At 62.2% G+C, this 55,325-nt stretch carries 55 protein-coding genes and 2 pseudogenes (2 of these 57 cut by a window edge); 37 read left to right on the forward strand and 20 right to left on the reverse strand.

Translation table 11 applies throughout. The features are described from left to right. The 10 genes from ccmB to DNK59_RS28535 all read left to right on the forward strand — a co-directional run. Positions 1–264, forward strand: partial view of a heme exporter protein CcmB gene (gene ccmB, locus DNK59_RS28490; protein WP_042941197.1) — the 3' end only. It extends 405 nt beyond the left edge of the window; only the last 264 of its 669 coding nucleotides appear in the window; its start codon lies off the left edge, out of view; its stop codon occupies positions 262–264. Positions 265–342: 78 nt separating this feature from the next. Next, complete coding sequence (locus DNK59_RS28495) at positions 343–1,098, forward strand: heme ABC transporter permease (protein ID WP_092320545.1); 756 nt, start codon at positions 343–345, stop codon at positions 1,096–1,098. Further along, a complete protein-coding gene (gene ccmD, locus DNK59_RS28500) occupies positions 1,095–1,271 on the forward strand; it encodes a heme exporter protein CcmD (RefSeq protein WP_092320546.1) in 177 nt (58 codons plus the stop codon). The genes DNK59_RS28495 and ccmD overlap by 4 nt, the downstream gene beginning before the upstream one ends. Next, positions 1,268–1,723 carry a cytochrome c maturation protein CcmE gene (ccmE, locus tag DNK59_RS28505; RefSeq protein ID WP_016965417.1) on the forward strand — a complete coding sequence of 152 codons (456 nt, stop codon included), beginning with the start codon at positions 1,268–1,270 and terminating at the stop codon, positions 1,721–1,723. The genes ccmD and ccmE overlap by 4 nt, the downstream gene beginning before the upstream one ends. 3 nt (positions 1,724–1,726) lie before the next feature. Further along, positions 1,727–3,715 carry a heme lyase CcmF/NrfE family subunit gene (locus DNK59_RS28510; protein WP_110725343.1) on the forward strand — a complete coding sequence of 663 codons (1,989 nt, stop codon included), beginning with the start codon at positions 1,727–1,729 and terminating at the stop codon, positions 3,713–3,715. Next, positions 3,712–4,248: a DsbE family thiol:disulfide interchange protein gene (locus tag DNK59_RS28515; RefSeq protein ID WP_016965415.1), complete on the forward strand. Its 537-nt coding sequence runs from the start codon at positions 3,712–3,714 to the stop codon at positions 4,246–4,248. Before DNK59_RS28510 ends, DNK59_RS28515 begins: the two co-directional genes overlap by 4 nt. Further along, positions 4,245–4,715 (forward strand): cytochrome c-type biogenesis protein, encoded by a 471-nt coding sequence (locus tag DNK59_RS28520; protein WP_092320549.1) that lies wholly within the window; start codon positions 4,245–4,247, stop codon positions 4,713–4,715. Before DNK59_RS28515 ends, DNK59_RS28520 begins: the two co-directional genes overlap by 4 nt. Next, on the forward strand, positions 4,712–5,917 hold the full coding sequence (ccmI, locus tag DNK59_RS28525; RefSeq protein ID WP_110725344.1) for a c-type cytochrome biogenesis protein CcmI: 1,206 nt from the start codon (positions 4,712–4,714) through the stop codon (positions 5,915–5,917). Before DNK59_RS28520 ends, ccmI begins: the two co-directional genes overlap by 4 nt. Before the next feature lie 14 nt (positions 5,918–5,931). Then, positions 5,932–6,333, forward strand: a complete 402-nt coding sequence (locus DNK59_RS28530) for a hypothetical protein (protein ID WP_110725345.1) — start codon at positions 5,932–5,934, stop codon at positions 6,331–6,333. 119 nt (positions 6,334–6,452) lie between these two features. Next, positions 6,453–7,595: a hypothetical protein gene (locus DNK59_RS28535; RefSeq protein ID WP_110725346.1), complete on the forward strand. Its 1,143-nt coding sequence runs from the start codon at positions 6,453–6,455 to the stop codon at positions 7,593–7,595. 8 nt (positions 7,596–7,603) lie between these two features. On the opposite strand, the gene DNK59_RS28540 is transcribed toward DNK59_RS28535, so the two are convergent. Both DNK59_RS28540 and DNK59_RS28545 read right to left on the reverse strand, forming a co-directional pair. After that, positions 7,604–8,488 (reverse strand): LysR family transcriptional regulator, encoded by an 885-nt coding sequence (locus DNK59_RS28540; protein WP_110725347.1) that lies wholly within the window; start codon positions 8,486–8,488, stop codon positions 7,604–7,606. A 78-nt stretch (positions 8,489–8,566) separates the two neighbouring features. Continuing rightward, positions 8,567–9,775 (reverse strand): MFS transporter, encoded by a 1,209-nt coding sequence (locus DNK59_RS28545; protein ID WP_110725348.1) that lies wholly within the window; start codon positions 9,773–9,775, stop codon positions 8,567–8,569. A 256-nt stretch (positions 9,776–10,031) separates the two neighbouring features. Here DNK59_RS28545 and DNK59_RS28550 point away from each other — a divergent pair, with 256 nt between their 5' ends. Beyond that, positions 10,032–10,661 carry a DUF5666 domain-containing protein gene (locus DNK59_RS28550; protein WP_110725349.1) on the forward strand — a complete coding sequence of 210 codons (630 nt, stop codon included), beginning with the start codon at positions 10,032–10,034 and terminating at the stop codon, positions 10,659–10,661. A gap of 147 nt (positions 10,662–10,808) precedes the next feature. Beyond that, positions 10,809–11,258: a RidA family protein gene (locus DNK59_RS28555; RefSeq protein ID WP_092316994.1), complete on the forward strand. Its 450-nt coding sequence runs from the start codon at positions 10,809–10,811 to the stop codon at positions 11,256–11,258. Between the two features lie 64 nt (positions 11,259–11,322). On the opposite strand, the gene DNK59_RS28560 is transcribed toward DNK59_RS28555, so the two are convergent. The 8 genes from DNK59_RS28560 to gcl form a co-directional block, all read right to left on the reverse strand. Beyond that, positions 11,323–12,324 (reverse strand): sulfate ABC transporter substrate-binding protein, encoded by a 1,002-nt coding sequence (locus DNK59_RS28560; protein ID WP_092316991.1) that lies wholly within the window; start codon positions 12,322–12,324, stop codon positions 11,323–11,325. Positions 12,325–12,414: 90 nt separating this feature from the next. Then, positions 12,415–13,239 (reverse strand): ion transporter, encoded by an 825-nt coding sequence (locus DNK59_RS28565; RefSeq protein ID WP_110725350.1) that lies wholly within the window; start codon positions 13,237–13,239, stop codon positions 12,415–12,417. Positions 13,240–13,260: 21 nt separating this feature from the next. Further along, positions 13,261–14,181, reverse strand: a complete 921-nt coding sequence (locus tag DNK59_RS28570; RefSeq protein WP_110725379.1) for an urea transporter — start codon at positions 14,179–14,181, stop codon at positions 13,261–13,263. 111 nt (positions 14,182–14,292) lie between these two features. Next, positions 14,293–15,708, reverse strand: a complete 1,416-nt coding sequence (pyk, locus tag DNK59_RS28575; RefSeq protein WP_110725351.1) for a pyruvate kinase — start codon at positions 15,706–15,708, stop codon at positions 14,293–14,295. Next, complete coding sequence (locus tag DNK59_RS28580) at positions 15,698–16,978, reverse strand: glycerate kinase (RefSeq protein WP_110725352.1); 1,281 nt, start codon at positions 16,976–16,978, stop codon at positions 15,698–15,700. Before DNK59_RS28580 ends, pyk begins: the two co-directional genes overlap by 11 nt. Before the next feature lie 153 nt (positions 16,979–17,131). Further along, a complete protein-coding gene (locus DNK59_RS28585) occupies positions 17,132–18,025 on the reverse strand; it encodes a 2-hydroxy-3-oxopropionate reductase (protein ID WP_110725353.1) in 894 nt (297 codons plus the stop codon). A gap of 123 nt (positions 18,026–18,148) precedes the next feature. Continuing rightward, positions 18,149–18,931: a hydroxypyruvate isomerase gene (hyi, locus tag DNK59_RS28590; protein ID WP_110725354.1), complete on the reverse strand. Its 783-nt coding sequence runs from the start codon at positions 18,929–18,931 to the stop codon at positions 18,149–18,151. A gap of 150 nt (positions 18,932–19,081) precedes the next feature. Next, positions 19,082–20,857 (reverse strand): glyoxylate carboligase, encoded by a 1,776-nt coding sequence (gene gcl, locus DNK59_RS28595; protein ID WP_110725355.1) that lies wholly within the window; start codon positions 20,855–20,857, stop codon positions 19,082–19,084. 269 nt (positions 20,858–21,126) lie between these two features. Here gcl and DNK59_RS28600 point away from each other — a divergent pair, with 269 nt between their 5' ends. Continuing rightward, complete coding sequence (locus DNK59_RS28600) at positions 21,127–21,567, forward strand: heme-binding protein (protein ID WP_016968076.1); 441 nt, start codon at positions 21,127–21,129, stop codon at positions 21,565–21,567. A gap of 145 nt (positions 21,568–21,712) precedes the next feature. On the opposite strand, the gene DNK59_RS28605 is transcribed toward DNK59_RS28600, so the two are convergent. Continuing rightward, positions 21,713–22,321 (reverse strand): TetR/AcrR family transcriptional regulator, encoded by a 609-nt coding sequence (locus tag DNK59_RS28605; protein ID WP_092316971.1) that lies wholly within the window; start codon positions 22,319–22,321, stop codon positions 21,713–21,715. Positions 22,322–22,492: 171 nt separating this feature from the next. On the opposite strand from DNK59_RS28605, the gene DNK59_RS28610 reads away from it, so the two are divergent. Beyond that, entirely contained in the window at positions 22,493–23,416 is a 924-nt protein-coding gene (locus tag DNK59_RS28610) for a DUF808 domain-containing protein (protein WP_110725356.1), read from the forward strand. A 51-nt stretch (positions 23,417–23,467) separates the two neighbouring features. Here DNK59_RS28610 and DNK59_RS28615 read toward each other — a convergent pair whose 3' ends face one another. Both DNK59_RS28615 and DNK59_RS28620 read right to left on the reverse strand, forming a co-directional pair. Next, the gene (locus DNK59_RS28615; protein WP_092316965.1) at positions 23,468–24,256 is read right to left on the reverse strand and encodes a VacJ family lipoprotein; all 789 of its coding nucleotides are present in this window, start codon (positions 24,254–24,256) and stop codon (positions 23,468–23,470) included. After that, positions 24,249–25,547 carry a serine/threonine protein kinase gene (locus tag DNK59_RS28620; protein ID WP_110725357.1) on the reverse strand — a complete coding sequence of 433 codons (1,299 nt, stop codon included), beginning with the start codon at positions 25,545–25,547 and terminating at the stop codon, positions 24,249–24,251. The genes DNK59_RS28615 and DNK59_RS28620 overlap by 8 nt, the downstream gene beginning before the upstream one ends. A 234-nt stretch (positions 25,548–25,781) precedes the next feature. Here DNK59_RS28620 and DNK59_RS28625 point away from each other — a divergent pair, with 234 nt between their 5' ends. Beyond that, a complete protein-coding gene (locus DNK59_RS28625) occupies positions 25,782–26,147 on the forward strand; it encodes a hypothetical protein (protein WP_110725358.1) in 366 nt (121 codons plus the stop codon). Positions 26,148–26,196: 49 nt separating this feature from the next. On the opposite strand, the gene DNK59_RS28630 is transcribed toward DNK59_RS28625, so the two are convergent. Beyond that, on the reverse strand, positions 26,197–27,750 hold the full coding sequence (locus DNK59_RS28630; protein ID WP_110725380.1) for a beta (1-6) glucans synthase: 1,554 nt from the start codon (positions 27,748–27,750) through the stop codon (positions 26,197–26,199). A 330-nt stretch (positions 27,751–28,080) separates the two neighbouring features. Here DNK59_RS28630 and DNK59_RS28635 point away from each other — a divergent pair, with 330 nt between their 5' ends. The 3 genes from DNK59_RS28635 (at position 28,081) to DNK59_RS28645 (ending at position 31,089) form a co-directional block, all read left to right on the forward strand. Next, positions 28,081–28,932, forward strand: a complete 852-nt coding sequence (locus tag DNK59_RS28635) for a glycine betaine ABC transporter substrate-binding protein (protein WP_092316959.1) — start codon at positions 28,081–28,083, stop codon at positions 28,930–28,932. Positions 28,933–29,122: 190 nt separating this feature from the next. Further along, positions 29,123–29,434, forward strand: coding sequence for a DUF485 domain-containing protein (locus tag DNK59_RS28640; protein WP_092316957.1), 312 nt, complete (start codon positions 29,123–29,125; stop codon positions 29,432–29,434). Then, complete coding sequence (locus tag DNK59_RS28645) at positions 29,431–31,089, forward strand: cation acetate symporter (RefSeq protein ID WP_092316954.1); 1,659 nt, start codon at positions 29,431–29,433, stop codon at positions 31,087–31,089. Before DNK59_RS28640 ends, DNK59_RS28645 begins: the two co-directional genes overlap by 4 nt. 276 nt (positions 31,090–31,365) lie before the next feature. Here DNK59_RS28645 and gltA read toward each other — a convergent pair whose 3' ends face one another. Next, positions 31,366–32,655 (reverse strand): citrate synthase, encoded by a 1,290-nt coding sequence (gene gltA / locus DNK59_RS28650; protein WP_022643101.1) that lies wholly within the window; start codon positions 32,653–32,655, stop codon positions 31,366–31,368. A 350-nt stretch (positions 32,656–33,005) separates the two neighbouring features. Between gltA and sdhC the strand changes: the two genes are divergently transcribed. The 12 genes from sdhC to DNK59_RS28710 all read left to right on the forward strand — a co-directional run bounded on the left by sdhC (position 33,006) and on the right by DNK59_RS28710 (position 47,477). Further along, positions 33,006–33,392 (forward strand): succinate dehydrogenase, cytochrome b556 subunit, encoded by a 387-nt coding sequence (sdhC, locus tag DNK59_RS28655; protein WP_015634665.1) that lies wholly within the window; start codon positions 33,006–33,008, stop codon positions 33,390–33,392. Next, positions 33,386–33,754 carry a succinate dehydrogenase, hydrophobic membrane anchor protein gene (gene sdhD, locus DNK59_RS28660; RefSeq protein ID WP_011060049.1) on the forward strand — a complete coding sequence of 123 codons (369 nt, stop codon included), beginning with the start codon at positions 33,386–33,388 and terminating at the stop codon, positions 33,752–33,754. The genes sdhC and sdhD overlap by 7 nt, the downstream gene beginning before the upstream one ends. A gap of 3 nt (positions 33,755–33,757) precedes the next feature. Next, entirely contained in the window at positions 33,758–35,530 is a 1,773-nt protein-coding gene (gene sdhA / locus DNK59_RS28665; protein WP_110725359.1) for a succinate dehydrogenase flavoprotein subunit, read from the forward strand. A gap of 12 nt (positions 35,531–35,542) precedes the next feature. Then, positions 35,543–36,247: a succinate dehydrogenase iron-sulfur subunit gene (locus DNK59_RS28670; RefSeq protein WP_022643104.1), complete on the forward strand. Its 705-nt coding sequence runs from the start codon at positions 35,543–35,545 to the stop codon at positions 36,245–36,247. Between the two features lie 263 nt (positions 36,248–36,510). Continuing rightward, on the forward strand, positions 36,511–39,342 hold the full coding sequence (locus tag DNK59_RS28675) for a 2-oxoglutarate dehydrogenase E1 component (protein WP_110725360.1): 2,832 nt from the start codon (positions 36,511–36,513) through the stop codon (positions 39,340–39,342). Positions 39,343–39,384: 42 nt separating this feature from the next. Next, positions 39,385–40,602: a 2-oxoglutarate dehydrogenase complex dihydrolipoyllysine-residue succinyltransferase gene (odhB, locus tag DNK59_RS28680; protein ID WP_092316948.1), complete on the forward strand. Its 1,218-nt coding sequence runs from the start codon at positions 39,385–39,387 to the stop codon at positions 40,600–40,602. A gap of 103 nt (positions 40,603–40,705) precedes the next feature. Further along, entirely contained in the window at positions 40,706–42,142 is a 1,437-nt protein-coding gene (lpdA, locus tag DNK59_RS28685) for a dihydrolipoyl dehydrogenase (protein WP_110725361.1), read from the forward strand. 227 nt (positions 42,143–42,369) lie between these two features. Then, a complete protein-coding gene (sucC, locus tag DNK59_RS28690) occupies positions 42,370–43,536 on the forward strand; it encodes an ADP-forming succinate--CoA ligase subunit beta (protein ID WP_009047768.1) in 1,167 nt (388 codons plus the stop codon). Then, positions 43,536–44,417, forward strand: coding sequence for a succinate--CoA ligase subunit alpha (sucD, locus tag DNK59_RS28695; protein WP_003223019.1), 882 nt, complete (start codon positions 43,536–43,538; stop codon positions 44,415–44,417). The genes sucC and sucD overlap by 1 nt, the downstream gene beginning before the upstream one ends. 445 nt (positions 44,418–44,862) lie before the next feature. Next, positions 44,863–46,176, forward strand: coding sequence for a branched-chain amino acid transport system II carrier protein (gene brnQ, locus DNK59_RS28700; protein ID WP_110725362.1), 1,314 nt, complete (start codon positions 44,863–44,865; stop codon positions 46,174–46,176). 162 nt (positions 46,177–46,338) lie between these two features. Next, a complete protein-coding gene (locus tag DNK59_RS28705) occupies positions 46,339–47,076 on the forward strand; it encodes a DUF599 domain-containing protein (protein ID WP_092316939.1) in 738 nt (245 codons plus the stop codon). Then, entirely contained in the window at positions 47,076–47,477 is a 402-nt protein-coding gene (locus tag DNK59_RS28710; RefSeq protein ID WP_092316936.1) for an MAPEG family protein, read from the forward strand. Before DNK59_RS28705 ends, DNK59_RS28710 begins: the two co-directional genes overlap by 1 nt. A 68-nt stretch (positions 47,478–47,545) precedes the next feature. Here the strand turns inward: DNK59_RS28710 and DNK59_RS28715 are convergent, their stop codons facing one another. Then, entirely contained in the window at positions 47,546–47,797 is a 252-nt protein-coding gene (locus DNK59_RS28715) for a hypothetical protein (RefSeq protein ID WP_016968094.1), read from the reverse strand. A 158-nt stretch (positions 47,798–47,955) separates the two neighbouring features. Here DNK59_RS28715 and DNK59_RS28720 point away from each other — a divergent pair, with 158 nt between their 5' ends. From DNK59_RS28720 to DNK59_RS28735, 4 genes are all read left to right on the forward strand, one after another. Continuing rightward, a complete protein-coding gene (locus tag DNK59_RS28720) occupies positions 47,956–48,432 on the forward strand; it encodes a PaaI family thioesterase (protein WP_092316933.1) in 477 nt (158 codons plus the stop codon). Beyond that, on the forward strand, positions 48,429–48,881 hold the full coding sequence (locus DNK59_RS28725; protein ID WP_092316930.1) for a PaaI family thioesterase: 453 nt from the start codon (positions 48,429–48,431) through the stop codon (positions 48,879–48,881). The genes DNK59_RS28720 and DNK59_RS28725 overlap by 4 nt, the downstream gene beginning before the upstream one ends. A 90-nt stretch (positions 48,882–48,971) precedes the next feature. Further along, entirely contained in the window at positions 48,972–50,876 is a 1,905-nt protein-coding gene (htpG, locus tag DNK59_RS28730) for a molecular chaperone HtpG (RefSeq protein ID WP_110725381.1), read from the forward strand. 71 nt (positions 50,877–50,947) lie between these two features. Then, on the forward strand, positions 50,948–51,676 hold the full coding sequence (locus tag DNK59_RS28735; protein ID WP_110725363.1) for a dienelactone hydrolase family protein: 729 nt from the start codon (positions 50,948–50,950) through the stop codon (positions 51,674–51,676). 67 nt (positions 51,677–51,743) lie between these two features. Here the strand turns inward: DNK59_RS28735 and DNK59_RS28740 are convergent, their stop codons facing one another. Further along, entirely contained in the window at positions 51,744–52,616 is an 873-nt protein-coding gene (locus DNK59_RS28740) for a pirin family protein (protein ID WP_110725382.1), read from the reverse strand. 63 nt (positions 52,617–52,679) lie between these two features. Next, on the reverse strand, positions 52,680–53,096 hold the full coding sequence (locus DNK59_RS28745; RefSeq protein ID WP_110725383.1) for an OsmC family protein: 417 nt from the start codon (positions 53,094–53,096) through the stop codon (positions 52,680–52,682). Between the two features lie 18 nt (positions 53,097–53,114). On the opposite strand from DNK59_RS28745, the gene DNK59_RS31750 reads away from it, so the two are divergent. The 3 genes and pseudogenes from DNK59_RS31750 to DNK59_RS32615 form a co-directional block, all read left to right on the forward strand. Continuing rightward, the gene (locus DNK59_RS31750) at positions 53,115–53,345 is read left to right on the forward strand and encodes a hypothetical protein (protein ID WP_146249915.1); all 231 of its coding nucleotides are present in this window, start codon (positions 53,115–53,117) and stop codon (positions 53,343–53,345) included. Positions 53,346–53,443: 98 nt separating this feature from the next. Then, positions 53,444–53,695: pseudogene (locus DNK59_RS32200) on the forward strand (MCP four helix bundle domain-containing protein); the annotation flags it as partial. 21 nt (positions 53,696–53,716) lie between these two features. Further along, a pseudogene (locus DNK59_RS32615) lies at positions 53,717–53,872 on the forward strand (methyl-accepting chemotaxis protein); the annotation flags it as partial. Positions 53,873–53,950: 78 nt separating this feature from the next. On the opposite strand, the gene fabB reads toward DNK59_RS32615, so the two are convergent. Further along, entirely contained in the window at positions 53,951–55,171 is a 1,221-nt protein-coding gene (gene fabB, locus DNK59_RS28755; RefSeq protein ID WP_016963486.1) for a beta-ketoacyl-ACP synthase I, read from the reverse strand. Between the two features lie 11 nt (positions 55,172–55,182). After that, a protein-coding gene (gene fabA / locus DNK59_RS28760) for a 3-hydroxyacyl-[acyl-carrier-protein] dehydratase FabA (RefSeq protein ID WP_011060067.1) crosses the window boundary here: on the reverse strand, positions 55,183–55,325 show its end. It continues 373 nt past the right edge of the window; only the last 143 of its 516 coding nucleotides appear in the window; the start codon falls outside the window, past its right edge; the stop codon is at positions 55,183–55,185.

The raw sequence follows: 55,325 nt of genomic DNA on the forward strand, positions 1-55,325 counted from the left end.
CTGGGCACTCCGGTGCTGAGCCTGCTGGGCGCCGTGGGCGCTGCACTGACGGTGGGGTTGAAGCGCGGTGGCTTGCTGCTGGCGTTGCTGATCCTGCCCTTGTACATCCCGGTACTGATTCTCGGCAGTGGCGCCTTGCAGGCGGCGCTGCAGGGCATGCCGGCGACAGGTTATCTGCTGTGGCTTGGGAGCCTGACCGCCCTGGCAGTGACCCTTACACCCTTTGCAATAGCTGCTGGCCTGAAGATCAGCGTCGGCGAATAATGAGGTCTGGTTGTTTTTTGACCAGTAAAGACCCTGGCTGTTCGTGAAAGCGAAGAGCAACCGTGATGGAAACAGTGAATGAACTGGACTTGGTTTCATAAGCTCGGCTCGCCTAAATGGTTCTACGGCATCAGCGGCAGGATGCTGCCCTGGCTCAGCATCGCCGCGGTGTTGCTGATTGCCGTCGGTGTGGTCTGGGGCCTGGCCTTCGCGCCGCCGGACTACCAGCAGGGCAACAGCTTTCGCATCATCTATATTCATGTTCCGGCGGCGATGCTGGCCCAGTCCTGCTACGTGATGCTGGCGGTCTGCGGCGTGGTCGGCCTGGTGTGGAAGATGAAGCTGGCGGACGTGGCGCTGCAATGCGCAGCGCCGATCGGCGCCTGGATGACCGCCGTGGCGCTGGTGACCGGGGCCATCTGGGGCAAGCCGACCTGGGGCTCATGGTGGGTCTGGGATGCACGACTTACGTCGATGTTGATCCTGCTGTTTCTGTACTTCGGTCTGATTGCCCTGGGCAACGCCATCAGCAATCGTGACAGCGCCGCCAAGGCCTGTGCGGTGCTGGCCATTGTCGGCGTGGTGAACATCCCGATCATCAAGTACTCGGTGGAGTGGTGGAACACCCTGCACCAGGGCGCAACCTTCACCCTCACCGAGAAACCGGCGATGCCGGTGGAAATGTGGCTGCCGCTGCTGCTCACCGCCTTGGGCTTCTACTGCTTCTTCGGTGCCGTGCTGTTGCTGCGCATGCGCCTGGAAGTGCTCAAGCGCGAAGCCCGGGCCAGTTGGGTCAAGGCCGAAGTCCAAGGTTGCCTGGAGAGCGTTCGATGAGTTTTGCATCCTTCAGCGACTTTCTCGCCATGGGCCATCACGGCCTGTATGTCTGGTCGGCCTATGGCATCTGCCTGGCGGTCCTGGCCGTCAACGTGGCGGAGCCGATCCTGGCCCGCAAGCGTTATCTGCAACAAGAGGCGCGTCGTCTGCGCCGGGAGAACGGTAAGTGAATCCGCTGCGTAAAAAGCGTCTTTTGATCATCCTGGCGATCCTGGTGGGCGTCGGCATCGCCGTCGGCCTGGCCCTCAGCGCGCTGAAGGAAAACATCAACCTGTTCTACACCCCGACCCAGATTGCCAACGGCGAAGCGCCGCTGGACACGCGGATTCGTGCTGGAGGCATGGTCCAGGCCGGTTCCCTGGAGCGCTCCGCCGACTCCCTGGACGTCAAGTTCGTGGTCACCGACTTCAACAAGTCGGTGACCATCACCTACCGTGGCATCCTCCCGGACCTGTTCCGCGAAGGGCAGGGCATTGTTGCCCTGGGCAAGCTCAATGCCGATGGCGTGGTGGTGGCCGATGAAGTGCTGGCCAAGCACGACGAGAAGTACATGCCGCCGGAAGTCACCAAGGCGTTGAAAGACAGCGGCCAGTCGGCACCGACACCAGCCAAAGAGGGTTAAGCCATGAGTTCCGCACTGTTCATTCCTGAACTCGGCCAACTGGCGATGATCCTCGCCCTGTGCTTTGCCCTGGTCCAGGCGGTGCTGCCGCTGCTGGGGGCCTGGCGCGGCGATCGGCTGTGGATGAGCCTGGCCCAGCCGGCGGCCTGGGGGCAGTTCGCCTTCCTGGTGTTCGCCTTCGGCTGCCTGACCCATGCCTTCATGACCGACGATTTCTCGGTGGCCTATGTGGCCCACAACTCCAACAGCGCCTTGCCCTGGTACTACAAGTTCAGTGCGGTATGGGGCGCCCATGAAGGTTCGCTGCTGCTCTGGGCACTGATTCTGGGTGGCTGGACCTTCGCCGTGTCGGTGTTCTCGCGCCAGTTGCCCCAGGTGATGCTGGCCCGGGTGCTGGCGGTAATGGGCCTGATCAGCACCGGCTTCCTGTCGTTCCTGATCGTCACTTCCAACCCGTTCGCGCGGATCCTGCCGCAGGTGCCGGCCGATGGGCGTGACCTCAATCCGCTGCTGCAGGACATCGGCCTGATCGTTCATCCGCCGATGCTCTACATGGGCTATGTCGGTTTCTCGGTGGCCTTCGCCTTTGCCATCGCGGCGTTGCTGGGCGGTCGCCTGGACGCCGCCTGGGCCCGCTGGTCGCGGCCCTGGACCATTGTCGCCTGGGCCTTCCTCGGCATCGGTATCACCCTGGGCTCGTGGTGGGCCTACTACGAGCTCGGCTGGGGTGGCTGGTGGTTCTGGGACCCGGTGGAAAACGCCTCGTTCATGCCTTGGCTGGTGGGCACGGCGCTGATCCACTCCCTGGCGGTCACGGAAAAGCGCGGGGTATTCAAGAGCTGGACCGTGTTGCTGGCGATTGCGGCCTTCTCCCTCAGCCTGCTGGGGACCTTCCTGGTGCGCTCCGGGGTCCTGACCTCGGTCCATGCTTTCGCCGCAGATCCCGAGCGTGGCGTGTTCATCCTGATCTTCCTGCTGTTCGTGGTGGGCGGCTCGCTGACCCTGTTCGCCCTGCGCGCGCCGGTGGTCAAGAGCCATGTGGGCTTCAACCTGTGGTCCCGTGAAACCCTGCTGCTGGGCAACAACCTGGTGTTGGTGGTGGCAGCTTCGATGATTCTGCTGGGCACCCTGTACCCGCTGGTCCTGGATGCCCTGAGCGGCGCCAAGCTGTCGGTGGGGCCGCCGTACTTCAACGCGTTGTTCATCCCGCTGATGGCGCTGCTGATGGTGGTGATGGCGGTGGGCGTGCTGGTGCGCTGGAAGGACACCCCGGTGAAATGGCTGATGGGCATGCTCGGTCCGGTATTGCTGGGTAGCGTGGCCCTGGCCGTGGTGGCGGGGATTGCCTACGGCGATTTCAACTGGGCGGTGCTGGCGACCTTCCTGCTGGCGGCCTGGGTGCTGCTGGCCGGGGTGCGCGACATCTTCGACAAGACCCGGCACAAGGGCCTGATCAAGGGGCTGCCCGGCCTGACCCGCAGTTACTGGGGCATGCAACTGGCGCACCTGGGCATCGCCGTCTGTGCCCTGGGCGTGGTGCTGTCGAGCCAGAACAGCGCCGAGCGCGACCTGCGCCTGGCGCCGGGTGAATCCATGGAACTGGCCGGCTATCACTTCATCTTCGAGGGCGCCAAGCATTTCGAAGGGCCGAACTTCACGTCTGACAAGGGCACCGTGCGTGTGGTGCGCGATGGCAAGGAAGTGGCGGTGCTGCACCCGGAAAAGCGCCTGTACACCGTGCAGAGCTCGATGATGACCGAGGCCGGGATCGATGCCGGCTTCACCCGTGACCTGTATGTGGCCCTGGGCGAACCCCTGGGTGAGGGCGCCTGGGCGGTGCGGGTGCACGTCAAGCCGTTCGTGCGCTGGATCTGGTTCGGCGGCCTGCTCACCGGTTTTGGTGGCTTGCTCGCGGCCATGGACCGGCGTTACCGGATCAAGGTTAAAAGCCGCGTGCGCGAAGCGCTGGGCATGACAGGAGCTACGGCATGAGACGCTGGATGATGATGTTGCCCCTGGCGGTGTTCCTGGTGGTGGCGGTGTTCCTCTATCGCGGGTTGTACCTGGACCCGGCCGAGCTGCCGTCGGCGATGATCGGCAAGCCGTTCCCGGAGTTCTCCCTGCCGTCGGTGCAGGGCGACAAGACCCTGACCCGTGCCGACCTGCTGGGCAAGCCAGCGCTGGTCAATGTCTGGGGCACCTGGTGCATTTCCTGCCGGGTCGAGCACCCGGTGCTGAACAAGCTGGCCGAGAAGGGCGTGGTGATCTACGGCATCAACTACAAGGACGTCAACGCCGACGCCCTGAAGTGGCTGGCCGAGTTCCACAACCCCTACCAACTGGATGTGCGTGACGAGGAGGGCTCCCTGGGCCTGAACCTTGGCGTCTACGGCGCCCCGGAAACCTTCTTCATCGATGCCAAGGGCATCATCCGCGACAAGTTTGTCGGGGTGATCGACGAAGTGGTATGGCGCGAGCAACTGGCCGCCAAGTACCAGGCCCTGGTCGATGAGGCCAAGCCATGAAGCGCTGGTTAGCCGCCGCCATCCTCGGCCTGGGCATCGCCGGTGTGGCCCACGCTGCTATCGATACCTACCAGTTCGCCAGCGACGCCGAGCGCGAAAGGTTCCACGAGCTGACCAAGGAACTGCGCTGCCCCAAGTGCCAGAACCAGGACATCGCCGATTCCAACGCGCCGATTGCCGCCGACTTGCGCAAAGAGATTTTCCGCATGCTCGGCGAGGGCAAGGACAATCAGCAGATCATCGACTTCATGGTCGACCGCTACGGCGACTTCGTGCGCTACCGGCCGGCCCTGACCGGCAAGACCGCGCTGCTCTGGTTCGGCCCTGCCGGGCTGCTGCTGGGCGGCCTGGTGATCATTGCCGTGATTGTCCGGCGTCGGCGCGTGGAGCGCAGCGACAGCCCGAATACGCTTTCCGTCGAAGAGCGTCAGCGCCTCGACCAACTGCTGGATAAAAACCACCCATGATTGATTTCTGGCTTGCAGCAGGCCTGCTGCTCCTGATCGCCCTGAGTTTCCTGTTGATCCCGGTATTGCGCGAGCGTCGTGCCCAGCGTGAAGAGGATCGTACCGCGCTGAACGTAGCGCTTTATGAAGAGCGCGTGGCCGAACTGCACGGCCAGCAAGCCGAAGGCGTGCTCAGTGCCGAGCAGATGGACGCCGGGCGCGCCGAAGCGGCCCGGGAACTCTTGGCGGACACCGAAGGCAGCGGCACGGCTCGTACTTCGCGCCTGGGCAAGCCGCTGCCATTGCTGGCGGCGCTGCTGGTGCCGGTGCTGGGCCTGGGCCTGTACCTGCATTTTGGTGCCAGCGACAAGGTCGAGCTGACCCGGGAATTCGCCCAGGCGCCGCAGTCCATGGAGGAAATGACCCGGCGCCTGGAGCGCGCGGTGGCGGCCCAGCCGGATTCTGCCGAAGGCCTGTATTTCCTCGGACGCACCTACATGGCCCAGGATCGCCCGGCAGACGCGGCGAAGATCTTCGAACGCACCGTAGCCGTGGCCGGCCGTCAGCCCGAACTCCTGGGGCAATGGGCCCAGGCCCAGTACTTCGCCGACAACAAGCAATGGTCGGACAAGGTCCAGGGCCTGACCGACGAAGCGCTGAAAGCCGACCCCAACGAAGTCACCAGCCTCGGGCTGCTGGGGATCGCCGCCTTCGAAGGCGGGCGCTACCAGGACGCCATCGATTACTGGAAACGGCTGCAGGCGCAACTGCCGCCGGACGACAATTCCCGTGCAGCACTGCAGGGCGGGATCGAGCGGGCCAGCGAGAAGCTGGTGGCCGCTGGCGGCAAGGTTGCCAGCGAGCCTGTGGCCCAGGCCAAGGGCGCGGTGCTCAAGGTTCGGGTCGACCTGGCAGCGCAGCTCAAGGCCAAGGTCCAGCCGGGCGACAGCGTGTTCATCTTCGCCCGTGCCACCCAGGGCCCGCCCGCACCGCTGGCGGCCAAGCGCCTGACCGTGGCCGATCTGCCGGCTACAGTCGAACTGGGCGATAGCGACGCGATGATGCCGCAGTTGAAACTGTCGAACTTCCCTGAAGTCCAACTGGTCGCGCGCATTTCCCGCGCCGGCAAGCCAACGGCCGGCGAGTGGGTTGGGCGTAGCCAGCCATTGCCCAGCAGCACCACGGCCGCGCAACAGCTGACCATCGACAGTCCGGATCAATAACCAGAGAAGCCGCCATGACCGCCATCGCTCGTATCACCCTGTTGTCACTGGTCCTGGGGTTGAGCGCGTGTACGGTCCAGCGGCCGGCGCCAACCTCCTCTGAACCCATTCCGCCCGTGGGGCCGAGCACTCGCCCGGCGCCGTCCACGGCCCCGGGCAAGCACAGCGCGCCGATCCCTGCTGCCAAACCCCAGCCTCGTACCTCCGCCAGTTTTGCCCCGCCGCCGGGTGGGCACAGTCACTGGGACGCCCGGCTCGGGGTCTATGTGCTGGACGACCAGAACAACACGTTCTACCGCCAGCGCACCTATTACCGCTGGAACAATGGTTGGAGCCGCTCCATCAGCCCCGACGGACCTTGGGAAGACACTGATGTTCATGGTGTACCCGCAGGGCTCGGCCGCCAGTACCAATAACCTCGTCCGATAACTGCAGAGGCGCAGGCCAGAGCACGCGCCCGGGGTGGATTATTTAAGCCTCGGGATGCCTGGCCGATATAGCGGGGTGTTCCCGAGTATCAGCCGTTGAGCGCCCGATGAAGAATGACCTGAACAAACCCTATTTTGCGCCGATGGTGTTTTGGCTAGCGCTGATCTGTGTGCTGGCTCTGGTGTATGGCTTTGGCCCGGCCGAGGTGCCGGAGCTGATCTACCTGTCACTGGAGCCGGCCTGCCTGCTGGTGGCGTTCGCCTTCATGTACTACTTCTTCTGCTGGAGCTTCATATCGGTCTGGCGCCTGGGCGAGATCGGCTGGAAGCGCGTGGACTACGGTTGGCTTCTGCTGGCCTCGCTGGCCCTGATCAGCGCCACCCAGGCGGTGCGCGTGGACTGGTTCCAGAGCGACTATCAGTTGGCCCAGCAGGCCCAGGCCGCACTGCAGCGGCGCTTGGCCACGGAGATCGACGACATGCTGGGCGGCGAGCACTGCAAGGCGGCAGCGGAGCGCTACGAACCCCAGGATGCGGCCCAGGTCATGAGCCTGTGCGAACGTTTTGCGGCACTGGAACGCGGCCCCGACGGACGCCTTTCGGCCTTGGCGGTGATCAAGGTGCAGCAGGCGCTGGGGGATATCCGCGGCGAATACACGGCGCCTCCCATCAGCCAGTGGCTGCAGGGCTTGAGTGGAAGCATCAAGGAACTGGAACAGCAGCGCGCCGAGGTGCATCGCCTGAATGGCCTGGTGGCGGTCAGCGATACCGAGAAACTCTACAGCTACTTCGTGCCCTTGCTGCTGGTGATCGCTCTGGCATTGCGCGCCTCCAAGGTCACCGGCGAAGTACTGCTCAAGGCACCGCGGCGGCGCAAGCTGTGGCTGATCGTCAATCGCCGCGTGATCATCGATGGCCTGGGCTTTGCCCGTGGGGCTCGGGCCCGGCTGGACGAAGCCCTGGGCAACTGGCGGGTCGCCCGTTGGGGCGTGGTGCACCTGGGCTGCGATTTCATCGGCGCGCCCGGTCCCCAGGACACGCCGATTCCGGTCTCACCGGGTTTCTATGAAAACGAATTCCGGCTCGAGACCCTGGCCGGGTTCGATGGCAGCGAGTTCGTGCAGTGGGCCGCCACTCAGACCATCGACATCCTGTACCTGGTCGGCGAAACCGATCAGGGCCTGATCGAGCGGCTGCGGCGCTGGGGCGAGGCGCTGAACATCGAGGTACTGGTCCGCGAGCGCATCTGAAGCGTGTTTCAGAGGTGCTCCAGCAACTGCTCCACGTACTCGACAAAGGCCCGGGCCTTGGCACTCACAAGGCGCCCGCCGGGAAACACCGCCCACAGTTGCTGCTGTGGCAGCTGCCAGTCGGTCAGCAGCGCCTTGACCGCGCCGTTGGCCAGCTCCGGGGCGAACATCCATTGCGAGGCGGTCGTCAGGCCCTGATGCGCCAGGACTGCCGCACGCAAGCCTTCTGCGGCATTCACCCGAATCCTGCCGCTGACGCTCACTTGCTGCTCCTGGTCGCCCTGGAAAAAGCGCCAGAGATGGCCGGGCCCCCGGTTGTAGATCAGGGCCTGGTGTTCGCTCAGATCGGCCGGATGCCGAGGCTCGCCGTGTGTGGCCAGGTACTCCGGGGTGGCCAGCAGCCGGCGAGGGCATTCGGCGATTTTGCGCGCGGTGAGGGTCGAGTCGGCCAGGCTGCCCATGCGCAGCGCCACATCCACCCCGGCTTCCACCAGATTGATGTGCTGATCGTCCAGCACCACGTCGATCTGCAGCCCGGGATGACGATCGAGAAAGGCCCCCAGGTGGGGCACGATGTGCATGCGGGCGAAGGTCACCGCGGCGCCGACACGCAGGGTGCCATGCAATGCCGCAGCCGACCCGCGGGCGGCGTTTTCCGCCTCGCAGGCCTCTTCCAGGGTGCGCCGCGCCCGTTCGAAATAGGCCAGGCCGGCCTCGGTGGGGGTCAGGCCGCGGGTGGAGCGCAACAACAGCCGCACCTGCAGATGGGCCTCCAGTTGGGCAATGCTTTTCGATACGGCAGGCTGGCCCAGGTTCAGACGTCGGGCGGCCGCGGAGAAGGACCCGCTTTCCACCACATGCACAAAGGTTTCCATCGCGGCTAGGCGGTCCATCGGTTGTCCTTGCAGGAGAGCGGGGGAGGGCACCCGGTAGCGGGCGCCGACACTATCACCGGATTCAGCCCGAGTTGCCTAGGCAGGCACTGCTCGGCGGTTGTCCGCCACCAGCAGGAAACGCAGCAGTGCCAGCAGAGGAAAGGCGCTGCCCACCAGCGCCACGCCCAGCCAGCCGCCGTGTTCGTACACCGCACTGGCAATCGATGAGCCGAAGGCGCCACCGATGAAGATGCTGGTCATATACAGCGCGTTGAGGCGGCTGCGGCTATGGGCGTCCAGGGCATACACCGCCCGTTGCCCGAGCACCATGTTCATTTGCACGCAGAAGTCCAGGACCACCCCGGTCACTGCCAGGCCGATCACACTGTAGGCGGGATGGATCAGCGTCGGTACAAAGCTCAGGGCCGCCAGGAGCATGGCCAGCAGCGAGGCGATACGGGTGTGGCCGGCATCCGCCAGGCGTCCGCTGATGGGGGCGGCGATGGCACCGATGGCGCCCACCAGGGCGAAGATCGCGATCTGGCTCTGCGACAGGCTGTGCTGCCGTGCCAGCTCCAGGGGCGCCGCGGTCCAGAACAGGCTGAAGCTGGCGAACATGCAGCCCTGGTAGAAGGCCCGCTGGCGCAAGACCGGTTGCCGGCGCAGCAGGCTCCCCAGTGAGCGCAGCAGTTGGCCGTAGGTGGCGCTATGGGCCGGTTGGCGCTGGGGCATGGTCAGCATCAGGACCAGGCTGATGGCCGCCATCAGCACGGCGGCGGCAATGAACATCGCGCGCCAGCCAAACAGATCGGCCACCACGCTGGACACCGGACGGGCCAGGAGAATCCCCAGCAGCAGGCCGCCCATGATCCCGCCCACCACACGGCCGCGGGACTCTTCCGGGGCCAGGTGCGCAGCCAGGGGAATGAGGATCTGCACCGACACCGAGCTGAAGCCGATCAGCAGCGACACCAGGAGAAAGACGTTGGGCTGCTGGGTCCAGGCCGCTCCCAACAGGCTGGCGATGGCTACCAGGGTAGTGATCACCATCAGTCGGCGGTTTTCCAGCAAGTCTCCCAGGGGCACCAGGAAAAACAGGCCCAGGGCATAGCCGATCTGGGTCAGGGACACGATCAGGCTGGCCAGGGAGCTGGACAGGCCGAGGTCCGGGGCGATCAGCTCGATGATGGGTTGTGCGTAGTAGATGTTGGCGACGATGGCGCCGCAGCAGAAGGCGAACAGCAGCACCATGCCTCGGGTCATTGTCACGCTGCGCAGGGGCAGCGCCTGGGTCGTTGAGCTCATCGCAATTCTCTTGGCGGCGAAAAGATGGGGCAAGGTTAAGAGGCAGCGCGGTAACGCAGTAGAGAGGGTGGGGCAATAGCATTCATTCCTGAGGGGAATAAATGACCGATTCAGGGCGTTGCGCTGCCAGCCGGGACGGATGCCGCTGACGAGGGTCGATGATACATTTACTTACATCTTGTTCGATAGCATGCTCATGTTCGCCATTTGCCCCGCAGTGGCCCGAGCCCCCTTTTCAATCGAGGAAATCCATCCCATGAATCGGTCTTTGCGTGGTTGGTTGTGCGCCGCTCAGGGCGTTGTTCTGGCGTTCACCCTGGTGGGCGTTGCGGCCCGCGCCCAGGAGGCTCCGGGCATGCGCATGGGGGTGCGCGGCGAGATCACCGGGATCAGCGGCGACCTGGTGCGGGTGCATGTCAACAGCGGTGAAAGCGTCAGCGTCGAACTGACGCCACAGACCCAGGTGCGCGGGGTGACCCTGGCCAACATCGAGGACATCAAGCCCGGCAGCTACATCGGGTCGGCGGCGATGCCCATGGCCGACGGTACGCTCAAGGCCCTGGAGGTGCATGTCTTTCCCGCGCAGATGGCCGGCACCGGGGATGGTCATCGGCCCTTCGACCTGGCCAAGGGCAGCAGCATGACCAACGGCAGCGTCGGGGATCTGGTGGTGAGCAACGGCCGCACCCTGACCGTCAATTACAAGGGCGGGCAGCAGAAGATCCTGGTGCCGGACGATGTTCCCATCGTCAATCTCACCCCCGGTGATCGCAGCCTGCTCAAGGCCGGGGTCAAGGTGGTGATGTTCGTCACCCAGAGCGCCGACGGCAAACTCACCGCGCAGTCGATTTCCGCCGGCAAGGATGGGGTGGCTCCGCCCATGTAAGGCCGTTGTCTGCGGCGTGGAAGATTCCGCTCCGGCGCTGCGCTGCCCAGGCTTGCATTGCCAAATGTTGCAGCACGCGGGTTGCAGTGGAAGTCGCCAAAGCCTTGGTTTACGGTTTCCGGTCGTTCAATGCGCCGGGAGCACCTTATGGAAAAGTCGACGTTCAACCCAGCCAGTGTGTTCAATTCGCTGCAATACGGTTTCAGCCAGGCGGTGGAAGTGCGGGGCGGCCGACGCCTGCTGCTGTCCGGTCAGGTGGGGGTGGATGAGCAGGAGCGGACGGTCGGTCCCGGCCTGCGGGAGCAGACCGAGCAGGCCTTCGACAATATCGCAAGCGTCCTGGCTGCGGCGGGCGGCCAGATGGCGGATGTGGTGATGCTGCGGATCTACATCGCCGAAGCCGCCCGCGACCAGCAGGAACATATCAGCGCGGTGCTGCTGGAGCGCTTTGCCAGTCAGCCGCCGGCGTCTTCGTGGATCATCGTCAGCGGCTTGTCCTTGCCCGAGTGGCTGATCGAAGTCGAGGCCGAGGCGGTGCTGGAGGAGCAGCATCAAGTGGCCACGGCGGCGTTGTTCAACTCGGCCCGCGCGCTTTGAACGGACTGGAAGGGCATAAAAAAAGCGACCGCCAGGGTCGCTTTTTTCATTCACCCGTGAGGGGTCATTTGGCGTTGGTGTAGATCTGGTCGAAGATCCCGCCGTCGTTGAAGTGGGTCTTCTGCACGCTGCGCCAGTCGCCGAAGGTCTTCTCCACCGAGAGGAAGTCGACTTTCGGGAAGCGGTCGGTGTACTTGGCCAGCACCTTCGGGTCCCGTGGGCGCAGGTAGTTGTTGGCGGCGATTTCCTGGCCTTCCGGCGACCACAGGTACTTCAGGTATTCCTCGGCTGCGGCGCGGCTGCCTTTCTTTTCCACCACCTTGTCCACCACCGATACCGGCGGCTCGGCTTCGGCGGACACGCTTGGGTAGATCACCTCGAACTGATCGCGGCCGAATTCGCGGGCAATCATTTCCGCTTCGTTCTCGAAAGTCACCAGCACGTCGCCGATCTGGTTGGTCATGAAGGTGGTGGTGGCGGCGCGGCCACCGGTGTCGAGCACTGGCGCCTGCTTGAACAGCTTGCCGACGAAGTCCTTGGCCTTGTTCTCGTCGCCGCCGTTCTTCAGCACATAACCCCAGGCCGAGAGATAGGTGTAGCGGCCGTTACCCGAGGTCTTGGGGTTGGGCACTATCACTTGCACGCCATCCTTGAGCAGGTCCGGCCAGTCTTTCAGGGCCTTGGGGTTGCCCTTGCGCACGATGAACACGGTGGCCGAGGTGAAGGGCGCGCTGTTGTTCGGCAGGCGGGTCACCCAGTTGTCCGGCACCAGCTGGCCGTTGTCCGCCAGGGCGTTGATGTCGGTGGCCATGTTCATGGTGATGACATCCGCCGGCAGGCCGTCGATCACCGAGCGTGCCTGTTTGCTGGAGCCGCCGAAGGACATCTGCAGGGTAATGTTCTCGTTGTGCTCGGCTTTCCAGTGTTTCTGGAAGGCGGCGTTGTAGTCCTTGTAGAAGTCGCGCATCACGTCGTAGGACACGTTGAGCAGGGTGGGTGCGGCCTGGGCGGCGCTGCCCAGGGCCAGGCCGGCCGCCAGAAGCGAAGCGCTGAAGAATTTTTTCACTGCACATTCCTTTTGTTCGAGAGTGAAGGCAATTTGCCGCCGACTATAGCCGGGGCGCTATATCTCTTTAAAGATTAAAAAGAACTTTGCTTATTCCAGTTTCCTGAACAGCGCGTTACCGCAGCGCGAGCAGAAGGCCGCCGACGGTTCATGGCTGTTCTTGCGGCACACCGGGCAGTCATGCTTGAGCTGTTCGCCACGCATGGCGCTGGCCAGTTCCGCGGTGAAGATCCCGGTGGGCACGGCGATGATCGAGTAACCGGTGATCATCACCATCGACGAGATCATCTGGCCGATCACGGTCTTGGGCACGATATCGCCATAACCCACGGTGGTCAGGGTGACGATGGCCCAGTAGATGCCCTTGGGGATACTGGTGAAGCCATGCTCCGGGCCTTCGACCACGTACATCAGGGTGCCGAATACCGTGACCAGGGTGCAGACGCTGAGCAGGAACACCAGGATCTTCTGTTTGCTGCCGCGCAGGGCGTCCAGCAGGTAGTGGGCCTGTTTCAGGTAGGGCGCCAGCTTGAGCACGCGGAAGATCCGCAGCATGCGGATGATACGGATGATCAGCAGGTACTGGGCGTCGCTGTAGTACAGGGCGAGGATGCCGGGGACGATCGCCAGCAGGTCCACCAGGCCATAGAAGCTGAAGGCGTAGCGCAGCGGCTTGGGCGAGCAGTACAGGCGCAGCCCGTACTCGATGGCGAAGATCAGGGTGAAGCCCCATTCGATGTAGGCCAGGACGTTGGCGTAGTTGCTGTGGACCTCGTCGATGCTGTCGAGGATCACGATCACCAGGCTGGCGAGGATGATCAGCAGCAAGGCAGTGTCGAAGCGTCTTCCGGCCACCGTATCGGTCTGGAAGATCATTACGTAGAGGCGCTGGCGCCAGTTGTCGCTGTTACCCATGGGAATCGCCTGAATCAAAGATCAGCGCAGCCTAGGGGGAGAGGATGGGGGAGCGCAAGGTGTGTTGTCCCGGGGCGTGCGGTCCAGAACCCGGGCGGCGGCATGCACCAGCCAGCAGGCGATGACGAAGGGCGCGGTGAGGGGCGCAAGGCCCAGGCTGAAGATCCCGGGGGTGATCAGCAGAGCCAGGAAGATCCCCGCCAGGGGCCGCCACGGAGCACGGGCCTGCTGACCCAGGGCCAGGGCCGCCAGCGCGCAGTTGTAGCCGCCCAGGCCCAACAGCGCCTGCCCCTGTTGCTGTTGCCACAGTGCCAGGGCCAGGCCGCAGGCCGAGCCGATCAGGGCCCAGGTCGCCGCCCGGCGGTTGGCCAGCAGCAGTCCGAGGAAAATCAGCAGCCCGGCCAGCGGCTGGCCGAGAAACATGATCTGGCCCAGGCCCTGGAGCAGGCCGCCCAGCAGGCTCGACAGCGACAGCTCGGTCGCCGCCGGGAGCAGGGGCGCCTGGGGTTGCATCAGGCTCAGCAACAGCCAGCCAAGGCCGACGAAGGGCGCGGTGTAGGCCGGCAGGCTGTGCGGCTGGCGAGCGCGCTTGAGCCATTGCTGGGTGAGGATCGCGCTGAGGCCGGCGGCAGCGATGATCAGCGGCGGTAGCAGCGCCGACCAGGGCAGGTACAGGCTCAGCAGCAAGCCCAGGAGCACACCGTTGTAGCTGAAGAGCCCGGCTTGCCGGTCGGCCTTGGCGTAGCCCCGGCGTTGTGCCGTGAGCAGTCCGGCCAGGGCGCCAAGCAGGGCACCCCCGAGTTGGGCCGGGGCGCCGATCAGGATCGCCAGCAGGCACAACAGTCCGCACAGCGGATGGCGCTGAAGGAAAATCTGACTGAAGCCGTTAAGCAGGGCAGTGGCCCAGTCGGGGCAGAAAGCGTTGAAGGACTGTGCAGGCATGGTGGAAATCGAAGGATGCGGCAACTGCCGCGTGCAGCGTTCGCTCCGCTTGGCCACCTCTGCGGGCGGCTTCTTGCAGGTCGAGTGCGCTGCGGCGGCAGTGGCGGCGGGTCAGAGAAGGGTTTCGACACGCAGGGAGTTGGTGGTTCCCGGCTGGCCGAACGGCACGCCGGTGGTGATCACGACCGTATCACCACGCTTGGCCAGGCCCTGGGCCTGGGCGATTTCCAGGGCCGTGGCGCACACCTCGTCCACTTGGCGCAGGCGGTCATTGACCACCGAGTGCACGCCCCAGGTCAGGGTCAGGCGGCGCGCGGTGGCCAGGTTCGGCGTCAGGTTGAGGATCGGCACCGATGGCCGTTCCCGGGCGGCACGCAGGGTCGAGCTGCCCGATTCGCTGTAGTTCACCAGCACCGCCACCGGCAGGATGCTGCACACCCGGCGGATCGCGCAGCTGATGGCGTCGGACACCGTCGCCTCGGCCTGGGGCCGGCTGACATCCAGTTGGGTCTGGTAGTCGGGACCGCTCTCCACCTGGCGAATGATCTTGCTCATCATCTGCACTGCTTCCAGCGGGTACTCGCCGGAGGCGGTTTCCGCCGACAGCATCACCGCATCGGCGCCCTCGGCCACGGCGTTGGCCACGTCGGTGACCTCGGCCCGGGTCGGCGCGGGCGAAAAGCGCATCGATTCCAGCATCTGGGTGGCCACCACCACGGGTTTGCCCAGCTGGCGGCAGGTGCCGATGATGGTTTTCTGGATCTGCGGCACGCTTTCCGCCGGCACCTCCACCCCCAGGTCGCCCCTGGCCACCATGATCGCGTCGCTCAGCTCGGCGATTTCCCGTAGTTGGGTCACCGCTGAAGGTTTTTCGATCTTGGCCATCAGGTAGGCCTTGTCGCCGATCAGCGTGCGCGCTTCACGGATGTCTTCCGGGCGTTGCACGAAGGACAGCGCCACCCAGTCCACCCCCAGCTCCAGGCCGAAGCTCAGGTCACTGCGATCCTTGGCGGTCAGCGGGCTGAGGTCGAGCACGGCCTGGGGCACGTTGACGCCCTTGCGGTCCGACAGCTCGCCGCCATTGAGCACGGTGGTCTCGATGGCGTCGGCGTGCTTGGCGATGACCCGCAGGCGCAGCTTGCCGTCGTCCAGCAGCAGGTCCATGCCCGGCTCCAGCGCGGTGATGATTTCCGGGTGCGGCAGGTTCACCCGTTCGGCGCTGCCCGGGGTCGGGTCGAGGTCCAGGCGCAGCGCCTGCCCCCGCACCAGTTGTACCTTGCCTGCGGCGAAGGTGCCGACCCGCAGTTTCGGTCCCTGCAGGTCCATGAGGATGCCCAGGGGATAGTTCAGTTCGCGTTCGATCTGGCGGATCCACTCATAGCGTTGAGCATGGTCGGCGTGGCTGCCGTGGCTGAAGTTGAGCCGGAAGATGTTGACTCCGGCCTGCACCAGCTCACGGATGTCCTCGATGCCGTCGATGGCCGGACCCAGGGTGGCGAGGATTTTGACCTTCTTGTCAGGCGTCATGTTTGGGGCTCTCGAGAATCAGGATGGCGCGGAAGTCGTTGACGTTGGTGCGGGTCGGCTCGGTGACGATCAGGTCGCCCAGCGCGGCGAAGTAGCCGTAGCCATTGTTGTTGTCCAGCTCGTCGCTGGCGCTCAGGCCCAGGGCTGCGGCGCGGGCGTAGCTGTCCGGGGTCATGATGGCCCCGGCGTTGTCTTCGGAACCGTCGATGCCGTCGGTATCGCCGGCCAGGGCGTAGATGCCCGGGTAGCCCTTGAGGCTGTCGGTGAGGCTCAGGAGGAACTCGGCGTTGCGTCCGCCACGGCCGTTGCCGCGCACGGTGACTGTGGTTTCGCCACCGGACAGGATCACGCAGGGCGCCGCCAGCGGCTGGCCGTGCAAGGCCACCTGGCGGGCGATGCCGGCGTGAACCTTGGCCACTTCGCGGGATTCGCCTTCCAGATCGCCGAGGATCAGCGGGCTGTAGCCGGCCTGCCGGGCTTTCACCGCGGCAGCTTCCAGGGATTGCTGGGGCCGGGCGATCAGTTGGAAATGACTGCGCTCCAGGCACGGGTCGCCGGGCTTGACGGTTTCCGACTCTGGGCTCTGCAACCAGCTGCGCACGGCCGCCGGGACGTCGATGGCGTAGCGCTTGAGAATCGCCAGGGCCTCGGCCGAGGTGCTTGGGTCGGCCACGGTGGGGCCGGAGGCGATGACGGTCGCCAGATCGCCGGGTACATCGGATATCGCGTAGGTGTAGACCGTGGCCGGCCAGCAGGCCTTGGCCAGGCGGCCGCCCTTGATCGCCGAGAGGTGTTTGCGCACGCAGTTCATCTCGCCGATGCTGGCGCCGGATTTGAGCAGGGCCTTATTGATGGCTTGCTTGTCGGCCAGGGTGATGCCGACTGCGGGCAGGGCCAGCAAGGCCGAACCGCCGCCGGACAGCAGGAAAATCACCCGGTCCTGTTCCGACAGGTTGCTGACCAGCTCCAGCACTCGCTTGGCCACGGTCAGGCCGGCGGCGTCGGGCACCGGGTGGGCGGCCTCGACCACTTCGATCCTGGTGCAGGGGGCGCCGTGGCCGTAGCGGGTGACCACCAGCCCGCTGACTTCGCCCTGCCAACTGCGCTCCACCACCTGGGCCATGGCCGCCGCGGCCTTGCCGGCACCGATGACGATCACTCGACCGCTGCGGTCGCTGGGGAGATGGGCTTGCAGTACCTGTTGCGGATGGGCGGCGTCGATGGCTGTGGCGAACAGCTCACGGAGGAATTGTTGCGGATCGACCGACATGGCGGACTCCCGGATTTCTTGTTATGGGGGGCTTGAAGCGGGTGTAGCCGCCACCTCAGGCGGCGACAAGGTCGGCAGGGCCGGTCCCTGGCCCGCCGTGAGGCGTTTCCTGCGAACCTTGGTACAGCCTGAGGCAGCGGCTACATAGGGGGGTTATTGGTTCTCGCGGATCGAGAAGTTGGCCATGTGTTCCAGGCCCTTGATCAGCGCCGAGTGGTCCCAGTTGGCGCCACCGATGGCGCTGCAGGTGCTGAACACTTGCTGGGTGCCGGCGGTGTTGGGCAGGTTGATGCCCAGCTCGCGGGCGCCGCTGAGGGCCAGGTTCAGGTCCTTCTGGTGCAGGTTGATGCGGAAGCCCGGATCGAAGGTGCCCTTGATCATCCGCTCGCCGTGCACTTCGAGGATCTTCGAGGAGGCGAAGCCGCCCATCAGCGCTTCACGCACCTTGGCCGGGTCGGCGCCGTTCTTCGCGGCGAACAGCAGGGCTTCGGCCACGGCCTGGATGTTCAGGGCGACGATGATCTGGTTGGCCACCTTGGCGGTCTGGCCGTCACCGTTGCCGCCCACCAGGGTGATGTTCTTGCCCATGCTCTGGAACAGCGGCAGGGCGCGTTCGAAAGCCTGGCTGTCGCCGCCGACCATGATGCTCAGGGTCGCGGCCTTGGCCCCGACTTCACCGCCGGATACCGGGGCGTCCAGGTACTGCGCGCCTTTCTCGTTGATCTTGGCGGCGAAGGCCTTGGTCGCGGTGGGGGAGATGGAGCTCATGTCGATGACGATCTTGCCCTTGCCGATCCCGGCGGCAACGCCGTCGGCACGCAGCAGCACGTCTTCGACCTGGGGGGTGTCGGGCACCATGATGATGACGAATTCGGCTTCCTGGGCCACCTCTTTGGGCGAGGCCAGGGCCACGGCGCCGGCGGCGATCAGGTCGGCCGGGGCCTTGCCGTGGTGTTCCGAGAGCAGCAGCGAGTGACCGGCTTTCTGCAGGTTGGCGGCCATGGGGTGGCCCATGATGCCGGTGCCGATAAATCCGATTTTAGCCATGATGAAAATCCTCTATTCAACGGGGCCTTGCAGGAGCTGGCTGGCCAGCGAAGGCGCTTTTCAGGAGCGTGCAGTGCTTGCCGACGCGTTCGCCGGCCAGCCGGCTCCTACAGGCGTGCGGGTTCAGATTGCGTTGTGGGTTTTCAGCCAGCCAAGGCCAGCCTCGGTGGTGGTCAGCGGCTTGTACTCGCAGCCGACCCAGCCCTGGTAGCCGATGCGGTCCAGGTGCTCGAAAAGGAAGCGGTAATTGATCTCGCCGGTGCCCGGCTCATTGCGCCCGGGGTTGTCCGCCAGCTGGATGTGGTTGATCTGGCCCAGGTGGTTGGCCATGGTCCGGGCCAGATCTCCCTCCATGATTTGCATGTGGTAGATGTCGTACTGCAGGTACAGGTTGGCGCTGCCCACCTGTTCGCGGATCGACAGAGCCTGGGCGGTGTTGTTGAGGTAGAAGCCGGGAATGTCGCGGGTGTTGATGGCCTCCATCACCAGCTTGATGCCCACCGCCTGCAGCTTGTCGGCGGCGTACTTGAGGTTGGCGACCAGGGTCTTTTCCAGCAGGGCTTCATCGGCGCCTTGTGGGCGGATGCCTGCCAGGCAGTTGACCTGGGTGTTGCCCAGGACCTGGGCGTAGGCGATGGCCAGATCGACGCCGGCACGGAACTCCTCGACCCGATCGGGCAGGCAGGCGATACCGCGCTCACCCTTGGCCCAGTCCCCGGCCGGCAGGTTGAACAGCACCTGGGTCAGGCCGTGGGCATCGAGTTGCGCCTTGATCTCGGCGGAGCTGAATTCGTAGGGGAACAGGTATTCGACGCCACTGAAGCCGGCATCGGCGGCGGCCTTGAAGCGGGCGAGGAAGTCCTGTTCGGTGAACAGCATGGACAGGTTGGCGGCAAAACGCGGCATGGTGGTCTCCTGTGAAGCAGTGAAGCCTGTGGCGGGCGCCAAGGTGGCAGTCGGGCTACCCCGGCGACCTCTCTGGACAAGAGGGCGTGCGGGGCAATCCCGGCAGGGTTCGGTGAACCCGATGACAGCCTGTGGCAGCGGCTCCAGGGGTTAGTCGAGCAGGGAAATCGCGGTCGGGGCGTCGTTGCCCACCAGCGCCAGGTCTTCGAACTCGTTGACCGCGTTGATCTCGGTGCCCATGGAAATGTTGGTCACCCGCTCCAGGATGATCTCCACCACCACCGGCACCTTGTAGGTCTGGAGCATTTCCTGGGCCTGGCGCAGGGCCGGCTGGATGTCCTTGGGTTCGAACACCCGCAGGGCCTTGCAACCCAGGCCTTCGGCGACCGCCACGTGGTCGACGCCGTAGCCGTTGAGTTCCGGCGCGTTGAGGTTGTCGAAGGACAGCTGCACGCAGTAGTCCATGTCGAAGCCGCGCTGGGCCTGACGGATCAGCCCCAGGTAGGAGTTGTTCACCACCACATGGATGTAGGGCAGGTTGAACTGGGCGCCCACGGCCAGCTCTTCGATCATGAACTGGAAGTCGTAGTCGCCGGACAGCGCCACCACCTGGCGCTGCGGATCGGCCTTGACCACGCCCAGGGCTGCGGGAATGGTCCAGCCCAGCGGGCCGGCCTGGCCGCAGTTGATCCAGTGGCGCGGCTTGTAGACGTGAAGGAACTGCGCCCCGGCAATCTGCGACAGGCCGATGGTGCTGACGTAGCAGGTGTCCTTGCCGAACACCTGGTTCATCTCTTCGTACACGCGCTGCGGCTTGACCGGCACATTGTCGAAGTGGGTCTTGCGGTGCAGGCTGGCCTTGCGCTGCTGGCAGTCATGCAGCCAGGCGCTGCGGTCCTTGAGCTTGCCGGCGGTCTGCCATTCGCGGGCCACTTCCAGGAGCACGGTCAGGGCGCTGCCGGCGTCGGAGACGATGCCCAGGTCCGGGGTGAATACCCGGCCGATCTGGGTCGGTTCGATGTCCACGTGGATGAACTTGCGGCCTTCGGTATAGACGTCCACCGAGCCGGTGTGGCGGTTGGCCCAGCGGTTGCCGATGCCCAGCACGGCGGCGGACTTGAGCAGGGGGGCGGTGCCGTAGCGATGGGAGGTCTGCAGGCCGACCATGCCCACCATCTGTGGGTGATCGTCGGGAATGCTGCCCCAGCCCATCAGGGGCGGGATTACCGGGATACCGGTCAGTTCGGCGAACTCAACCAGCAGTTCGCTGGCGTCGGCGTTGATCACGCCACCGCCGGCCACCAGCAACGGGCGCTCGGCCTGGTCCAGCAGCGCCAGGGCTTTCTCGGCCTGGATCCGGGTCGCGGTCGGTTTGGCCAGGGGCAGGGGCTGGTAGGCGTCGATGTCGAATTCGATTTCCGCCATCTGCACGTCGAACGGCAGGTCGATCAGCACCGGGCCAGGACGGCCGGAACGCATTTCGTAGAAGGCTTTCTGGAAGGCGTAGGGCACCTGGCCCGGCTCCAGCACGGTGGTGGCCCACTTGGTCACCGGCTTGACGATGCTGGTGATGTCCACGGCCTGGAAGTCTTCCTTGTGCAGGCGGGCCCGGGGTGCCTGGCCGGTGATGCAGAGAATCGGGATCGAGTCGGCCGAGGCGCTGTACAGGCCGGTGACCATGTCGGTGCCGGCCGGGCCCGAAGTACCGATGCACACGCCGATGTTGCCGGCCTTGGTGCGGGTATAGCCCTCGGCCATGTGCGAGGCGCCTTCAACGTGGCGGGCGAGGACGTGATCGATGCCGCCGACCTTCTGCAGCGCGGAATACAGCGGGTTGATGGCGGCACCCGGGATGCCAAAAGCGGTATCGACCCCTTCGCGGCGCATCACCAGAACGGCGGCTTCGATTGCTCTCATTTTGCTCATGGTTTTGTGCCTCTTACGTTTTGTAATTGTATACAAGTGGCTTTTCGCAAAGTGTATTCACGGCGAGCGACGCAGGTCAATGGATTTTCTTGAGCTACAGTTGCTTTTGCGCAAGCCCCGATAAACCGGCGTCCATTTGTCGCACGTAGCGATTTTTGCGATTTATTGTATACAAAATACAAATTCATTGTGTTCTATTTGTCGTATCGGGCTTCTCCTACAAGAAGCTTCCCTCGGGCTTTCTCAATAACAAGATAAGGACGGCACCCATGAGCGCTTTAACCTTGAAAGTCGCAGTCAACCTGGCCAATCAGGCCATCAGTGCGGGGCGCCAGATCAGTGCGGCGCCCTTGACCATCGCCGTGCTGGACGCCGGTGGACATCTGGTGACCCTGCAACGAGAGGACGGCGCCAGCCTGCTGCGTCCGCAGATCGCCATCGGCAAGGCTTGGGGCGCAATTGCCCTGGGCAAGGGATCGCGCCTGCTGGCCCTGGACGCGCAGCAGCGCCCGGCGTTCATCGGTGCGTTGAATGGCCTGGGGCAGGGCAGCGTGGTGCCGGCACCGGGCGGGGTGCTGATTCGGGATCAGGCGGGGGCGGTGATTGGGGCGATCGGCATCAGTGGCGATACCTCGGACATCGACGAGCAATGCGCTATCAGCGCCATCGAAGCTCAGGGCCTGGCGGCGGACGCCGGCGTCAGCGCCTAGTCCTCAATCTTGCGGGCCCGGCCCTGGCCGCTGCCGAGCCCGTGGGGCCGCGAAAAGAAAGGTTCGCGGGAACTTGTCTGGCGGCTTGCGGTGCCTGCGCCCCCGTTTGCCACCCGCAGCCAGCAGGAGGGGCGACGCAGCGCCATCAACGGTCCGCTTCGCAGCCTTTGAGCACCAGGCGGATGATGGTCTGCGCCGCGGCTTCGTAGTCCTCTTCATCCAGCTTGGTCTTGCCGGTGACCACCGAGATCTGCCAGTCGAAGTCGGCGTAGGTCTGGGTTGCGGCCCAGATGCTGAACATCAGGTGGTTGGGGTCGAGCGGGGCGATCAGGCCGCGATCGATCCAGGTCTGGATGCATTCGATGTTGTGCCTGGCCTGGGCGTTGAGCTGTTCCACCTGCTCCGGGCTCAGGTGCGGCGCGCCATGCATGATTTCGCTGGCGAACACTTTGGAGGCGAATGGCAGGTCGCGGGAGATGCGGATTTTCGAGCGGATGTAGCCGCTGAGCACTTCGCTGGGCACACCGTCGGCATTGAATGGAGTGGAAGCCTGGAGAATCGGTTCGATGATGCTTTCCAGCACCTCGCGATAGAGGTTTTCCTTGGACTTGAAGTAGTAGTAGACGTTGGGTTTGGGTAATCCGGCCTTGGCGGCGATGTCGCTGGTCTTGGTCGCGGCAAAGCCCTTGTCGGCAAACTCTTCGCTGGCGGCCCGCAGGATCAGTTCTTTATTGCGCTCGCGGATGGTGCTCATAAACCGGGGGATTCCTTGCCTGTACGGGCGGTTGCGCATGGTAGCACCGGCTTTGCGAGAGGCTCAAGAATGCCGGGTAGGGCCTGCTTTCCCCGCTTGCGCGCGCTCGCTGCGCGGTTGCTGGCACGGTATGCTGCGCGCCTTGTTTTTTCATCTAGGGAAGCCTGGTCCATGGCTGGAAGCAGTTTGCTGGTATTGATCGACGACATCGCCGTGGTACTTGATGACGTGGCCTTGATGACCAAGATGGCGGCGAAGAAAACCGCCGGGGTATTGGGCGACGATCTGGCGCTTAACGCTCAGCAGGTTTCCGGGGTGCGCGCCGAGCGGGAACTCCCCGTGGTCTGGGCGGTGGCCAAGGGCTCGTTTCGCAACAAGCTGATCCTGGTGCCGGCGGCCCTGGCCATCAGTGCCCTGGCGCCCTGGCTGGTCACGCCGTTGCTGATGGTCGGTGGTGCCTATCTGTGTTTCGAAGGCTTCGAGAAGCTGGCGCACAAATACCTGCCGCATGCCGATGATGCGGCCGAGCATGAGCGGAGCCTGCACGCCTTGGCCGATCCCCAGGTGGATCTGGTGGCCTTTGAAAAGGACAAGATCAAGGGCGCGATCCGTACCGATTTCATCCTTTCCGCAGAAATCATCGCCATCACCCTGGGCACGGTGGCGGGTGCTTCCCTGAGCCAGCAGGTGGTGGTGCTGTCGGGGATTGCGATCGTCATGACCATCGGTGTCTATGGCCTGGTGGGCGGCATCGTCAAGCTGGACGACCTGGGACTGTGGTTGGCGCAGAAGCCGGGTGCCCTGGCCAGGCGCGTCGGCGGCGCCATTTTGCGGGCAGCGCCATGGATGATGAAGAGCCTGTCGGTGATCGGCACGGCGGCGATGTTCATGGTCGGCGGCGGCATCCTCACCCATGGCGTGCCTGCCGTGCATCATCTGATCGAGGGGTTGGCACAGCGCAGCGCCGGGATCATCGGCGGCGCCTCGGTGATCATGCCGACCCTGCTCAATGCCGGAGCCGGAATCATCGCTGGCGCCCTGGTGTTGCTGGTGGTGAGTGCGCTCGGCAAGGGCTGGCGTGCGCTGCGTGGCTGAGGTCCGAGTCAGCCGGTTGCCGCCGTTGCGGCCGACAACCGGCGCAGGAGGTTACTCGGCGATCTGCAGTTTGCGTGACTCGGTGTACACGTAGCGCACCTTTTCGTATTCGAACGGCGAGTTCAGCTGGCCATAGCGGAAGCTGGTCTGGTAGCGCTTGTCGATCCCGCGCAGGGCCCAGATTTCCGGGTGATTGCTGCTGACTTCCGAGACGTTGAGAAAGTTGATCGCCGATTCGGCGGTGTAGTCCACCGCCAGCCCCGCGGTGTCCCGCAGGTTCGATGGGCCAAGGATCGGCAGCACCAGATAGGCTCCGGCGGGCACGCCATAGAAGCCCAGGGTCTGGCCGAAATCTTCGGTTTTTCGCGGCAGGCCCATCTTGGTCGCCGGGTCCCACAGCCCGGCAACGCCGATGGTGGTGTTGAGCAGCAGGCGCGCGGTGGTTTCCATCGAGCGCTGGCCCTTGAACTGCAACAGGCTGTTGACCAGGTTCGGTACGTCACCGAGGTTGTTGAAGAAGTTGCTCACTCCGCTGCGTAGGAAGCCCGGTGTCACGTAGCGGTAGCCGTCCACCACCGGCAGGAACACCCACTGGTCGAAGCGGTAGTTGAAGTGGTAGACCCGACGGTTCCAGGACTCCAGTGGGTCATAGATGTTCAGGGCGTTGAGGGTCGAGCGTTCGAACTCGCGCTGGTCCAGCCCGGGGTTGAACTTGAGTTTCTTCAGCGGCTCGGTGAAGCCGTCCGGATCGGGCGTGACCGGGGTGTTGGCCTTGCTGTTGTCGGCTTGGGCATAGCCTGTGCAGAGCAACGCAGCGATAAGCAGGAGATGTTTAGCCACGGAAGAACTCCAGCATGGCGTCGCTGTTGACGCGGTAGTTGAGGTTGCCGCAGTGGCCGCCATGGGGGTAGACGGTCAGGCGGTCGCCAAAGGTCTTGCGCAGGAAGCCCAGGTCGCCAGGGCCGAGGATCACGTCGTCGGCGTTGTGCATCACGGCAATCTTCGGGCTGGCCTTGAGGTAGTCCTGCAGGGCGTAGAGGCTCACCTGGTCGATCAGTTGCAGCAGGCTGCCGCCGTCGGTACGGGCGCGCCACATGGGGATCACTTGTTCGGTCAGGTAGCAGTCGAAGTCGCACTGCAGGGCGCGCTTGAGAAACGGCGTGAGGCTGGTGCCTTCGCGGATCGGGTACTTGGGCGGGGTGATCAGGCCGCGGCGGTTGATCAGGTCCGAGGTGAAGGCGATGTCCGCCGCCGAGAAGCGGAAGGAGGTGCCGATCAGCATCGCCATCTGCTCGTTGCTCAGGTGCTGCTTGGACTGCTGGAAGTCATAGAGCAGGGCGTCGTTGAGGTCGATATAGCCTTTCTGCTGGAAATAGCGGGTCAGCTTGCCCAGCACCAGTTCATAGAAGGTGGTGCTGTTGTTGATGCCCTTGACCTCGGTCTGCACCAGCTTGTCGAGGTTGGTGATCGAGGTGTAGAGGTTGACCGGCGGGTTGAGCAGCAGGACTTTCTTGAAGTTGAAGCTGCGCCGAGTCTCGTCCAGCTTGCTGACGAACGCCGCGTCCAGGGCGCCGAGGCTGTAGCCGGTGAGGTAGAACTCGCTGATCGGCAGCTTGGGGTGCTGGGCGCGCACGGCCTGCATGACCCGGTACATGTCTTCGGCGTCTTCCTGGGTCACCCCGGGGGTGGCGAAGCGCGAGGCAGCGCTGATGAAGTCGAAACTGGTGGGCGAGGACAGCTGCACCACGTGGTAGCCGGCCTTGTAGTAGAGCTTCTTCAGGTATTCGTTGAGGCTGCTGTCATAGCGCGCCCCGGTGCCGGCGATCAGGAAGATCAGCGGGGCGGCGTGATCCTGGGTGGCGATGCGGTAGGTGAGTTTCTTCACCGCCCAGAAGTTGTCCGGGAGGATGAACTCGCGTTCCGGGCGCAGGGTCAGGCTGTGGTCCGACTGATGGATGTCGTCGCTGGCGGGCAGCTCCGGGCGCAACTCCGGCGGAGTGGTGGCGATGGTGGCTTCGAACGGGTTGGTCAGCGGGTAGCCATAGCTGGCCGGGTCGACATCGACCGCCAGCGCGGACGCACTCAGGATAAGGCCGCCAAGCAGGGCAGCGAAGCGCAAGGAACGAAGCATGACTGTATCCCTAGAAGGAAGGTGCCGAATGAGGTTTGCAGGCTATGACCACCGCGCTGCTGCCGAAGTGCCATGGGGTGGCACAAATATCCCCTGCCGCAGGCGTGTCGAAGGTTGCTGGTAGGCGGACGATACACGTTGCCAGCATTTGCTGAACAGTTATCTGTGCGTCGCCCTTGCCAAGCGTTGGTGGAGGATTATGCTGGGCGCCGTTTTGATTGTTCGGAGTGTTCCATGTCTCGTCGCTTGCCCGTGATTGTGCTGCTCATCGTCCTGCCGTTGTGGCTGGCCGCCAGTTATGGCTTGCGCTACGGCTTTATGGAGGATGCGCGCTGGGTGGGTGCCTGTGTCGATGAGGCTGGGCGCTGGGAATGTTCGCTGCGTTCCAGCCTGGGCTGGATGATCCACTTCAAGGTGCTGGGCTGGAGCGCCGTGGGCACCGCGCTACTGGCCTTTGTGCTGCCAGGGCGCAGCGGCTGGTGGCTGGCGGTGCTGGCCTTGCTGGCCGGCATTCCGGCATTGGCGTTGTACAACACTACCCTGGCGGTGTTCGCGGTGGTGATTGGCGCTTTGCGTCTGGTGCGGGCTGCGCGCTCCTGAAGTAGCGGCCGCGGGCGCAATCCAGGTCGCCCGCGGCACGGTTCAAGGCTCAGGCGAGGCGGGCCCTGAGGCTGCGCCACAGCGCGGCCACCATCAGCAGGCTGACCAGGGCCCAGCCCCAGGCTTGCTGGTTGGCCAGGCCTTCCTGGTACAGCTGGGGAGCGATGCCGGCACCCAGGATGAAGGTCAGCAGGGCAATCTCGCGGCGCGCTACGCGGACCGGGCGGCACAGGTAGACCAGCGCCGGCAGGATCAGGGCCGCGCTGGGGAAGCTGCGGTAGCGTGGGTCGAACACCAGTTCCAGCATCATTACCGCCGCGGCGAAGCCCGCTGCCGCCAGGAGCCAGCCGGCGCGCTGTTCCAGGGCGTTGAAGGCTCGTTGGCGCCAGCCTTGGCGAGGGCTCAGCGTCAGTGCCGCATGGCTCAGAACCAGCAGGTTCAGGCCCAGCAGCAGGGCGGCCCACAGCCATTCCCCGGTGAAGCGGCTGGTGACTCGGGCCAGCTCGGCCCAGGTGCCGATGGCGCAGGCCGCCAGCGCCCCCAGTAGCGGCAGCAGCAGGGCCGCGCGCCGGGTCCGGACCGGTCCGCCCAGCACCAGGGTGCCGAGGAAGATCGCACCGCCCACGCCCAGCCACAGCGGCCAGTAAGGCAGGTTGGAAACCGGGCCGGCGAGGATGCCCTTGTCCTGGCGGTCGGCGTCGAACAGTCCCCAGTAGCCGCCCACCGCACCTTCGCTGGCGCGTTTCCAGGGTTGGTCGAAGGCTTCGATCAGGTTGTAGTGCCAGCCATTGTGTTCTGCCAGGGCGACGAAGCCGCGAATGAACTTGGCTTCGTTGACCCGGCTCGGCAATGCGGTTTCGCGCTGGCGGCCTTCGCTGGGCCAGCCGGTTTCACCGATCAGCACGTCCTTGGGGGCGAAACGGTTGCCGAACACCTGGCGCACTTCGGCCACGTGGTTGAGGGCGGCGTCGATGTTCGACGGATCGTCTTCCCAATAGGGCAGCAGATGGATGGTGAGGAAGTCCACAGCCGGGGCGATTTCCGGGTGCTTGAGCCAGAACTCCCAGACATCGGCGTAGGTCACCGGCTGCTTGACCCCAGCCTTGACCTTGAGAATCAGCCGCGCCAGTTGTGCGCCGGTGACTTCCTTGCGCAGCAGGGCTTCGTTGCCGACGATCACCGCGCTGACCACGTCCGGGTTGGCGTTGGCCGAGGCGATCAGCAGGTCGACTTCTTTTTCGGTGTCCACCGGGTTGCTGTTGACCCAGGCGCCGATCATCAGCTTCAGGCCGTGCTTGCGCGCCAGTTCCGGCAGGGCCTCGAGGCCGGTCATGGAGTAGGTGCGGATGCATTCGAACCGTGTGGCCAGCAGCGCCAGGTCGGCATCCATGCGCTCGGGGCGCAGTGCGAACGGCTGGTCGAAGGGCGACTGATCCTTGTCGAACGGCGTGTAGGACGCACATTGCAGTTTGTGGCTGGCGCTGGCGACATCGGGCAGGTGCACGGGCTGGCCGAGGCCGTACCAGTAGCCACAAAGGGCCAGCAGGCCGATCAGGCAGGCAAACAGATAAGCAGGGACGGGGAGGCGGGCGGAGGCGGGCATGGTCAGGCCGTAGCAGAACAAAGCCCGGCATCTTACCCGTATTTGTCCGGGGCTTGGTGGTCGGCATGCGCTTGCCATGCAAAGTTCGGGCGGGCCCGTGGCATGGGATCGGCGGCGGGCCGGTTAATGGCTATCTGATGTCGTTGCTGGTTGCCTTGAGGTCGCAGACAGAGCAGGTCGCGGGCCAGGGCGGGTTGATGATCGAAGCATCAGTACTCCGCTGATGATCGAACGCGTTCGCGGTGAGGCGTGATGGGGGCGCTGTGCACCATAACCATACGTTGACGTGCCCGGCAGCCGCCTGGCACTGCACTATTCGGGGAAGTAACGATGAAGATGCGACGACTCTTAGGCGCAGGTGCCGCACTGGTACTTGCCATCAGCTCCACTTTCGCCAGTGCCGACAGCAAGACCCTGAGCATCGGCTATGTCGACGGCTGGTCCGACAGCGTGGCGACCACCTATGTGGCTGCGGAGGTGATCAGGCAGAAGCTCGGTTATGACGTCAAGCTGCAAGCGGTGGCGACCGGGATCATGTGGCAGGGCGTTGCCACCGGCAAGCTCGACGCCATGCTCTCGGCCTGGTTGCCGGTGACTCACGGCGAGTACTGGAGCAAGAACAAGGACAAGGTGGTGGACTATGGCCCCAACTTCAAGGACGCCAAGATCGGTCTGATCGTGCCCGAGTACGTCAAGGCCAAGACCATCGACGACCTCAAGACCGACACCAGCTTCAAGAACAAGATCGTTGGCATCGACGCCGGGTCCGGGGTGATGCTCAAGACGGATCAGGCAATCAAGGATTACGGCCTGGACTACAAGCTGCAGGCCAGTTCCGGTGCGGCGATGATCGCCGAGCTGACCCGGGCCGAGGAAAAGCAGGAGTCGATCGCCGTGACGGGCTGGGTGCCGCATTGGATGTTCGCCAAGTGGAAGCTGCGTTTCCTCGAGGATCCGAAAGGCGTCTACGGTGCTGCTGAAACCGTCAACAGCATCGGCAGCAAGGGCCTGGAGAAGAAGGCGCCGGAAGTGGCGGCGTTCCTGAAGAAATTCCAGTGGGCGTCCAAGGACGAAATCGGTGAGGTCATGCTGGCCATTCAGGACGGTGCAAAACCGGACGTAGCGGCCAAGGACTGGGTTGGCAAGCACCCGGAACGGGTTGCCGAGTGGACGGCTAAATAGTTTCCAGGCGTCTAGATCGAGGGTCCCGGGGCCGCCCGCTGTTATCAGCGGGCGGCCCTTGTTTTTTTCGCGGGGAAAGTTGGCGAGCTGGCTAATGTCGTTCTAATACTAAGGTCGTCTGGAACCTGCCTCATAGCCGCATAGAGTGGATTGGGTTCTACCTAAAATCTGTGCTGCGAGGATAAAAACAATGAACGACAGCATTTACCTCTCGATTCAAAACAGCCCGCGTTTCAAGGAGCTGGTCAGCAAGCGAGAGCGGTTCGCCTGGATTCTCTCGGCGATCATGCTTGGGCTTTACTCGGGCTTCATCCTGTTGATCGCCTACGGGCCCCAGGTCCTGGGCGCCAAACTCAGCCCAACGTCATCCATCACCTGGGGGATTCCCATTGGTGTCGGCTTGATTGTCTCGGCCTTCGTCCTGACGGCCATCTATGTACGACGCGCCAACGGTGAGTTCGACGAGCTGAACAACGCGATTCTGAAGGAGGCTCAGCAATGATCCGACGTCTATTCGCAGCACTCGGTCTTGCCGCTTTCGCTCCCGCCCTCTGGGCTGCAGACGCTTTGACAGGCGAAGTCCACAAGCAACCCCTCAACATCTCGGCGATCGCGATGTTCGTGATCTTCGTCGGCGCCACGCTGTGCATCACTTACTGGGCCTCCAAGCGCAACAAGTCGGCTGCCGACTATTACGCCGCCGGCGGCAAGATCACCGGCTTCCAGAACGGCCTGGCGATTGCCGGTGACTACATGTCCGCGGCGTCCTTCCTGGGGATTTCCGCCCTGGTGTTCACTTCCGGCTATGACGGCCTGATCTACTCCATCGGCTTCCTGGTGGGCTGGCCGATCATTCTGTTCCTGATCGCCGAGCGCCTGCGCAACCTGGGCAAGTACACCTTTGCCGACGTGGCGTCCTATCGTCTTGGGCAGACCCAGATCCGAACCCTGTCGGCCTGCGGCTCGCTGGTGGTGGTGGCGTTCTACCTGATTGCGCAGATGGTCGGTGCCGGCAAGCTGATCCAGCTGCTGTTCGGCCTCGATTACCACGTGGCGGTGATCCTGGTGGGGATCCTGATGTGCCTGTATGTGCTGTTCGGCGGCATGCTGGCCACTACTTGGGTGCAGATCATCAAGGCCGTGCTGCTGCTGTCCGGCGCGTCCTTCATGGCGCTGATGGTGATGAAGCACGTCAACTTCGACTTCAACACCCTGTTCTCCGAGGCGGTCAAGGTTCACCCCAAAGGTGAGGCGATCATGAGCCCTGGCGGACTGGTGAAGGATCCGATCTCGGCGTTCTCCCTGGGCCTGGCGCTGATGTTCGGTACTGCCGGCCTGCCACACATCCTGATGCGCTTCTTCACCGTCAGCGATGCCAAGGAAGCTCGCAAGAGCGTGCTCTACGCCACTGGCTTCATCGGCTACTTCTACATCCTGACCTTCATCATCGGTTTTGGCGCGATCCTGCTGGTGAGCACCAATCCGGCTTTCAAGGATGCGGCGGGCGCCTTGCTCGGCGGTAACAACATGGCGGCGGTGCATCTGGCCAATGCGGTGGGTGGCAGTGTGTTCCTCGGCTTTATCTCGGCAGTGGCCTTCGCCACCATCCTGGCGGTTGTGGCAGGTCTGACCCTGGCCGGTGCCTCGGCGGTGTCCCACGACCTGTATGCCAGCGTGATCAAGAAGGGCAAGGCCAACGAGAAGGATGAGATCCGCGTTTCCAAGATCACTACCGTGGCCTTGGGCGTGCTGGCCATCGGTCTGGGTATTCTTTTTGAAAGCCAGAACATTGCGTTCATGGTGGGCCTGGCGTTCTCCATTGCTGCCAGTTGCAACTTCCCGGTGCTGCTGCTTTCCATGTACTGGAAGAAACTCACCACCCGCGGCGCCATGGTTGGCGGCTGGCTGGGCCTGGTCAGTGCGGTGGCGCTGATGGTTCTTGGGCCAACCATCTGGGTGCAGATCCTGCATCACGAGAAGGCGATCTTCCCGTATGAGTACCCGGCGCTGTTCTCGATGATCATCGCCTTCATCGGTATCTGGTTCTTCTCCATCACTGACAAATCGGCTTCGGCGGCCAATGAGCGGGCGCTGTTCTTCCCGCAGTTCGTGCGTTCGCAGACCGGTCTGGGTGCCAGTGGGGCGGTGTCGCACTAAGCCAGCGGGTTGTATCGGCTTCTATATAGAGGCTGCGTAATAGCGAAATGCCTCGATCGAGAGATCGGGGCATTTTTGTGTCCGCTCGCTCTGCCCGGATCCCCCCGACTGCAGGCGCAGGGACGTAGGAGCTGGCTTGCCAGCGAAAGCGTATTTGAGGCGCAAGGCTTTGCCGGCAGGTCGGCGCTTGCGGGAGGAGGAGGGCAGAAACAAATACGACCTCTGTTAGAGGCCGTATCCGGTGCAGCTAAGACGTGTGCGCAAGGCAGGTCGGTCTTATTTGCGGTCTTCCAGTTTGGTGATGTCGCGCGACTCGTAGCCGGTGTACAGCTGGCGTGGGCGGCCGATCTTGTATGGGCTGGAGAGCATTTCCTTCCAGTGGGAGATCCAGCCGACGGTCCGCGCCAGGGCGAAGATCACGGTGAACATGCTGGTTGGAATGCCGATTGCCTTGAGGATGATCCCCGAGTAGAAGTCGACGTTCGGGTACAGCGAGCGTTCGATGAAGTACGGATCGGTCAGGGCGATCTCTTCCAGGCGCATGGCCAGTTCGAGCTGCGGATCGTTGTTGATGCCCAGTTCCTTGAGAACTTCGTCGCAGGTCTGCTTCATCACGGTGGCGCGCGGGTCGCGGTTTTTATACACACGGTGACCGAAGCCCATGAGCTTGAACGGATCGTTCTTGTCCTTGGCCTTGGCGATGAACTTGTCGATGTTCGAGACATCGCCAATTTCGTCGAGCATGGTCAGCACGGCTTCGTTGGCGCCGCCGTGGGCAGGGCCCCAGAGCGCAGCGATACCGGCAGCGATACAGGCGAACGGGTTGGCGCCCGAAGAGCCCGCCAGGCGCACAGTGGAGGTCGAGGCGTTCTGTTCGTGGTCGGCGTGGAGGATGAAGATCCGGTCCATTGCCTTGGCCAGTACCGGGCTGATCGGTTTGATCTCGCACGGTGTGTTGAACATCATGTGCAGGAAGTTTTCCGCGTACGACAGGTCGTTGCGCGGGTACATCATCGGCTGGCCCATGGAGTACTTGTAAACCATCGCTGCCAGGGTCGGCATCTTGGCCACCAGGCGCACGGCGGAGATCTCGCGGTGCTGCGGGTTATTGATGTCCAGGGAGTCGTGGTAGAACGCCGACAGGGCGCCGACTACGCCGCACATCACCGCCATTGGGTGAGCGTCGCGACGGAAGCCGTTGAAGAAGCTCTTCAGCTGTTCGTGAACCATGGTGTGGTTCTTCACGGTGCTGACGAACTGTGCCTTCTGCTCGGCATTCGGCAGTTCGCCGTTGAGCAGCAGGTAGCAGGTTTCCAGGTAGTCCGACTTTTCAGCCAGTTGTTCGATCGGGTAGCCGCGATGCAGCAGGATACCCTGGTCGCCGTCGATATAGGTGATCTTCGATTCGCAGGATGCGGTCGACATGAAACCCGGGTCAAAAGTGAAGCGGCCCGTGGCCGTCAGACCCCGAACATCGATTACATCGGGACCAACGGTGCCGGTTAAAATGGGCAGCTCGACGGGGGCTGCGCCCTCGATGATCAACTGCGCTTTTTTGTCAGCCATGTGGCCTCCTATTTATGCTTGAAATCATCAGACAGACCCCCCACGCAGGGCCCGCACCACTATAGTGAGATAAATCTGAATGTCAATTTGCCTAAAGTCTTGTCCCAGAAGGCTTTGGGACCGATTTTTTAGCGAAATTCAGCGCCATTTACGCCTTTTATATAGCTAACGCAATCAGCTATTAGGGGAAGGCGTTTGCGTTGTCATTAGTAGCCTAACTGTCTATACTCGGCCACCGACCTCCGTAGGCTTCCGGGCCCGCTTTATTGGGGGTCGCACTCCCTGGGTAGTGGTTACCTGACCAGTGCACTCCCCAACAACTTTGCCCTGATTGTTAGGGGCTCTTCAGTGTGAAAAAAGCCGTGAATAGCCAACGACCTGTAAACCTAGACCTAAGGACCATCAAACTCCCCATCACCGGCGTTACGTCGTTTCTTCACCGTGTTTCCGGCATCATCCTCTTCCTGGGCATCGGCATCATGCTTTATGCATTGAGCAAATCCCTGGGTTCCGAGGAAGGCTATGCCGAGGTGAAGGCGTGCTTGACCAGTCCGCTGGCCAAATTCGTTGCATGGGGCCTCCTGTCCGCCTTGCTGTATCACTTGGTGGCCGGTGTACGCCATCTGATCATGGACATGGGCATCGGTGAGACGCTGGAAGGCGGCAAGCTGGGCTCGAAAATCGTTATCGCCGTATCCGTGGTGGTAATCGTTCTGGCGGGAGTTTGGATATGGTAACCAGCGTTACGAACCTGTCGCGTTCGGGCCTTTATGACTGGATGGCACAGCGTGTGTCTGCGGTCGTTCTCGCGGCTTATTTCATTTTCCTGATCGGATACCTCGTAGCGAATCCGGGCATTGACTACACCCAGTGGCATGGCCTGTTCGCAAACAACTGGATGCGTATCTTCAGTCTGCTGGCCATGGTGGCCCTGGGCGCCCACGCCTGGGTCGGCATGTGGACCATCTCGACTGACTACCTGACGCCGATGGCGCTGGGCAAGTCGGCGACAGCAGTGCGTTTCCTTTTCCAGGCAGTATGCGGCGTCGCGATGTTCGCTTACTTCGTCTGGGGTGTGCAGATTCTCTGGGGTATCTGATTCATGGCTAACATTCCAACCATTTCTTTCGACGCCATCATCATTGGCGGCGGCGGCGCCGGCATGCGTGCCGCACTGCAGCTGGCCCAGGGTGGCCACAAGACTGCCGTGATCACCAAGGTGTTCCCGACCCGTTCGCACACTGTGTCTGCCCAGGGCGGCATCACCTGCGCGATCGCCTCGGCGGACCCGAACGATGACTGGCGCTGGCACATGTACGATACCGTCAAGGGTTCCGACTACATCGGTGACCAGGACGCTATCGAATACATGTGTCAGGAAGGCCCGGCTGCGGTCTTCGAACTGGACCACATGGGTCTGCCGTTCTCCCGGACCGAAACCGGTCGTATCTACCAGCGTCCTTTTGGCGGTCAGTCCAAGGACTATGGCAAGGGCGGCCAGGCGGCTCGTACCTGCGCTGCTTCCGACCGTACCGGTCACGCGCTGCTGCACACCCTTTATCAGGGCAACCTGAAAGCCGGTACCACCTTCCTCAACGAGTGGTACGCAGTCGATCTGGTGAAGAACCAGGATGGCGCCTTTGTCGGCGTGATCGCTATCTGCATCGAAACCGGCGAAACCACCTACATCCGCTCCAAGGCCACCGTCCTGGCTACCGGCGGTGCAGGTCGTATCTACGCTTCCACCACCAACGCCCTGATCAACACCGGTGACGGTGTCGGCATGGCGCTGCGTGCCGGCGTTCCGGTGCAAGACATCGAAATGTGGCAGTTCCACCCCACCGGCATTGCCGGCGCCGGTGTGCTGGTCACCGAAGGTTGCCGCGGTGAAGGTGGTTACCTGATCAACAAGCACGGCGAGCGTTTCATGGAGCGTTATGCTCCGAACGCCAAAGACCTGGCTGGCCGCGACGTTGTAGCGCGTTCCATGGTCAAGGAAATCATCGCCGGCAACGGCTGTGGCCCGAATGGCGACCACGTGATGCTCAAGCTCGATCACCTGGGCGAAGAAGTGCTGCACAGCCGTCTGCCTGGTATCTGCGAGCTGTCCAAGACCTTTGCCCACGTTGACCCGGTGGTTGCTCCGGTGCCAGTGGTTCCAACCTGCCACTACATGATGGGCGGCGTTGCCACCAACATTCATGGTCAGGCGATCACTCAGAACGCCACTGGCGAAGACACCATCATCCCTGGCCTGTTCGCAGTGGGTGAAGTGGCTTGCGTATCGGTACACGGTGCCAACCGTCTGGGCGGCAACTCGCTGCTGGACCTGGTGGTTTTCGGTCGTGCGGCCGGCCTGCACCTGGAAAAAGCGCTGACCGACGGTATCGAATACCGCGATGCCAGCGACACCGACGTCGACGTGGCCCTGAACCGTCTGGCCAAGCTCAACGAGCGCACCACCGGTGAAGACGTTGCAACCCTGCGTCGCGAGCTGCAGAGCTGCATGCAGAACTACTTCGGTGTATTCCGTACTGGCGAATACATGCAGAAGGGTATCGCCCAGCTGGCCGATCTGCGCGAGCGTATCGCCAACGTCAAGATCAACGACAAGTCTCAGGCTTTCAACACTGCACGTATCGAAGCACTTGAGCTGCAGAACCTGCTGGAAGTGGCTGAAGCCACCGCCATCGCTGCCGAAGTGCGCAAAGAGTCCCGCGGCGCTCACGCCCGTGAAGACTTTGAAGACCGTGACGACGAAAACTGGCTGTGCCACACCCTGTACTTCCCGGGTGAGAAGCGCGTTGCCAAGCGTGCGGTCAACTTCTCGCCGAAGACTGTTCCGACTTTTGAACCAAAAGTCCGGACTTACTAAAGGGTGATCGATATGTTGCAAGTTGAAGTTTATCGTTACAACCCAGACACCGACTCAGCTCCGAAAACCCAGGTTTTCCAAGTCGATACCGGTGGCAAGGACCTGATGGTGCTGGACGTGCTGGCGCTGATCAAAGAGCAGGACGAGGGTTTCTCCTACCGTCGTTCCTGCCGTGAAGGCGTTTGCGGTTCCGATGGCATGAACATCAACGGCAAGAACGGCCTGGCGTGCATCACGCCGCTGTCTGCCGTGGTCAAGAAGAACAAGCTGGTCATTCGTCCTCTGCCAGGTTTGCCGGTTATCCGTGACCTGGTTGTCGATATGAGCATCTTCTACAAGCAATACGAGAAGGTGAAACCATTCCTGCAGAACGATACGCCGGCTCCGGCCATCGAGCGTCTGCAGTCCCCGGAAGAGCGCGAGAAGCTCGACGGTCTGTACGAGTGCATCCTTTGCGCTTGCTGCTCGACCTCTTGCCCGTCCTTCTGGTGGAACCCGGACAAGTTCCTGGGTCCAGCTGCACTGCTGCAAGCCTACCGCTTCCTGGCAGACAGCCGTGACACCAAGACGTCCGAGCGTCTGGCTTCCCTGGATGACCCGTTCAGCGTATTCCGCTGCCGGGGGATCATGAACTGCGTCAACGTATGTCCCAAAGGCCTGAACCCGACTAAGGCCATCGGTCACATTCGTAACATGCTGCTGCAGAGCGGCGTGTGATTCAGCTGTTGTACCCGTAGGACCGCTGTACCCGTAAAAGCCAAGGCGCGGGCTTCAACCCGCGTCAGGGCTCTAACCTGAGCAGCAGCTCACAAAGTGGCTGCTCTTATTTTTGAAGAAATGAGACAAGCAGGGGCATCCGGGCTGGTACCCGGACTATCAGCGTGATCCTAAGTGGCTTGTTTTGGTCGCTGCATTCGGACTTCTGCAAGCTTGCTCGGTGTCTTCGCCGATGGTGTTCCCCTAACCGAGGGTGACCAAGCATGCAAGAAAGCGTGATGCAGCGCATGTGGAACAGCGCCTACCTATCCGGTAGTAACGCTGCCTATGTGGAAGAGCTCTACGAGCTCTACCTGCACGACCCTAACGCTGTGCCAGAAGAGTGGCGCACTTACTTTCAGAAGTTGCCTGCCGACGGCAGCACTGCCATCGATGTTTCGCACTCGACAATCCGCGATCATTTCGTCTTGCTGGCAAAGAACCAGCGCCGCGCCCAACCGGTATCCGCCGGCAGCGTGAGCAGTGAGCACGAGAAGAAGCAAGTTGAAGTGCTGCGATTGATCCAGGCCTATCGGATGCGTGGCCACCAGGCAGCCCAGCTCGACCCGCTGGGGCTGTGGCAGCGTCCTGCACCTGCAGACCTGTCGATCAATCATTACGGCTTGACCAATGCCGATCTTGATACGACCTTCCGTGCCGGCGACCTGTTCATCGGCAAAGAGGAAGCGAGCCTACGCGAAATTCACGAAGCGTTGCAGCAGACATATTGCCGCACCATCGGCGCTGAATTCACGCACATCACCGATTCCGAGCAGCGCCAGTGGTTCCAGCAGCGTCTGGAAAGCGTGCGCGGTCGTCCGACCTATTCCGCCGACATCAAGAGCCATTTGCTCGAGCGCGTCACCGCTGGTGAAGGCCTGGAAAAATACCTGGGTACCAAATACCCGGGCACCAAGCGTTTCGGTCTGGAAGGCGGCGAGAGCCTGATTCCGATGCTCGACGAGTTGATCCAGCGTTCCGGTTCCTACGGCACCAAGGAAGTCGTGATCGGCATGGCCCACCGTGGCCGCCTCAACGTGCTGGTCAACACCTTCGGCAAGAACCCGCGCGAGCTGTTCGACGAGTTCGAAGGCAAGAAGAAGGTCGAGCTGGGTTCCGGTGACGTTAAATACCACCAGGGCTTCTCGTCCAACGTCATGACCACAGGTGGCGAAGTCCACCTGGCCATGGCGTTCAACCCGTCCCACCTGGAAATCGTTTCTCCAGTGGTCGAAGGTTCGGTGCGCGCCCGTCAGGATCGTCGCAACGACCAGACCGGTGACAAGGTTCTGCCGATCTCGATCCACGGTGACGCGGCATTCGCCGGTCAGGGCGTGGTGATGGAAACCTTCCAGATGTCCCAGACCCGCGGTTTCCGTACCGGCGGCACTGTGCACATCGTGATCAACAACCAGGTTGGTTTCACCATCAGCAACCCGCTGGACTCGCGTTCCACCGAGTACGCCACCGACGTTGCGAAGATGATCCAGGCGCCGATCCTCCATGTGAATGGTGACGATCCGGAAGCCGTGCTGTTCGTGACCCAGCTGGCCATCGACTACCGCATGCAGTACAAGCGCGACGTGGTGATCGACCTGGTCTGCTACCGCCGTCGCGGCCACAACGAGGCCGACGAGCCAAGCGGCACCCAGCCACTGATGTATCAGCAGATCACCAAGCAGCGCACCACTCGCGAACTGTATGCCGATCGCCTGATCCAGAGCGGTGTCCTTGATGCAGAGCGTGTTCAGGCGAAGGTCGATGAGTACCGCAATGCCCTGGACAACGGTCTGCACGTAGTGAAGAGCCTGGTCAAGGAACCGAACAAAGAGCTGTTCGTGGACTGGCGCCCGTATTTGGGCCACACCTGGACCGCGCGTCACGACACCACCTTCGATCTCAAGACCCTGCAGGAACTGTCCGCCAAGCTGCTGGAATTGCCAGAAGGCTTCGTGGTTCAGCGTCAGGTCGCGAAGATCTACGAAGACCGTCAGAAGATGCAAGCCGGCGGCCTGCCGATCAACTGGGGTTACGCTGAAACCATGGCGTACGCGACCCTGGCATTCGAAGGTCACCCGATCCGCATGACCGGCCAGGACATCGGCCGCGGCACCTTCTCGCACCGCCACGCTGTTCTGCACAACCAGAAAGATGCCAGCACTTACGTGCCGCTCAAGCATCTGTTCGAAGGCCAGCCGCGCTTTGATCTGTATGACTCGTTCCTGTCGGAAGAGGCAGTACTGGCATTCGAATACGGCTACTCGACCACCACGCCGAACGCGCTGGTGATCTGGGAAGCCCAGTTCGGCGACTTCGCCAACGGTGCGCAAGTGGTGATCGACCAGTTCATCACCAGCGGCGAGCACAAGTGGGGCCGTCTCTGCGGTCTGACCATGCTGCTGCCTCACGGTTACGAAGGTCAGGGCCCTGAGCACTCCTCGGCGCGCCTGGAGCGTTACCTGCAGCTGTGCGCCGAGCACAACATTCAGGTGTGCATGCCGACCACGCCAGCACAGATCTACCACTTGCTGCGTCGCCAGGTGATCCGCCCTCTGCGCAAGCCGCTGGTGGTACTGACTCCGAAGTCGCTGCTGCGTCACAAGCTGGCCATCTCGACTCTGGAAGATCTGGCCGAAGGTTCGTTCCAGACCGTTATTCCAGAAATCGACGCACTGGACCCGAAAAAGGTCGAGCGCCTGATTCTGTGCAGCGGCAAGGTCTACTACGACCTGTTGGAAAAACGCCGTGCCGAAGGTCGTGAAGACATCGCCGTCGTGCGCATCGAGCAGTTGTACCCGTTCCCTGAGGACGACCTGAACGAAGTCCTGGCTCCGTACACCAACCTCAAGCACGTGGTCTGGTGTCAGGAAGAGCCGATGAACCAGGGCGCCTGGTACTGCAGCCAGCACCACATGCGTCGCATCGTGGGCAATCACGACAAGTCGCTCGTACTCGAGTACGCCGGCCGTGACGCCTCTGCTGCGCCTGCTTGTGGCTACGCGTCGATGCACGCCGAGCAGCAGGAAAAACTGCTGCAAGATGCCTTCACTGTTTAACGCCTTCGCGCACCTGAAACCGAATTTAAGGAACCACAGATAATGGCTATCGAGATCAAAGCCCCCACTTTCCCGGAATCGGTTGCCGATGGCACCGTTGCCACCTGGCACAAGCAACCGGGCGAAGCCGTCAAGCGCGACGAGCTGATCGTCGACATCGAGACCGACAAGGTTGTGCTGGAAGTCCTGGCGACCGCTGACGGCGTGCTGGGCGCTATCGTCAAGAACGAAGGCGACACCGTTCTGTCCGACGAAGTTCTGGGCTCCATCGTTGAAGGCGGCGCCGCTGCCGCTGCTCCTGCTGCCGCCGCTGCTCCGGCCGCCGCTGCCCCGGCTGCCGCCGATGGCGAAGACGATCCAATCGCCGCTCCTGCCGCGCGCAAGCTGGCTGAAGAAAATGGCATCAACATCGCTTCCGTTGCCGGTACTGGCAAAGGTGGTCGTGTGACCAAGGAAGACGTAGTAGCTGCCATTGCTGCCAAGAAAGCCGCTCCGGCTGCCGCGCCAGCCAAGGCCCCGGCTCCGGCCGCTGCTGCTCCGGTGTTCGCTGCCGGCGACCGCGTCGAGAAGCGCGTACCTATGACCCGTCTGCGGGCCAAGGTTGCCGAGCGTCTGGTTGAAGCCCAGTCGAACATGGCCATGCTGACCACCTTCAACGAAGTCGACATGACTGAAGTCATGGCTCTGCGTTCGAAGTACAAGGACCTGTTCGAGAAGTCCCACAACGGCGTACGCCTGGGCTTCATGTCGTTCTTCGTCAAGGCTGCCACCGAAGCGCTGAAGCGTTTCCCTGCGGTCAACGCCTCGATCGACGGTTCCGACATCGTCTACCACGGCTACGCCGACATCGGTGTCGCGGTATCCAGCGACCGTGGCCTGGTGGTTCCGGTTCTGCGTAACGCCGAGCTGATGAGCCTGGCCGAAATCGAAGGCGGCATCGCCACCTTCGGCAAGAAGGCCCGTGACGGCAAGCTGTCGATGGAAGAGATGACCGGTGGTACTTTCACCATCACCAACGGTGGTACCTTCGGCTCGATGATGTCGACCCCGATCGTCAACCCACCGCAAGCCGCTATCCTGGGCATGCACAACATCCTGCAACGTCCTATGGCGATCAACGGTCAGGTAGTAATCCGTCCGATGATGTACCTGGCGCTGTCCTACGATCACCGTCTGATCGACGGTAAAGAAGCCGTGACGTTCCTGGTGACCATCAAGAACCTGCTGGAAGACCCGGCGCGTCTGCTCCTGGACATCTAAAAAGCAGCTGCGAGCTGCAAGCGAAAAGCTCCAAGCCCCCAGGGCTAGTGGCTTCAAGCTTGCAGCTTGCGGCTTCTAGCTTGCCGCTAAAAGGAACCTTTTTATGACTCAGAAATTCGACGTAGTAGTGATTGGCGCGGGCCCAGGCGGTTATGTAGCTGCAATCAAGGCTGCACAGCTGGGCTTCACCACCGCTTGCATCGAGAAGTACACCGACAAAGAGGGCAAGCTGGCCCTCGGCGGTACTTGCCTGAACGTCGGTTGCATTCCTTCCAAGGCGCTGCTGGACAGCTCCTGGAAATTCCACGAAGCCCAGGATGGTTTCGCCATCCACGGCATCAGCCACGCTGGCGTGACCATGGACGTACCGGCCATGGTCGGTCGCAAGGCCAACATCGTCAAAGGTCTGACCAGCGGTGTTGCCACCCTGTTCAAGGCCAACGGCGTCACTTCGATCCAGGGCCACGGCAAACTGCTGGCCGGCAAGAAAGTCGAAGTCACCAAGCCTGACGGTTCGGTTGAAGTGATCGAAGCCGAAAACGTGATCCTGGCTCCAGGTTCGCGTCCGATCGATATTCCACCGGCTCCGGTTGATCAGAATGTCATCGTCGACTCCACCGGCGCCCTGGAATTCCAATCCGTACCAAAACGCCTGGGCGTGATCGGCGCTGGCGTCATCGGCCTGGAGCTGGGTTCGGTCTGGTCGCGTCTGGGCGCGCAAGTGACTGTCCTCGAAGCACTGGACACCTTCCTGATGGCAGCTGACACCGCTGTTTCCAAGGAAGCGCTGAAAACCCTGACCAAGCAAGGTCTGGACATCAAGCTGGGCGCCCGCGTGACCGGCTCCAAGGTCTATGGCGAAGAAGTCGTGGTGACCTACACCGACGCCAAGGGCGAGCAGACCATCACTTTCGACAAGCTGATCGTTGCCGTTGGTCGCCGTCCGGTGACCACTGATCTGTTGGCTGCCGATTGCGGCGTGACCCTCGACGAGCGCGGTTTCGTGCACGTTGACGATCATTGCGCCACCACCGTGCCGGGCGTTTACGCCATCGGCGACGTGGTCCGCGGCATGATGCTGGCTCACAAGGCTTCGGAAGAGGGCATCATGGTCGTCGAGCGCATCAAGGGCCACAAAGCCCAGATGAACTATGACCTGATCCCATCGGTTATTTATACTCACCCGGAAATTGCATGGGTTGGCAAAACCGAGCAGGCCTTGAAAGCTGAAGGCGTTGAAGTTAACGTCGGCACCTTCCCGTTTGCCGCCAGCGGCCGTGCCATGGCAGCCAACGACACCGGCGGTTTCGTCAAGGTCATCGCCGATGCCAAGACTGATCGCGTATTGGGCGTCCACGTGATTGGCCCAAGCGCTGCGGAACTGGTTCAGCAAGGTGCAATCGGCATGGAATTCGGCACCAGCGCCGAAGACCTGGGCATGATGGTCTTCTCCCATCCGACCCTGTCCGAAGCCCTGCACGAAGCAGCACTGGCAGTGAATGGCGGTGCCATTCACATCGCCAACCGCAAGAAGCGTTAAGACAATAAGAAACCACGGCGGATTGCCCGTCGTGAGCCTTGCGAGCAAGACTCACCGCGGAATCTCCGCTGGACTCGACCTCTTGAGGTAGCGCCACACGCTGGACCCGGGCCCAGGCTCGGGATTCAGGTGTGGCGCTGGTTCGAGAGTAGCGGTCACAGGTGGTGCGGCACTCAATCTTGAGCGCAGCGCCGAATGCGCAGTACCTAACGAAGACGGTAAAAAGCATGAATCTTCACGAGTATCAGGGTAAGCAGCTGTTCGCTGAATACGGCCTGCCAGTATCCAAAGGTTACGCGGTAGACACCCCGGAAGAAGCAGCAGAAGCTTGCGACAAAATCGGCGGCTCCGAGTGGGTTGTCAAAGCCCAGGTTCACGCCGGTGGTCGCGGTAAAGCGGGCGGCGTTAAGCTGGTTCGCAGCAAAGAAGACGCTAAGGCATTCGCTCAGCAGTGGTTGGGCAAGCGTCTGGTGACCTATCAGACTGACGCCAATGGCCAGCCTGTCACCAAGATCCTGGTTGAATCGTGCACTGATATCGCTAAAGAGCTGTACCTGGGCGCTGTCGTTGACCGTTCGAGCCGTCGCATCGTGTTCATGGCCTCCACCGAAGGTGGCGTGGACATCGAGAAAATCGCTCACGACACTCCAGAAAAAATTCTCAAAGCCACTATCGATCCACTGGTTGGCGCGCAGCCATTCCAGGGCCGCGAGCTGGCTTTCCAACTGGGTCTGGAAGGCAAGCAAGTTGCCCAGTTCGCCAAGATCTTCGTAGGTCTGGCCAAACTGTTCCAGGATCACGATCTGGCCCTGCTGGAAGTGAACCCGCTGGTGATCAAGGCTGACGGCGATCTGCACTGCCTGGACGCCAAGATCAACATCGACGCCAACGCCATGTACCGTCAGCCTAAGCTGAAGACTTTCCACGATCCGTCGCAGGACGATCCGCGCGAAGCTCACGCTGCCAAGTTCGAACTTAACTACGTAGCCCTGGAAGGCAACATCGGCTGCATGGTCAACGGTGCCGGCCTGGCCATGGGTACCATGGACATCGTCAACCTGCACGGCGGCAAGCCAGCCAACTTCCTCGACGTAGGTGGTGGTGCTACCAAAGAGCGCGTGACCGAAGCCTTCAAGATCATCCTGTCCGACACCAACGTCGCTGCAGTACTGGTCAACATCTTCGGCGGCATCGTTCGCTGCGACATGATTGCCGAAGGCATCATCGGCGCCGTGAAAGAAGTCGGCGTGAAAATCCCGGTTGTTGTTCGCCTTGAAGGCAACAACGCTGAACTGGGCGCTAAAGTACTGGCAGAAAGCGGCTTGAACATCATCGCTGCTACCAGCCTGACCGACGCTGCTCAACAAGTTGTCAAAGCTGCGGAGGGCAAATAATGAGCGTCCTGATCAATAAAGACACCAAAGTTATCTGCCAGGGCATTACCGGTTCGCAAGGTAGTTTCCACACCCAGCAAGCCATCGAATACGGCACCAAGATGGTTGGCGGCGTAACTCCAGGCAAAGGCGGCACCGAGCACCTGGGCCTGCCAGTGTTCAACACCGTGAAAGACGCTGTAGCTGCCACTGGCGCCACCGCCAGCGTGATCTACGTTCCAGCTCCTTTCTGCAAGGACTCGATCCTGGAAGCAGCTTTCGGCGGCATCAAGCTGATCGTCTGCATCACCGAAGGCATTCCAACCCTGGACATGCTGGACGCCAAGGTTAAGTGCGACGAGCTGGGCGTGACCCTGATCGGCCCTAACTGCCCAGGCGTGATCACTCCAGGCGAATGCAAGATCGGCATCATGCCAGGTCACATTCACTTGCCAGGCAAGGTCGGTATCGTTTCCCGTTCCGGCACCCTGACTTACGAAGCCGTTAAGCAGACCACTGACGCCGGTTTCGGCCAGTCCACCTGCGTCGGCATCGGTGGTGACCCGATCCCGGGCTCCAACTTCATCGACATCCTGAAGCTGTTCCAGGAAGACCCGAAGACCGAAGCGATCGTGATGATCGGCGAGATCGGCGGTTCGGCTGAAGAAGAAGCGGCTGCCTACATCAAGGCTCACGTGACCAAGCCGGTTGTTTCCTACATCGCTGGTGTGACTGCTCCTCCGGGCAAGCGCATGGGCCATGCTGGCGCAATCATCTCTGGCGGCAAAGGCACTGCAGACGAGAAATTCGCTGCTCTGCAAGACGCAGGCGTAAAAACCGTGCGTTCGCTGGCAGACATCGGCAAGGCCCTGGCCGAGCTGACCGGTTGGGCGGTCAAGTAAGCTTCGCGCTTAGCTTGTAGCTCTTCCAGCAAAGGCCACCTTCGGGTGGCCTTTGTGCTTTCTGGCGCAGGAGCCGGTTTGCCGGCGAGGGGGCCTGAGCTGCGTGTGGTTCTTGCCGCGGTTTTCGCTGGCGAGCCAGCTCCTACACGAGCCAGCTCCAACATGAGTCGGCGCCTGGGCGAACGAGGCTCTGTGCAGGGGGATTCATTCCGGTGGAAAAATAGTTTCAAAAAGGCGACATCCCGATGTCGCATATCAGAAAATTCTCATTGTGCCGGTGCGTTCGTCTTACAGATTCGGTAGGCTAGCCGCCTCTTTATGCGTCTGCTACCCACAAGGTATCGGCGCGCTAAACGGGTCAGTCTTATACGGACTGACAGCATTTCCCTCACCCATAAGGGAAATCCCTCTCTAAATTCCGATTCAGTAGTGTGGTATTTCCTTAATGAAAGTGTTGAAAGGCCAGGACATTCTGGCGCTCGGCTTCATGACTTTTGCCCTGTTCGTCGGGGCTGGCAACATCATTTTCCCACCCATCGTCGGCTTGCAGTCCGGACCCCATGTCTGGATGGCGGCGCTGGGCTTCCTGATCACTGCGGTGGGCCTGCCGGTGATCACCGTGGTCGCCCTGGCCAAGGTCGGTGGCGCCATGGATGCGTTGAGCAGCCCCATCGGTAAAGTCGCTGGCGGTCTGCTGGCGGCGGTCTGCTACCTGGCGGTTGGCCCGCTGTTCGCCACACCGCGCACGGCCACTGTGTCCTTTGAAGTGGGCCTGGCGCCACTGACTGGTGAAAGCCCGCTGGCACTGTTCCTCTACAGTTCGGCGTATTTCCTGTTGGTGTTCTTCATCTCCCTGTATCCAGGTCGTCTGCTGGACACCGTTGGCCGTTTCCTGGCGCCGCTGAAGATCATCGCCCTGGCGGTGCTGGGGATCGCAGCGTGCGCCCTGCCGGCCGGTAGCGTTGGCGACGCCACGCCCGAGTACGTTGCCGCGCCATTCTCCCAGGGGTTCATCAATGGCTACCTGACCATGGATACCTTGGGCGCCCTGGTGTTCGGCATCGTCATCGTCAATGCCATTCGCTCGCGCGGTGTCGAGTCGCCTCGACTGATCACCCGCTATGCGGTGATCGCCGGCCTGATCGCCGGGGTTGGCCTGGCGCTGGTGTACGTCAGTCTGTTCCGTCTCGGTTCGGGCAGCCATGAAGTGGCAGCCGGCGCCACCAACGGCGCAGCGGTACTGCATGCCTACGTGCAGCACACCTTCGGCTCCCTGGGCAGCGGTTTCCTCGCGGTGCTGATCTCCCTGGCTTGCCTGGTGACCGCCGTGGGCCTGACTTGCGCCTGTGCCGAGTACTTCAGCCGCGTAACCCCTTTGTCCTACAAGACTCTGGTTGTGATCCTCGCGGTTTTCTCGCTGTTGGTATCGAACCTTGGCCTGACCAAGCTCATCGCCTTCTCGATTCCGGTACTGACCGCCATCTACCCGCCTTGCATTGCCCTGGTGGCCCTGAGCTTCTGCAAGGAGTTCTGGCAGGACCAGCGCCGCATCGTCGGTCCGGTGATGCTGGTGTCCTTTGTCTTCGGCCTGATCGATGCGCTTAAAGGCGCGGGCCTGGCCGATGGCCTGCCGAGCCAGCTGTCTCATCTGCCGTTGAGTGAGCAAGGCCTGGCCTGGCTGGTGCCTTCGGTGATCATCCTGGCGGTTGCCGTGATCTTCGACCGTATCCTGGGCAAGCCGGCCGAAGCGCTGGCTTGATCTGACGGCAAGGGCTCAGGGTCGCCACAAGCGGCTCATGAGCATCCAGAACAATGCCCCGTATCGATCGATACGGGGCATTTTTTATGGGGCTCGGGCAGTGCCTTTTTCCTCGGCGTGGCGTCGAAGCTGTGTCCTCTGCCACGCCCTACAGGAATTTGCATGTCGTTCGTCCAAGCCAACCTGATCCATTTACTGGCCGCTTTGTGGTTCGTCATCTGCTGGGGCGGCTATACCCGTTACGCCACCTGGAAGGGGCGGGACACCGCCTGCCTGGCCAGTGTCCTGCACCTGTATCGCGAAGACTGGATGCGCCGCATGCTGTTGCGTGACAACCGTATCGCCGACGCCAGCGTGATCGGCAACCTGGAACGCAACGCTTCGTTCTTCGCCTCCAGCACCCTGATCATCCTGGCGGGCATTCTTACCGTGCTCGGCGCATCGGAACGCGCGGTGTCGCTGCTGGCGGACATTCCCATGGTCCAGCAGGCGTCCCAGGGCATGTCGGAGATCAAGCTGCTGTGCCTGGCGCTGGTGTTCGTCTACGCCTTCTTCACCTTCAGCTGGTGCATGCGCCAGTACAACTTCGCCGCCATTCTGGTGGGCTCGGCGCCGATGATCGGTGAGCGCCAGGTGTCCGAGCAGGAGCGCAAGGCTTTCGCTTCCCGGGCGGCACGGGTGATTTCCATGGCTGCCAACCAGTTCAACTTCGGCCTGCGCTCCTATTACTTCGGCATGAGCATGCTGGCCTGGTTTGTCAGCCCCTGGTTGTTCATGGTGATGAGCGCGGGGGTGGTGCTGGTGCTTTATCGTCGCGAGTTCCATTCCGACGTACTGGATGTGATGGTCTATACCCCTACGGAGGCGCCATTGCCCGAGACAAACAAGGAGATAGGCTGATGAGTATTGCGTTCTGGTGCGTGTTTATCAGCGCATTGCTGATTTTCATTGCGCGCATTCCGGTGGCCAAGGCCATGAAAGAGCAGGGCGGTTACAACAACCATCTACCGCGTCAGCAACAGGCCCAACTGACCGGGCGGGGCGCGCGGGCCCTGGCGGCGCATCAGAACAGTTTCGAGGCCTTCATGCTGTTTGCGGTCGGGGTGCTGATGGCACATGTCACCCAGACCCAAGGCTGGTTGATCGACGTCCTGGCCATCACCTTTGTGATTGCCCGGGTCTTCTATCTGGTGTGCTATCTGGCGGACCTGACCTGGCAGCGAAGTCTGCTCTGGGCAGTGGGACTCTTGTGTTCCTTGTTGTTGATGCTTAGTCCAACTTTTCGCTGGTTGCTGATGTAGTCATTTCTTCCATAAACAATAAAGCCCGCACTTGGCGGGCTTTATTCATATCTTGCGCTAAAACCGAATTAGTTGGTTTTAGGGGCTGCTTCCTTGGCGCTTTCTTCGGCTGCGGCCTTGTTGGATTCAGCCTGGTCTTTGGCAGCTTCGGCGTTTTCCTTGGCAGCTTCGTTCACTTTATCCTGGGCTTCGTTCATTTTTTGTTGAGCTTGCTCAGCGTGTTGGTTTGCATCTTGAGCTTTGTCCTCGGATTTCTTGTCACAGGCAGCCAGACCGAGGGAAGCGGTCAGCATCAGGGCAATAGCTAAAGTCTTACGCATGGGGTGTTTCTCCTTAGTGAAGATATCTACTGGCCTTTCGATCGTGGTCTTGTGATTTAAGTTCCTTGGGGGTCCTAGATATATTAAGTATTTGTTCTACGGAACTTTTATCGTCCTGGCCAACCGCTGATTCCTGACACTAACAATAGAGATAACCCATGGCGCAGAATCCTGTTTTCGAGCGTGCGATGCGCTTTCTTTCCGCCTTGCGACACTGCCAGGTGCTGGGCATCAGCGTGCATAGCGCATCACCGGAGGGCATGACCCTGACCTTGCCCTACAGCCCGCAGATCGTCGGCGATCCCCACACTGGAATCATCCACGGTGGCGCCCTGACCACCCTCATGGACACGGCTTGTGGCATGGCCACGCTGTGCGTGCTGCCGGAGTTCGAGGTCTGTCCGACCCTGGACCTGCGCATTGACTACATGCACCCGGCGGTGCCTCATCACGACGTACATGGTTTTGCCCAGTGCTACCGGGTCACTACCGATGTGATCTTTACCCGCGGTTTTGCCTATCAGGACGATCCGCAGCGCCCGGTGGCCCATGTGGTCGGGACTTTCATGCGCATGGGCAAGGGCCTCAAGGGCACCCCGGGTTTTGCCACGGCCCTCAAGGGAGCACGTCCATGAGCGAAGATCTCAAGTTGTTGCTGGAGCAGGCTCATCAACAGGGCGACTACGGTCCCTTGCTGCAGAAGATTCCCTACGCCGCCCTGATCGGCATCGAATGCTCGCGGCTGGGGGACGAGTTATTGTTTCGCTTGCCGGCCAACAAGGACAACATCGGCAATCCCTTGCTGCCGGCGCTGCACGGCGGTGTGATCGCCGGTTTCATGGAATTGGCGGCGGCTGTGCATCTGTTGATCTTTACCGGCTCTCCCGGGGTGCCGAAGATTATCGATTTTTCCCTGGACTACCTGCGTGCCGGGCAGTTTCGCGACACCTTCGCCCGCTGCCAGGTCTGGCGTCAGGGGCGGCGCGTGGCCAACGTGGCGATCACCGCCTGGCAAAGCACCGCCGATGAGCCGATTGCCACCGCCCGTGCACATTTCAAGATCGAAGAGACACCCACCCCTTGAAATCCGGCGAGCTACCCCCACTTCCATGTCATCCCGCCGCTCTCCGCTTCCGGAGCGCGACCACAGCCATCTGATTGGAGTTTGATGACCATGAGTGTGGAAACTCAAAAGGAAACCCTGGGCTTCCAGACCGAGGTGAAGCAACTGCTGCACCTCATGATCCATTCGTTGTATTCCAATAAGGAAATTTTCCTTCGCGAATTGATCTCGAACGCCTCTGACGCCGTCGACAAATTGCGTTTCGAAGCCCTGTCCAAGCCCGAGTTGCTGGAAGGTGGCGCCGAACTGAAAATCCGTGTGAGCTTCGACAAGGACGCCAAGACCGTCACCCTCGAAGACAACGGTATCGGCATGAGCCGTGAAGATGTCATCACCCACCTGGGGACCATCGCCAAGTCCGGCACCGCCGACTTCATGAAAAACCTCACCGGCGACCAGAAGAAGGACTCGCACCTGATCGGTCAGTTCGGCGTGGGCTTCTACTCCGCATTCATCGTTGCCGACCAGGTCGAAGTGTTCAGCCGCCGTGCCGGCTTGCCGGCCAGCGAGGGCGTGCACTGGTCGTCCAAGGGCGAAGGCGAGTTTGAGGTGGCGACCATCGACAAGGCCGAACGCGGCACCCGCATCGTCCTGCACCTGAAGTCCGGTGAAGACGAGTTCGCCGATGGCTGGCGCCTGCGCAACATCATCAAGAAGTACTCCGACCACATCGCCCTGCCGATCGAGCTGCCGAAAGAGGCCGCTGTCGCCGAAGGCGAAGAGAAACCGGCGTTGGAATGGGAAACCGTCAACCGCGCCAGTGCCCTGTGGACCCGTCCGCGTACCGAGATCAAGGACGAGGAATACCAGGAGTTCTACAAGCACATCGCCCATGACTTCGAGAACCCGCTGAGCTGGAGCCACAACAAGGTCGAAGGCAAGCTGGAATACAGCTCGCTGCTCTACGTGCCGGCTCGTGCGCCGTTCGACCTGTACCAGCGTGAAGCGCCGAAGGGCCTCAAGCTCTACGTGCAGCGCGTGTTCGTCATGGATCAGGCTGAGTCCTTCCTGCCGCTGTACCTGCGCTTCATCAAGGGCGTGGTGGACTCCAACGACCTGTCGCTGAACGTCTCGCGGGAAATCCTGCAGAAAGACCCGATCATCGATTCGATGAAGTCGGCGCTGACCAAGCGCGTGCTGGACATGCTGGAAAAACTGGCGAAGAACGAGCCTGAGCAATACAAGGGCTTCTGGAAGAACTTTGGCCAGGTGATGAAGGAAGGCCCGGCCGAAGACTTCGCCAACAAGGAAAAGATCGCCGGCCTGCTGCGCTTCGCTTCCACCCAAGGCGACGACGGCGAGCAGACCGTGTCCCTGGCCGACTACCTGGCTCGCGCCAAGGAAGGTCAGGACAAGATCTACTTCCTCACCGGCGAATCCTACGCCCAGGTGAAGAACAGCCCGCACCTGGAAGTCTTCCGCAAGAAAGGCATCGAAGTGCTGCTGCTCACCGACCGCATCGACGAGTGGCTGATGAGCTACCTCAACGAGTTCGACGGCAAGAGCTTTGTCGACGTGGCGCGTGGCGACCTGGACCTGGGCAACCTGGACTCGGAAGAGGACAAGAAGGCCGCCGAGGAAGTCGCCAAGACCAAGGAAGGCCTGGTTGAGCGGATCAAGACCGCTCTGGGCGAGAGCGTCAGCGAAGTGCGGGTTTCCCACCGCCTGACCGACTCCCCGGCGATCCTGGCCATCGGCGAGCAGGACCTGGGGCTGCAAATGCGTCAGATCCTCGAAGCCAGTGGGCAGAAGGTTCCGGATTCCAAGCCGATCTTCGAATTCAACCCGACTCACCCGCTGATCGAGAAACTCGACGGCGAGCAGAGCGAAGAGCGTTTTGGCGACCTGTCGCATATCCTCTTCGATCAAGCGGCCCTTGCGGCCGGCGACAGCTTGAAAGACCCGGCGGCCTATGTGCGCCGACTGAACAAGCTGCTGGTCGAGCTGTCGGTTTAACCACAAAGCAAGAAAAACCCGCTTCGGCGGGTTTTTTCATTCTGGTATCCCCCTGCTGGAGAAGATGAGTCATGAGTCAAATCACAGTGCGTTCCGTGGTCTATCAGATCGATGGCCAGCCCTATGAAGGGCGTCTGGCCTTCGATGCCGCCCATAAAGGGGCCCGTCCGGGGCTGCTGATGGCGCCGAACTGGATGGGTGTCAGCGCCGGCGCGGAAAAGATCGCCGAGGCGGTGGCGGCCAAGGGCTATGTGGTGTTGGTCGCCGACCTGTATGGCCAGTCGGTGCGCCCCAGCGACGCCGATCAGGCCGGCGGGGCAATGATGCCGCTCAAGGATGACCGGGCGCTGTTGCGCAAGCGCATGCAGGCGGCCTTCAGCGCCCTGCAGAGCCAGACCGAGGCCACGGTGGACCTCTCCAGGCTGGCCACCTTCGGTTTCTGCTTTGGCGGCTGCTGCGCGCTGGAGCTGGCCCGCAGTGGGGCGCCAGTCAAGGCCGCGGCGTCCTTCCATGGCACCCTGGATACGCCCAATCCCGCGGATGCGCAGAACATCAAGGGCTCGGTGCTGGTGCTGCACGGTGCGGCCGATCCGCTGGTGGCTAAGGAGCAACTGCCGGCCTTCGAAGCGGAGATGGATGCGGCCGGTGTCGACTGGCAACTGGTCAGCTACGGCGGCGCGGTCCATTCCTTCACCGATCCCCAGGCCAATGTCCCGGGCAAGATGATGTATGACGCCAAGACCTCGGCCCGAGCCTTCGCCACCTTCTATTACCTGCTGGACGAAGTGTTCCAGGGCTGAGTAGGAGCCGGCTTGCCGGCGAAGATGGTCTGCGGGCTTGTTCGCCGACAAGCCGGCTCCTGCCGGATCAGCGGCGGGAGGCGGGCAGTTCGATGCGCTCGCTTTCTCCCGGCACTTGTGGCCAGTCCCCGGCTGCCCAGCGTCTGCGTGCTGCATCGATCAACAGCGGGTCGCTGGCGACAAAGTTCCAGTTGATCCGTCGCGGCCCGTCCAGAGGCGCACCGCCAAGCAGTACCGCATGGCAGTCGCTCTCGGCGAACAGCGTGGCGTTTTCTCCCTCCGGCAATACCACCAGCGAGTGCAGGGGCAATGGCTCGCCGTCCAGCTGTGCCTCGCCGTCCAGCACATACAGCGCGCGTTGCTGATGCTCGGTGGGAATCAACAGGCTGGTGGCGGTCTGCAGGTGCAGTTCGGCATACAGGGTCGGGGAGAGCACTGGCACCGGCGACTCCAGGCAGAAGCCGCTGCCGGCGATCATGCGGATCGTGACCCCGGGGTTGTCACTCACCGGCAGTGTGGCCGCGGGGTGATGGCTGTAGTGACCGGGCCCCTGCTCATGTTCCTTGGGCGAGGCCAGCCAGACCTGCAACCCATGCAGGGTGAAAGCCTGGCTCAGCTGGGCCTCGGGCGTGCGCTCGACGTGAGCGATGGCACTGCCTGCGGTCATCCAGCTGACGTCCCCGGCCAGGACGATCTGGTCCGAGCCGAGGCTGTCCTTGTGGCGGATCTGTCCTGCGAACAGGTAGGTCAGCGTGGACAGGCCGATATGCGGGTGCTGGCGGATGTTCATGCCTTTGCCGGCAGGGTAGGAGGTGCTCAGCATGTGGTCGAAGAATACGAAGGGGCCGACGCTGCGGCACTGTGCCGAAGGCAGGGGGCGGAGGATAGGCTGGCCTTCGACGTCCTCGACGCGGGGGCGGATCACTAGGGGCGAATTCATGGCGGACTCCAGGCTGATCGGGGTTATGCCCGCCAGCATAACCCCCGGGTGCCAGCCTTGCCGCTACTGGCTGAAGGCGCCTTCGGACAGGTGAGTCTCGATGCTGACTTCACTGCTGGTCATCAACTTGTGGATCGGGCAGCGATCGGCTACCCGGTGCAGCTCTTCACGCTGGGCGTCGGTGAGCACGCCCTTGAGGGTCAGCTTCACGTGCAGGGCGTATTTGCCTTGCTGTTCCTGACTGTTGTCGTGCTTGAGCTCCACCGTGACGCCGGTGAGCGGGATGTTTTTCTTCTGTGCGTAGAGCTTGAGGGTCAGGGCCTTGCAGGCCCCCAGGGCGGTATCGAAATAATCGTGGGGCTCGGGCGCGGTGCCTTCGCCGCCGGCGTACCGGGGCAGATCGGTGAACAGCTGATGGTCGTCGACCTGGATGCTGTGGCGGAAACCTTCGCTGGACTCGGTATTGACGGTAATGGTCATGGCAAACCTCAGGCAGTGATGAATGTCGGATCGGCTGGTAAAGGTGCTGAAGTTATAGAGCATTGGCCAGCGCAGGCGTTCACGTTTTTACTTCCGGTAGTCAATGGTCCGGTGCTGCATCGACGAATGTGCAACCCCGATGCGGTGGCGGATTTCGAGGTGCCAGCGGCATTGCTTGATCAAAAAATGCCGATTTTTGGCAAGCTGAATCGTTTTACTCTGAGGTATCGAAGTCACAGGGCTTTTTGATATCGCGTTCTTGTCTTACGCACATTTTCGCCGGCCCGATACCGTCTAAGAGCACCCTGCTGCAAGTTCTTGCAGCGCTCTAGGAAGGAGCCAAAGGAATGAGTCTCAGAAGCCTCGACATTGCCCCTCGTGCCAGCCTGGGTTTTGGCTTGCTGGCGCTGATGGTGTTTGTCCTTGGCGCATTTGCCCTGATGCAGATGGCCAACATGCGCCAGCAGTCCGATGAAGTGGAGAGCAACTGGTTGCCCAGCGTCATGTCGGTGGGCGACATGAGCCAGGACCTGCTGCGTCTTCGCGCCCTGACCCTGCGTCTGCTGATCAATCGCGACCCCCAGGCCCTGGCTCAGTCCTTGTGGCAGAGGTGGTGGCCGGCGGCGGTGGCGCGGGAAGTGGATCGCAACCTGATGAACATCCGCAACCTGGCGTTGCAGGCCTCGGCGGGGGCCAATCAGACCAGCGCGGCCAGCCAGGAGCTGTCGCGGCTGGCGGTGGACCTGAACAGCATGGTGGCGCGTTTTTCCGTTTGAGCCACTGGCCCGGAAAATCGCAGGCAAAAAAAAGCCCCGAACCGGTCGGGGCTTTTTCATTCAGCGAAGCGGCGAGGCTTACTTGCCCTGCCAGCGCTTGAGCACCAGGGTGGCGTTGGTGCCACCGAAGCCGAAGCTGTTGCTCATCACGGTGTTGATGGTGGCGTCTTCGCGAGTCTTGGTCAGGATCGGCATGTCGGCCACTTCCGGATCCAGCTCGTCGATGTTGGCCGAACCGGCCATGAAGTTGCCTTCCATCATCAGCATGCAGTAGATCGCTTCGTGAACGCCGGCGGCGCCCAGGGAGTGACCCGACAGGCTCTTGGTGGAGCTGATGGCTGGAGCCTTGTCGCCGAACACTTCACGCACGCCTTTCATTTCCGCGACGTCGCCGACCGGGGTCGAGGTGCCGTGGGTGTTCAGGTAGTCGATCGGGGTGTCGACGGTGGACATGGCCATCTGCATGCAGCGGATCGCGCCTTCGCCGCTTGGGGCAACCATGTCGTAACCGTCGGAAGTCGCGCCGTAGCCAACGATTTCCGCGTAGATCTTGGCGCCACGGGCCAGGGCGTGTTCCAGCTCCTCGACCACCACCATGCCGCCGCCGCCGGCGATGACGAAGCCGTCACGCTTGGCGTCGTAGGCGCGAGAGGCCTTTTCCGGGGTTTCGTTGTACTGGGTGGACAGGGCGCCCATGGCGTCGAACAGGAACGACTGGGTCCAGTGCTCTTCTTCACCGCCGCCGGCGAAGACGATGTCCTGCTTGCCCATCTGGATCTGTTCCATCGCGGTACCGATGCAGTGAGCACTGGTGGCGCAGGCAGAAGCGATGGAGTAGTTCAGGCCCTTGATCTTGAACGGTGTGGCCAGGCAGGCGGAAACGGTGCTGCTCATGGTCCGCGTGACGCGGTATGGGCCAACGCGCTTGACGCCTTTCTCGCGCAGGATGTCCAGTGCTTCCATCTGGTTCAGGGTCGAGGCACCACCGGAACCGGCGATCAGGCCGGTACGCGGGTTGGAGACTTGTTCTTCGCTCAGGCCGGAGTCGGCGATGGCGTCTTTCATGGCCAGGTAGGCATAAGCCGCCGCATGGCCGACGAAGCGGTAGATCTTGCGATCGATCAGTTCTTCGAGGTTCAGGTCAATGGAGCCGGAAACCTGGCTACGCAGACCCATTTCGGCATATTCCGGGTTGAAGCGGATGCCAGGGCGACTTGCACGCAGGTTAGCGGAGACGGTCTCTTTGTCATTGCCCAGGCACGAAACGATGCCAAGACCTGTGATAACGACGCGGCGCATGCGGATAACCCTTAGAAGTTGTCAGTTGAAGTAAACACGCCGACCCGGAGGCCTTCGGCGGTATAGATTTCGCGGCCGTCAACGCTGACCGAGCCATCGGCGATGGCCATGTTCAGCTTGCCCTTGAGCACGCGCTTGATATGAATGTTATAGG

This window comes from Pseudomonas sp. TKO26 (assembly GCF_003225665.1).
GTDB lineage: Bacteria > Pseudomonadota > Gammaproteobacteria > Pseudomonadales > Pseudomonadaceae > Aquipseudomonas > Aquipseudomonas saponiphila.

Coding starts and splice junctions, on each gene's coding strand:
- DNK59_RS28495 (WP_092320545.1), top strand. CDS start 343: ATGAACTGGACTTGGTTTCATAAGCTCGGCTCGCCTAAATGGTTCTAC.
- ccmD (WP_092320546.1), top strand. CDS start 1,095: ATGAGTTTTGCATCCTTCAGCGACTTTCTCGCCATGGGCCATCACGGC.
- DNK59_RS28510 (WP_110725343.1), top strand. CDS start 1,727: ATGAGTTCCGCACTGTTCATTCCTGAACTCGGCCAACTGGCGATGATC.
- DNK59_RS28515 (WP_016965415.1), top strand. CDS start 3,712: ATGAGACGCTGGATGATGATGTTGCCCCTGGCGGTGTTCCTGGTGGTG.
- DNK59_RS28520 (WP_092320549.1), top strand. CDS start 4,245: ATGAAGCGCTGGTTAGCCGCCGCCATCCTCGGCCTGGGCATCGCCGGT.
- ccmI (WP_110725344.1), top strand. CDS start 4,712: ATGATTGATTTCTGGCTTGCAGCAGGCCTGCTGCTCCTGATCGCCCTG.
- DNK59_RS28530 (WP_110725345.1), top strand. CDS start 5,932: ATGACCGCCATCGCTCGTATCACCCTGTTGTCACTGGTCCTGGGGTTG.
- DNK59_RS28535 (WP_110725346.1), top strand. CDS start 6,453: ATGAAGAATGACCTGAACAAACCCTATTTTGCGCCGATGGTGTTTTGG.
- DNK59_RS28540 (WP_110725347.1), bottom strand. CDS start 8,488: ATGGACCGCCTAGCCGCGATGGAAACCTTTGTGCATGTGGTGGAAAGC.
- DNK59_RS28545 (WP_110725348.1), bottom strand. CDS start 9,775: ATGAGCTCAACGACCCAGGCGCTGCCCCTGCGCAGCGTGACAATGACC.
- DNK59_RS28550 (WP_110725349.1), top strand. CDS start 10,032: ATGAATCGGTCTTTGCGTGGTTGGTTGTGCGCCGCTCAGGGCGTTGTT.
- DNK59_RS28555 (WP_092316994.1), top strand. CDS start 10,809: ATGGAAAAGTCGACGTTCAACCCAGCCAGTGTGTTCAATTCGCTGCAA.
- DNK59_RS28565 (WP_110725350.1), bottom strand. CDS start 13,239: ATGGGTAACAGCGACAACTGGCGCCAGCGCCTCTACGTAATGATCTTC.
- DNK59_RS28570 (WP_110725379.1), bottom strand. CDS start 14,181: ATGCCTGCACAGTCCTTCAACGCTTTCTGCCCCGACTGGGCCACTGCC.
- pyk (WP_110725351.1), bottom strand. CDS start 15,708: ATGACGCCTGACAAGAAGGTCAAAATCCTCGCCACCCTGGGTCCGGCC.
- DNK59_RS28580 (WP_110725352.1), bottom strand. CDS start 16,978: ATGTCGGTCGATCCGCAACAATTCCTCCGTGAGCTGTTCGCCACAGCC.
- DNK59_RS28585 (WP_110725353.1), bottom strand. CDS start 18,025: ATGGCTAAAATCGGATTTATCGGCACCGGCATCATGGGCCACCCCATG.
- hyi (WP_110725354.1), bottom strand. CDS start 18,931: ATGCCGCGTTTTGCCGCCAACCTGTCCATGCTGTTCACCGAACAGGAC.
- gcl (WP_110725355.1), bottom strand. CDS start 20,857: ATGAGCAAAATGAGAGCAATCGAAGCCGCCGTTCTGGTGATGCGCCGC.
- DNK59_RS28600 (WP_016968076.1), top strand. CDS start 21,127: ATGAGCGCTTTAACCTTGAAAGTCGCAGTCAACCTGGCCAATCAGGCC.
- DNK59_RS28605 (WP_092316971.1), bottom strand. CDS start 22,321: ATGAGCACCATCCGCGAGCGCAATAAAGAACTGATCCTGCGGGCCGCC.
- DNK59_RS28610 (WP_110725356.1), top strand. CDS start 22,493: ATGGCTGGAAGCAGTTTGCTGGTATTGATCGACGACATCGCCGTGGTA.
- DNK59_RS28620 (WP_110725357.1), bottom strand. CDS start 25,547: ATGCTTCGTTCCTTGCGCTTCGCTGCCCTGCTTGGCGGCCTTATCCTG.
- DNK59_RS28625 (WP_110725358.1), top strand. CDS start 25,782: ATGTCTCGTCGCTTGCCCGTGATTGTGCTGCTCATCGTCCTGCCGTTG.
- DNK59_RS28630 (WP_110725380.1), bottom strand. CDS start 27,750: ATGCCCGCCTCCGCCCGCCTCCCCGTCCCTGCTTATCTGTTTGCCTGC.
- DNK59_RS28635 (WP_092316959.1), top strand. CDS start 28,081: ATGAAGATGCGACGACTCTTAGGCGCAGGTGCCGCACTGGTACTTGCC.
- DNK59_RS28640 (WP_092316957.1), top strand. CDS start 29,123: ATGAACGACAGCATTTACCTCTCGATTCAAAACAGCCCGCGTTTCAAG.
- DNK59_RS28645 (WP_092316954.1), top strand. CDS start 29,431: ATGATCCGACGTCTATTCGCAGCACTCGGTCTTGCCGCTTTCGCTCCC.
- gltA (WP_022643101.1), bottom strand. CDS start 32,655: ATGGCTGACAAAAAAGCGCAGTTGATCATCGAGGGCGCAGCCCCCGTC.
- sdhD (WP_011060049.1), top strand. CDS start 33,386: ATGGTAACCAGCGTTACGAACCTGTCGCGTTCGGGCCTTTATGACTGG.
- sdhA (WP_110725359.1), top strand. CDS start 33,758: ATGGCTAACATTCCAACCATTTCTTTCGACGCCATCATCATTGGCGGC.
- DNK59_RS28670 (WP_022643104.1), top strand. CDS start 35,543: ATGTTGCAAGTTGAAGTTTATCGTTACAACCCAGACACCGACTCAGCT.
- DNK59_RS28675 (WP_110725360.1), top strand. CDS start 36,511: ATGCAAGAAAGCGTGATGCAGCGCATGTGGAACAGCGCCTACCTATCC.
- odhB (WP_092316948.1), top strand. CDS start 39,385: ATGGCTATCGAGATCAAAGCCCCCACTTTCCCGGAATCGGTTGCCGAT.
- lpdA (WP_110725361.1), top strand. CDS start 40,706: ATGACTCAGAAATTCGACGTAGTAGTGATTGGCGCGGGCCCAGGCGGT.
- sucC (WP_009047768.1), top strand. CDS start 42,370: ATGAATCTTCACGAGTATCAGGGTAAGCAGCTGTTCGCTGAATACGGC.
- sucD (WP_003223019.1), top strand. CDS start 43,536: ATGAGCGTCCTGATCAATAAAGACACCAAAGTTATCTGCCAGGGCATT.
- brnQ (WP_110725362.1), top strand. CDS start 44,863: ATGAAAGTGTTGAAAGGCCAGGACATTCTGGCGCTCGGCTTCATGACT.
- DNK59_RS28705 (WP_092316939.1), top strand. CDS start 46,339: ATGTCGTTCGTCCAAGCCAACCTGATCCATTTACTGGCCGCTTTGTGG.
- DNK59_RS28710 (WP_092316936.1), top strand. CDS start 47,076: ATGAGTATTGCGTTCTGGTGCGTGTTTATCAGCGCATTGCTGATTTTC.
- DNK59_RS28715 (WP_016968094.1), bottom strand. CDS start 47,797: ATGCGTAAGACTTTAGCTATTGCCCTGATGCTGACCGCTTCCCTCGGT.
- DNK59_RS28720 (WP_092316933.1), top strand. CDS start 47,956: ATGGCGCAGAATCCTGTTTTCGAGCGTGCGATGCGCTTTCTTTCCGCC.
- DNK59_RS28725 (WP_092316930.1), top strand. CDS start 48,429: ATGAGCGAAGATCTCAAGTTGTTGCTGGAGCAGGCTCATCAACAGGGC.
- htpG (WP_110725381.1), top strand. CDS start 48,972: ATGAGTGTGGAAACTCAAAAGGAAACCCTGGGCTTCCAGACCGAGGTG.
- DNK59_RS28735 (WP_110725363.1), top strand. CDS start 50,948: ATGAGTCAAATCACAGTGCGTTCCGTGGTCTATCAGATCGATGGCCAG.
- DNK59_RS28740 (WP_110725382.1), bottom strand. CDS start 52,616: ATGAATTCGCCCCTAGTGATCCGCCCCCGCGTCGAGGACGTCGAAGGC.
- DNK59_RS28745 (WP_110725383.1), bottom strand. CDS start 53,096: ATGACCATTACCGTCAATACCGAGTCCAGCGAAGGTTTCCGCCACAGC.
- DNK59_RS31750 (WP_146249915.1), top strand. CDS start 53,115: ATGAATGTCGGATCGGCTGGTAAAGGTGCTGAAGTTATAGAGCATTGG.
- fabB (WP_016963486.1), bottom strand. CDS start 55,171: ATGCGCCGCGTCGTTATCACAGGTCTTGGCATCGTTTCGTGCCTGGGC.